Source organism: Arthrobacter sp. 05L44 (assembly GCF_056397605.1).
In genome coordinates this window covers 115343-155878 of the sequence record NZ_JBFTNS010000009.1, presented here as the reverse complement: position 1 = coordinate 155878, position 40536 = coordinate 115343, and the positions used below count along the sequence as shown (strand labels likewise).

Genomic DNA, 40536 nt, shown 5'->3' with positions numbered 1-40536 from the left:
CAGCTGTAAAAACCATGCCATCCACGGGGTGGACAACACAGCCAAAACAACCAATCAATAAAACAATTGGTATCAACAAACTTGGCACACTATTGAGTTCTCAAACAACAGACACACCCGGCACCACCACAACCCCAATACAGGGCCGCGACTCGCTCCGGAGCAACTTTTCAAACTTACCGGGCCGCTTCACCCTGGTCAAATCAGCGTTCCGACTCAGTCTTGCCATTGGCTTCTTGGTCTTCTTAGCGGATCAACCCCGGGGAGCAGCGCGGAAATAAACTCTACCACCGTTTTCGCGGGCTGACCAATCCGTCCCGGAGGACGCCCGTGCCCGCCGGCGCACACTGCGGCGGCGGGCACGAAACGGGCCTAGCTGAGGGCCTTGAAGTAGGCGGCGCCCAGCGGCGGGAGCGTCACGGTCAGCGTGGCCGGCTGGCCGTCAACGCCGTCGTCGGAAGCTTCAAGGGTGCCCTCGTTCAGGACCCCCGATCCGCCATAGGCGGCGGCGTCCGTGTTCAGGACTTCCTGCCACTGGCCCGTGGCCGGAACGCCGAGGCGGAAGTCCTGGTGCGGTGCGCCGGAGAAGTTCAGGGCGCACACGAGCGCGTTGCCGTCGGCGTCCCGGCGGATGAACGTCAGGACGTTGCGGTCGGCGTCCCCGCCGTTGATCCACTGGAACCCGTCGGGATCGTTGTCCCGTTCGTACAGTGCCGGGGTGGAGCTGTAGAGCTCGTTGAGGTCCTTGGTCAGGAGCTGCACGCCGCGGTGCGCGGGGATATCGGCCAGCCACCAGTCCAGGCCATGCTGCTCGGACCACTCCGCTTCCTGTCCGAATTCGGTGCCCATAAAAATGAGCTGCTTGCCCGGGTGCGCCCACTGGTAGCCCAGGAAGGCACGCAGGTTGGCGAGCTGCTGCCAGCGGTCACCGGGCATCTTGCGCAGCATCGAGCCCTTACCGTGCACCACCTCGTCATGGCTGATCGGCAGCAGGAAGTTTTCCGTGTACGCGTAGACCATGGAGAACGTCACGGTGCCGTGGTGCCACTTCCGGTTGTACGGGTCCTCGGCCATGTACTTGAGCGAGTCGTGCATCCAGCCCATGTTCCATTTGATGCCGAAGCCCAGGCCGCCCTGGCTCGTCGGGGCGGTGACGCCGGGGAACGCGGTAGATTCCTCGGCGATCATCACCGCGCCGGGGTGGGTCTTGTAGACCGTGGCGTTGACCTCCTGCAGGAAAGAGATCGCTTCGAGGTTCTCCCGGCCGCCGAAACGGTTCGGCTGCCACTGGCCCTCCTCGCGGGAGTAGTCCAAGTAGAGCATCGAGGCCACGGCGTCGACGCGGAGCCCGTCGATGTGGAACTCGTCCAGCCAGTAGAGGGCGTTGGCGACCAGGAAGTTGCGGACCTCGCGGCGGCCGAAGTCGAAAATCAGGGTGCCCCAGTCCGGGTGTTCGCCGAGGTTCGGGTCCGAGTGTTCGTACAGGGGATCGCCGTCGAACTTCGCCAGTGCCCACGCGTCCTTGGGGAAGTGCGCCGGCACCCAGTCCAGCAGGACGCCGATGCCGGCCTGGTGCAGTTCGTCCACGAGGTGCCGGAACTCATCCGGGTGGCCAAACCGCGAGGTCGGGGCGAAGTAGGACGTGACCTGGTAGCCCCACGAGCCGCCGAAGGGGTGTTCGGCGACGGGCATGAACTCCACGTGGGTGAAGCCGAGCCACTTCACGTACTCCACGAGTTCCTTGGCCAGCTGCCGGTAATCCAGCCCCACCCGCCACGAGCCGAGGTGGACCTCGTAGACGCTCATCGGGGCCTCGTGCGGGTTGCGGGCGGCCCTGGCCTTCATCCAATCCTCGTCCTTGAAGGCGTAGGACGGCTCGACAACGCGGGAGGCGGTCAGCGGCGGAATCTCGGTACCGAACGCCAGCGGATCGGCCTTCTCCACCCAGTTGCCGTGTTTGGTCTTGATCTCGAACTTGTAGCACGCCCCTGCTACAACGCCGGGGATAAAGAGTTCCCACACCCCTGAGGATCCGAGGGAACGCATGGAGAATTCCCGGCCGTCCCAGCCGTTGAAGTCGCCCTTGACCCGCACCGCCTGGGCATTCGGGGCCCACACTGCGAACGAAACGCCGTCGACGTCACCAAGGACGGACTTGTAGTGCCGGACGTGGGCACCCAGGACGTCCCAGAGGCGCTCGTGCCGGCCTTCGCCGATCAGGTGCAGGTCGATTTCGCCCACCGACGGCAAGTATCGGTACGGCTCGTCGGCCTGCTGGGGCGCCTGGTTTTCGTAACTGACCTCGAGCCGGTAGTCCGGGACGTGCCCTTCGTCCAGCGGATCCAGCACGGCCACCCACACGCCGGCGGATTCGTGGGTCATCGGGTAGCTGCCGGCGGCGGTCACCACGGAGACGGCCTCCGCGAGGTGCTTCACGGTGCGGATGGTGACGTGGCCGTAGTCGTCAAGATGCGCGCCGAGGACCGAGTGCGGCGCGTGGTGTTCCCCGGCGGCGACCCGGGCAAGGGTCTCCGCGTCCACGGGAAGCGGGACGCCGGGTCGATCGGTACGTGCTGAACCAGTCATTGTGTTACCTTCCACTGCGGTTTCGGCGGGAACGCCGGAACCTGTACTGCCAAGGAGACGACGGGATGCGTTCACCGGGATGGCGAGCCAGTCCGGCCGGTTCCGTAGTTCGTAAACAACTTCATAAAGAGCCTTGTCGAGCCACAACGCCACGAACAGGGGTGAGTCGCGGTCGATCGTGCCGGGGGTGACTTCGGCGTAGCCGGCCAGGAAGGCCTCCGCACAGTCGTCCACCCAGCCGGCGGGAACAACGGCGCCGTCGTATTCGCGGACCGCGGCCCCGGCGGCGTAGTCAAAGGAGCGCAGCATGCCGACGACGTCACGGAGCGGCACATCCGGAAAATTGCGTTCGGAGATCGGCCGGAGGGGCTCGCCCTCAAAGTCGAGGATGGCCCAGCGCGCCGGCTGGCCGGCCGAACCGGGGACCTGCAGGATCTGGCCGAGGTGGAGGTCGCCGTGGATCCGCTGCAGCTGGCCGGCGCTGCTGCTTTCGAGCCGGGAAAGCAATTCCTCGAGTTCGCCGTCGAACGGTCCGACGGCGGCACTGGCCTGCGCCCATGACTGGCGGACCCGCTGGGCGACGCCGGGAGCGATGTCCCGGCCGGGCACGGCTTCGGCTCCTGTACCCAGAGCCTGGGCGAGGCGGCGGTGCACCGTGGCCGTGGCGACGCCGAGGGCGCGCGCTTCGGCCGTGAATCCGGTCCCGGTGCGGGCCGCGTCCACAGCGAGGCGCCAGGCGTCCAGGCCGCCGGCGAGGAACTCGTGCGCGACGGCAAGTTCCCCGCGGGCCGTCCGCCCGGGAACGGCGGCGTCGGCGCCGCCGGAGGGGCTGCTCCATTCGCCGGTGACCCAGCCGAGGGTGGCCGGCACTTCGGCGGTCCGGCCGGTGGTCAGGGCTGCCCCGATCTCGACTTCGGGGTTCTGCCCCTCGGACAGGACCCGGAAGAACTTGAGGATGGCAGCGGAGACGCCGTCGTCCACAATGACCGAACTGTTGGACTGCTCGCCGGAGAGGACCCGGACCTTGCCGGTCGCGTGCGGCAGCCGGTATCCGGAGTCAACGAGGTGGCCGCCCGCCGTACCGTCGGCCGCGGCGCCGCGCTGGCGCATCAGCTCCAGCCACGCCGCGATGAAGGCCGGATCGTGGACGCCGTCGTAGATCCATCCGTGGGGCGCGTCCGAGCCGTCCGCCGGGAGCTCGCCGAGCAGTGCGGCCCCGGCGCCGGCCAGCGGCAGGGTACGGAAGGTCAGGGGCACCTGCACGACGTCGGTCCGGTTGCCGTCTGCCGTCGGGTACGTCACCGCCAGCAGCAGCACCTCAAGCACCGGCCGGGTGTCCGGTCCGGGATCGGCCGGGCCGGCGTCGAGGCGTACCCGGCCGGCCGGTTCGAAGCTGAAGTGCGCGCTCTTGACGGGGAACCAGCGCTGGCGGGGAAGCCAGCTGCGGAGCAGGGCGTCCAGCGCGGGGGTAAGGGTGGGCGGGGTCATGTCAGCCTTCGATGGACAGGATGGGCATCGCCTGGGTGTGGGGCGAGGCCGGATTGGACGCGGCCGAACGGATCCGCAGCCAGAAGAAGTCGTGGCTGCCCAGCGTCAGGGTCAGGGTGCCGTCGTCGGCGATTGCGGGGAACGCCTGGCCGCCGAACACGTCCCGCAGGCCGCGCCCGGCGAACTGCGGCACGCGCAGGGTGGTGGCCACGGGGTGCTGGGAGAGGTTGAAGGCACACAGGATGGTCTCCGCGTCCTCGCCCGCGGCGTTGCCCGCGGGCAGGTCGCGCAGGTAGGACAGGACGACGTCGTGGTCGGCCTCGACGTGCTGGAACGAGCCGAGCCCGAAGGCCGGGTGGTTCTTCCGGACGCTGAGGATCTGCCGGGTCCAGCGCAGCAGCGAACCGGAGTGCGCGGCCTCGGCCTCAACATTGGCCATGCTGTAGTTGTAGACCAGCGACTGGATCACGGGGAGGTACAGCTTGCCCGGGTCCGCGTGGGAGAAACCGGCGTTGCGGTCCGGGTTCCATTGCATCGGGGTGCGGACCGCGTCACGGTCCTCGAGCCAGATGTTGTCGCCCATGCCGATCTCGTCGCCGTAGTACAGGAACGGGCTTCCCGGCAGCGAGAGCAGCAGGGCGTTGATCAGTTCGATTTCCGAGCGCGAGTTGTCCAGCAGGGGCGCCAGCCGGCGGCGGATACCGATGTTGGCCCGCATGCGCGGATCCGGGGCGTACCAGCCCAGCATCGCCGCGCGCTCGTCGGCGGTGACCATTTCCAGGGTCAGTTCGTCATGGTTGCGCAGGAACGTTCCCCACTGGGCGCCTTCGGGGATGTCCGGGGTGTCCTTCATCGTCTCGATGATCGGCGCGGCCTTCTGGTCCCGCAGGGCGTAGTACAGCCGGGGCATGATCGGGAAGTGGAACGCCATGTGGCACTCCGGCTCCTCCTCGGTACCGAAATACTCCACCACCTCGGCCGGCGGCTGGTTGGCTTCGGCGATGATCACGCGGCCCGGGTAGCTCTCGTCGACCATCCGGCGCAGCTGGCGCAGGAATTCGTGCGTGGCGGGGAGGTTTTCGCAGTTGGTGCCCTCCTCTTCGAAGAGGTAGGGGATGGCGTCGGCGCGGAAACCGTCAATGCCCTGGTCCAGCCAGAACCGTACGACGTCGAACAAGGCATCGATGACCTTGGGGTTCTCAAAGTTCAGGTCAGGCTGGTGGCTGAAGAACCGGTGCCAGAAGAACTGGCGGCGGATCGGGTCGAAGGTCCAGTTCGATTCCTCGGTGTCAACGAAGATGATGCGGGCGTCCTGGTACTTCTCGTCCGTGTCGCTCCAGACATAGAAGTCCCCGAACGGCCCGTCGGGGTCCTTGCGCGACTCCTGGAACCAGGGGTGCTGGTCCGAGGTGTGGTTCAGGGGCAGGTCGATGATCACCCGGACGCCGCGGGCGTGGGCCTCCGCGACGAGCCGCTTGAAGTCACTGATGGTGCCGAACTCGTCCAGGACCGAGTTGTAGTCCGAGATGTCGTAGCCGCCGTCGCGCAGCGGGGACTGGAAGAACGGCGGGAGCCACAGGCAGTCGACGCCGAGCCACTGCAGGTAGTCCAGCCGCTCGATCAGGCCGTGGAAGTCGCCTGAGCCGTCGCCGTTGCCGTCCGCGAACCCGCGCACCAGGACCTCGTAGAAGACCGCCTTGCGGTACCAGTGGGGATCGTGCTGGAGGCCTGGCGCGTTCAGTTCGAAAGTCCCCTTCGGGGTGAAGTGCTGGTTGGGATTGCTCGGGCTGAAGCTCATTGGCGCTACCTCCGGATGCTCAGGATGTGGGCGGGTTCGACGTGCGCGTCGAGGCGGACGTAGTTGTACTCCCCCCACTCCCAGCTTTCGCCGGTCAGCAGGTCATCGACGATGTAGCCGCCGTTGGCGGTGAGGTTCTCCGGATCGAGCTCCAGGGCGGCCAGATCCAGGGAGACCGTGCTCTCCCGGGTACCGTGCGGGTCCACGTTCACCACGATGATCAGGGTGTCCTTGGTGCCGTCCGGCAGCGTCTTGTGTTTTGAGTACACCACGGTGGCGTCGTCCGTGCTGGCGTGCACGGTCAGGTTTTGCAGGTCCCCGAGGGCCGGGTGGGTGTGCCGGATTTCGTTGAGCCGGGTCAGGTAGGGGGCCAGCGTCCGGCCCGATTCCGCGGCTGCCTCCCAGTCACGGGCCTTGTATTCGAACTTCTCGTTGTCGATGTACTCCTCCGCGCCGGGGCGGGCCACGTGCTCGTAGAGTTCGAAGCCGGCGTAGACGCCCCAGGTAGGGCTGGCCGTGGCGGCGAGCGCGGCGCGGATCTTGAACGCCGCCGGGCCGCCGAACTGGAGGTACTCGGTGAGGATGTCCGGGGTGTTGACGAAGAAGTTCGGCCGGAAGAACGCGGGGGATTCGTGGCTGACCTCCTCGAAGTAGGTCTCCAGCTCCTCCTTGGTGTTGCGCCACGTGAAGTACGTGTAGGACTGCTGGAATCCCGCCCGGCCCAGGGCGTGCATCATCGCGGGCCGGGTGAACGCCTCGGCGAGGAAGACGACGTCGGGGTTCTTCTTGTTGACCTTGGCGATCAGCCATTCCCAGAACCACACGGGCTTGGTGTGCGGGTTGTCCACCCGGAAGATCTTGACGCCGTGGCTGATCCAGAGCTGGACGATCCGCAGGATCTCGTTGGACAGCCCGGCGGGGTCGTTGTCGAAGTTGAGCGGGAAGATGTCCTGGTACTTCTTCGGCGGGTTCTCGGCGTAGGCGATGCTGCCGTCGACCCGGGTGGTGAACCATTCCGGGTGGCTCTGCACCCAGGGGTGGTCCGGGGCGGCCTGCAGGGCCAGGTCCAGGGCGACTTCCAGTCCGAGTTCGCCGGCGCGGGCCACAAAGGCATCAAAATCCTCGAAGGTGCCCAGGTCCGGGTGGATGGCGTCGTGTCCGCCCTCTTTCGCACCGATCGCCCACGGGGAGCCGGGGTCGTGCGGACCGGCCAGCAGGGTGTTGTTCGGGCCCTTACGGTGCTGGGTGCCGATCGGGTGGATCGGCGGCATGTAGATGATGTCGAACCCCATGGCGGCGACGGCGTCCAGTCGCTTCGCTGCGGTCCGGAACGTTCCGGAGGTCCATTCGCCGGTTTCGTGGTTGCGGACAGCGCCCTCGGAGCGCGGGAAGAATTCGTACCAGGCGCCGCGCCCGGCGAGCTCACGCTCGACCAGCAGCGGATACGGCTCCGTGGCCGTCACCAGTTCCCGGATGGGCTGCCGGGCGATGACGCCGGCCACGGCCGGGCTGAAGCCGGCGGCGAGCCGCTCTTCGGGCGTCTTCGAGCCGTCGGAGAGTCCGACGACGGCGATCCGCAGCGTCCGCCGGTCGGCGGAGGGCCTGGTGGGGTCCTCGGACGCCTCGGTCAGCAGGGCAGCGCCCTCGGCCAGCATCAGTTCGACGTCGATGCCGGCTTCGACCTTGACCTCGGCGTTGTGGTGCCAGGTGCCGTAGCGGTCATGCCAGGCCTCAATGACGAAGGACCACCGGCCGGTGCCGGAGGGCGTCAGCCGGCCCTCCCAGCGATCGGTGCCCGCTCCCCGCTTCCCGCGGGGCGGCGCGAGCCGGACCCGTTGCCGCTCCTTGCCACGGGGATCCAGCAACACTGCGCTGACGCCCAGCATGTCGTGGCCCTCCCGGAACGCGGTGGCCCCCACGACGATGCTCTCGCCCTCTACAGCCTTGGCGGGAAACTTCCCGTCCTCGACCGCAGGCTGCACGGCAGTGATGGGAAACCTGCCGAATTTCAGGCCCTCGGTGATCAGGACCTTCGGCTTTTGCTTGGACACGGCACTGGTTCGCGAGTTAGTCGTCACAGGCTCGACGTTATCTACAAATGGGTCAGAATGCTAAGGCGGCTCACTTTTTTTCGGGTGATTCCCGGCGGCAATATGACATTTACCGGAAAGAAACCCAAAGCTGTTCCGGGGCCCGGAGATGTCCGTTAGTGTTTCGCAGGTGAAGGCTATCCGCAGGTTTACCGTCCGAACCGTTCTTCCCGAATCGATCCGGCCTTTGGCGCGGCTCGCCACCAACCTCCGCTGGTCGTGGCACCTCGAAACCCGGGAGCTTTTCGAGCAGCTGAACCCTGACGCGTGGGCCGAGAGCGCCCACGATCCCGTGACTTTTTTGGGCCTGGTCAGCAGGGAAGAACTGCAGCGCCTCGCGGCGGACCAGGACGTGGTGCGCCGGGTCCACGAAGCGGCCGCGGACCTGGACCGGTACCTGGAGCAGCCCCGCTGGTACCAGGGCCTGGGCGAGGACGCGCCCCGCTGCATCGCCTACTTCTCTCCCGAGTTCGGCATCACCGAGGTGCTGCCACAGTACTCCGGCGGCCTCGGCATCCTGGCGGGCGACCACCTAAAGGCCGCCTCGGACCTGGGTGTTCCGCTGATCGGCGTCGGCCTGCTGTACCAGGCGGGCTACTTCAAGCAGTCCCTGTCCCGGGACGCCTGGCAGCAGGAAACGTATCCGGTCCTGGACCCGGACGGCCTGCCGCTGACCCTGCTCCGCGAACCTGCTCCGGACGGCAACGGGCGGCCCATCCAGATTTCCCTGCCGCTCCCCCACGGCCGGCGCCTGCTGGCGCACGTGTGGCGCGCCGACGTCGGCCGCGTTCCGCTGCTGCTGCTCGATTCGAACGTGGCAGGCAACGACGACGCCGCCCGCGGCATCACCGACCGGCTCTACGGCGGCGGCGGGGATCACCGGCTGCAGCAGGAACTGCTGCTGGGCATGGGCGGAGTTAAGGCCCTGCGCGCCTTCCAGCGGCTCACCGGCGCTCCGGCCCCGGAGGTGTTCCACACCAACGAGGGCCACGCCGGCTTCCTGGGCGTCGAGCGCATCCAGGAACTGATGTCCGGCGAGCATCCGCTGAGCTGGGAAGAAGCCCTCACCGCGGGCCGGGCCTCGACCGTGTTCACCACCCACACCCCGGTCCCGGCCGGCATTGACCGCTTCGAGACTTCGCAGATCGAGCATTTCTTCACCGCCGGCCTGGCGCCCGATGTCCCGATCGGGAAGATCCTGGACCTTGGCCGGGAGGACTTCACCGACGGCAACCCCTTCGTCTTCAACATGGCCGTGATGGGTCTGCGCCTGGCGCAGCGGGCCAACGGCGTTGCGAAGCTGCACGGTGTGGTGTCCCGCGGGATGTTCTCCGCGCTCTGGCCCGGCTTCGACCACGCCGAGGTGCCGATCACCTCCGTGACCAACGGCGTTCACGTACCCACCTGGGTGGACCCCCGGGTGTCCCAGCTCGCGCGCACCCAGTTCGGCTCCGATGCCGAGACGGAGGGCCGCTGGGACCTGGCCTACAACGTCACGGACGAGGCCCTGTGGGCGCTCCGCCGCGAGATGCGGGTCTCCCTTGTTGAAGACGTCCGGCGACGCCTCCGGGCGGCCTGGAAGAAACGCGGCGCCGCGGACGCCGAGCTGTCCTGGACCGACTCGGTGCTTGATCCGGACGTCCTCACCATCGGGTTCGCGCGCCGTGTGCCGACCTACAAGCGGCTGACGCTGATGCTGCGCGACCCGGAGCGGCTCAAGGCCATGCTGCTGCACAAGACCCACCCGATCCAGCTGGTGATTGCGGGCAAGTCGCACCCGGCGGATGACGCCGGAAAGAAGATGATCCAGGACCTGGTCCGCTTCACCGACGATCCCGCCGTGCGGCACCGGATCGCGTTCCTGCCCAACTACGACATCGCCATGGCAAGGACGCTTTTCCCAGGCTGCGACGTGTGGCTCAACAACCCGCTCCGCCCGCTCGAGGCGTGCGGCACCTCCGGGATGAAGGCCGCCCTGAACGGCTCTCTCAATCTCTCCGTGCTGGACGGCTGGTGGGACGAGATGTACGACGGCGAGAACGGCTGGGCGATCCCGACGGCCAACAATGACGCCTCATCGGAGGAACGCGACGACATCGAAGCGTCGGCCCTCTATGAGCTGCTGGAGACGCAGGTGGCGCCGAAGTTCTACGGCCTCACCGTCTCCGACGGGGCCGGTGCCGCGGGCCCCTCCCAGTCCGGGCCGCAGGAGGTTCCCACCCACTGGGTCTCGATGATCAAACACACCATGGCGCACCTGGGCCCGGCCGTGTCGGCGGACCGGATGCTGCAGGACTACGTCAACGTCCTGTACCGGCCGGCGGCCATCGCCGGACGGCACGCGACGGCGGACGACTTCGCCGAGGCCAAGGCCCTGGCCGCCTGGTCCTCACAGGTCCGCGAGGCGTGGCCGCAGATCCAGGTGGAACACGTCGACTCCGTGGGCGTCTCCGAGGACCCTCAGATCGGCGACAACCTGCAGGTAAACGCCTACGTGGCACTCCACACGCTGCGGCCGGAGGACGTGGCGGTGGAGGTGGCGTACGGCCGAGCCGAGGACAGCGATGAGCTGACGGACATTACCGTGGCGGAGCTGCAGGCCGTGGAGGACCTCGGCAAGGGCCGCTACCTGTTCAGCGGGACCCTGGTGATCGACCGGTCCGGGTCCTTCGGGTACACCGTCCGGGTGCTGCCGAAGCACGAGGGGCTGGCGTCGAAGGCCGAACTGGGTTTGATTGTCAACGCCTGATTCTCTACCTCCTCACTGGCTGCTCCGCTAAACGGCCATGCTCCGCGTGCTCGCTCGTTCCTCGCTTAGACGCACGCTTCCGCATGACCGGTTAGCGGGACGCTTAGAGGCAGACTGCTATGACCTTTAGGTCTTTGCCGGCGTAGCGTTCTGCGTCCTGGAGGATTTCGCAGACTATGCCGAAGGCGCGGTCACTGCGGAATGCGGCGGGGACTTGCCAGATGACCGTGGCCGGCGGCTGGGCGTCGTCGCTGACCGCGTCGGCGAAGTCGTGGAGCGAGTCGTTGAGGGCGTCCAGGTTCGCGCCGTAGTGGCCGGGGAAAGCGAGCGCCTCGCCGAAGGCCTGCAGGACGTCTTTCCGGGTGGCCGCGGGTGGAACCACGAAAGCCCGGCGGCCGGCGTCGTCTACTTGCGCCTGCAGCTCATCGAGCGTCCAGGTGTCTCCGGAGAAGAATTTCATGGCGCCCTTACTTGTTTTCGGCGATAAATTTGAATGATTCGTAGTGGTCAGCGGTGTAGTACTTTTCGCCGGCCGCGCCCGTGACGATCCGCCGGGCGCCGCGGTCCGACTCCCCCGGCGTCCGCACGGTGAATTCCCGGTAATACCCCGATGATTTCCGCGGCAAAATTCTTTCGAAGTTTCCGAACGGAACGTTATCCCGGGAATAGGGGTACGGCCCGCCACGGGCGATCAGGGCGAGGGTCTTCCGGGCCTCCGGAGGCAGGTCGGAGGCCCTGATTTCGGGCAGCTGCGATGGATTGGCGACGCCGGAAACGGTGGCTCCCGCTCCGGGGTTGCCCGGGGAGGCCGCGGCGGGACCCGGTCCGGGCTGGGACGGCCCTGCCTGCGGGAGTCCGCCCAGCACAAAGGCCAGCAGCACAAGGCCCGCCAGCACGGCGAGCAGGCCGGCCAGCCGTCGGGCGTTCATTGGTGCTGTCCCATGTGCATGCTGCGGGCCGTCAGACGCGGTAGATGCTGATGGTGTTGGCCTGGACCACGTCACGCTCGCCGGCGGCGATGCGGACCCCCTGGCGGCGGTCATGGAGCTCAGAGGTGGTCAGGCGGAGCTCGTACAGCCGGTGACCGGCGCCGTCGTCGGCCGGGATCGAGGGGAGGGTGACCTTGATGTCCTGGGCGCTGCCGTTGATGACCACCAGTCCGTCGACGCGGCCGTCGTCGGATCCCAGCAGGAGCTGGACCACCCGGTGGCCCGGGTCCTGCCAGCGTTCGCCGGACATCGGTTCGCCGTTGACGTCGAACCAGTGGAAGTAGGACTGCTGGTCCCGGGCCGGGTAATCGTGCGGCTGGCCGGCCAGGAACTCCTTGCGCAGCCGGATCACGCGCTTGGTGCTGCGCAGCATGGCGTGTGATTCCGGCGTGCTGGTCCAGTCGATCCAGGTGATGGGGTTGTCCTGGCAATACGCGTTGTTATTGCCCTGCTGGCTGCGGCCGATCTCGTCGCCGGCCGTGACCATGGGCACGCCCTGCGAGATCATCAGTGAGGCCATCAGGTTTCGGCTGGTCTGGGCGCGCCGGGCCAGGACGTCCTCGTCCTCCGTGCGCCCTTCGAAACCATGGTTGTAGCTGCGGTTGTCCCCGTGACCGTCCCGGTTCTGTTCCCCGTTGGCCTCGTTGTGCTTGCGGTCGTAGGAGACGAGGTCCGCCAGGGTGAAGCCGTCGTGCGCGGTGATGAAGTTGACCGAGGCCAGCCGGCTCCGGCCCGAGGCCGCGAACAAGGCCGCGGAACCGGAGAGCGCATCCGCGAGCCGCGCCACCGAGCCGCCCTGACCGCCGGCTTCGATTGCTGCACGGTCGGCCAGCCAGAACGTCCGGACGGCGTCGCGGAAGTGATCGTTCCAGTCCACCCAGCCGGCCGGGAAGCGGCCCGTCTGCCAGCCGCCGTAGCCGACGTCCCACGGTTCGGCGATGAGCTTGGTCTCGGACAGGACCGGGTCCGCGGCGATCGCGACCAGGAAGGGGTGCCGGGGGTCGAACTCGTTGTTGGCGTTACGGCAGAGCGTGACGGCGAGGTCGAACCGGAAGCCGTCGATGTGGAACTCGTTCACCCAGTACCGCAGGGAGTCCAGGACCAGCTGCACCACCCGGGGTTCGCCGAAATTCAGCGAGTTGCCGCAGCCGGTGGTGTCCACGTATTTGCCGTTGCCGTCGTGGCGGTAGTACTCCAGCTCGCCCAGCCCGCGGAAGCTCAGGGTCGGCCCGTCGGGACCGCCTTCGGCCGTGTGGTTGTAGACGACGTCGAGGATCACCTCGAGGCCGGCAGCATGCAGGAGTTTCACCATGCCCTTGAACTCGTCCTGCACGGCGTGGGGTCCGGCGTCGCGGGCGGCCTGGGTGGCGTACCCGGGGTGCGGGGCAAAGAAGGCGGCCGTGTTGTAGCCCCAGTAGTTGGGCAGGCCGAGGTTCTGCAGGTGCAGCTCGTCCACATGGAAGTGGACGGGCAGGAGCTGGACGGCGGTGATCCCCAGCGCGATCAGGTGTTCGACCATGGCAGGGTGCGCCATCCCGGCGTAGGTTCCCTGGAGGTGCTCCGGAATATCCGGGTGCAGCATGGTCTGGCCGCGGACGTGGGCCTCGTAGATGATGCTGTTACGCCACGGGGTTCGCGGCAGATGGTCCGCGCCCCAGTCGAAGTCGCCGGCCATCCGCACGCTGGTGGTGAAACCGTCGCGCTCGTCCACGCCGCGGCCGTAAGGGTCCAGCAGCAGCGGCTGCACGCCGTCGGCGTCGAAATCCATGGTGGGGACGGACAGCGGCAGGGCGTCCCCCTCCGGCGGGACGCGCAGTCCGTAGCGCGAGCCGGCGGGCATTCCTTCGACGATGCCGTGGTGGACACCGTCCGTGACGTTGGGCAGGGTTTCCAGCTGCCAGGTGCCACCGGGGGCCTGGTAGGCGATGTCCAGGCTGGCCGCTCCCGGTGCGTAGACCGCCACGTTGGCGAAGGCACCCCGAGGGTCGTCCGCCGCCGGGTTGCCCGTGCGGGGGACGCTGACGCCGAGCGGAAAAGGCCGGGAGGCGTCTACGGTGGTAGCGGAATCAACAAAGGACTTGACCATCGCTTAAAGCTTAGCGGCGGATGACCAAAGGTCCGCTTTTCCACCGCCATACGTCGCGGATTGCGCCGGCCTCTTCCCTGCCGAGTGGGGCGCGGGCCGGGATTGCGCCCGGCCCGCGCCGGGCCCGGCCCGCGCCGGGCCGCACTTTAGCCGACCGGGCCTTAGCCGATCGGGGCGGCCATTTCCCGCACGCGGTAGCTGGCGCCGATGGTTTCGCCGGTGGCCGGGTCCCCCAGTTCCACGCGCCAGGCCGGCGCGAACTGGTCAACGCCGTGGACCATGGCCACGGTTCCGGACAGCAGGACGGTTCCCGGCTTGTTGAGGTTGCGCTCTTCGAGCTTCTCGATCCAGTAGTCAGGGGTGAGGAGGGCGCCCATGGTGCTGTCCTGGATGAGGGTCTCCTGGCCGTCCGCGTCCACGACCCAGCCGCGGATGGTGATGCTGTCCAGGCGGTCCCGGACGTCGTCAAGCCGCCAGGCCTTCTTGCCCAGGACGTCGGGGCTCGCGTTCTTGCTCCACGCCACGCCGTGGACCTCCAAGGCGCGGTCGGTATGGTCGCAGGCCACCGTCAGCAGCGGCCCCTTGTCGGAAATAATGAGGGCCCATTCGGCTTCCCCGGAGGTGCGCGGGTGCTGGACGTCGACGACGTCGGGCTGGGCGGCAAGGTACGGGGAGACGGGGTACAGCGCCGGCGTCGTGCTCGGGCCCGGCACGCCGAGCTCCGCGAGTTCGGCAATGTGGGCCTGCACCTCGTCCTGTTCGCGTCCGGCATAGCCGGCGTTCAGGAGATCGGTAACCTCAACGGAAACCGTGGAACCGTCCGTCAGTTCAAATGTCAGTTCAGTCATGGGTCATCCTTCGTTGCGCGGGCTGGCGTGATTTCACACGATGTTTACAAACAACTCTCGCTATTTGAGGGATCGTATGCCTAATGTATACAACATGCATAGGGAGTGACGCCAGTCACCTGCAACGAAAGGAAGCCATATGGCCGCCAACACTCAATCCGCGGCTCCGCCGGCACCGGAAGGGTCCCTGGACCGGAAGAGCCTGCTGAAGGCCTTCGCCGCCAGCCTCACCGGGACCTCGCTGGAGTGGTACGACTTCGCCGTCTACTCGGCCGCGGCAGCAGTCGTCTTTCCGGCTATTTTCTTCCCGGCCAGCGATCCGCTGACCGGAACCATGCTGGCCTTCTCCACATACGCCGTGGGGTACGTCTCGCGGCCGGTCGGCGGCATCATCTTCGGCCGGCTCGGCGACAGGATCGGGCGCAAGAAGGTCCTTGTGGTCACGCTGATGCTGATCGGCCTGGCGACGTTCCTCATCGGCCTCCTGCCGACCTACAACAACGTGGGCATGGTTGCCGGTGCGCTGCTGGTGGTGCTGCGCTTCGCCCAGGGCGTCGGCGTAGGCGGCGAGTGGGGCTCGGCGGTGCTGCTCTCCAGCGAGTTCGGCGATCCCCGGCGCCGCGGCTTCTGGTCCTCAGCCGCCCAGATCGGACCACCGGCGGGCAACCTGCTCGCCAACGGCGCCCTTGCCCTCCTGACGACGCTGCTCTCGGACCAGGCCTTCCTCGACTACGGCTGGCGCATCGCGTTCCTGGTTTCCGCGGTACTGGTGGGCTTCGGCCTCTGGATCCGCCTCAAGCTGGAGGACACGCCCGTGTTCCGCGCCATCGAGGCCCGCGGCGACGCCCCGAACGCGCCTATTACCGAGGTGTTCAAGCACGAGCTGCGTCCCCTGGTGGCCGCCGTCCTGAGCCGCGTGGGTCCGGACGTCCTCTACGCGATGTTCACCGTTTTCACCCTGACCTACGGCACCACGGCCCTCGGGCTGCAGCGGAACCAGGTGCTGGTGGCTGTGATGGTCGGCTCCGCCTTCCAGCTCGTCTGCATCCCGCTCGCCGGCGCCCTGTCGGACCGGATCAACCGCAGGCTGGTCTACGGCGGCGCTGCGGTCGCCGGCGCGGTCTGGTCCTACGTGTTCTTTGTGCTCCTTGCCGGAAAGTCCCCGGTGGTGCTGGTGATCGGCATCGTTCTGGGCCTGCTGACGCACTCCTTTATGTATGGCCCGCAGGCGGCGTTCGTGGTGGAGCAGTTCTCGCCGCGCCTGCGGTCGACCGGCTCGTCGCTGGCCTACACCTTTGCCGGTGTGATCGGCGGCGCCATCGCACCGCTGATGTTCACTGTCCTGCTGAGCGCATTCAACAGCTGGGTGCCGGTCGCCGCTTACGTCACGCTCGCCTGCGTCCTGACGCTGATGGGACTGGCCCTGGGCCGGAACTCGAATGTCCGCGAGGACGAGGACTACCTCGGGAGCCTGGCCGGAGCGCAGCCGGTCCGGGCCGGGGCCTGACGGCCTGACTTAGGCGCGCAGGACCAGGTCCAGGGTGACGGCGAGGTGGTGATCGATGGCGGTTTGTGCCGCCGCGACATCACCTCGCCGGAGCGCGGCCAGGATGACGTCGTGTTCGTCGCAGACCCGGCTCTGGCGGTCCTGGGTCCGGAACAGGGCCTCCACCCCAACAAAGACCTGGCGGGCACGCAGCCTGTTGTAGGTCTGGGAGATGAGGTCGTTGGCCCCGGCATCGATGAGGAGCTGGTGGAAATGCTGATCCAGGCGGATGAATTCCGTCGCCTGGTCCCGCCCTTCCTCGCCGGGGCCCGGCGCCCCGGCCATCACCTTGTGCTGTTCCTCAAGCGCCTGCGCCATCTCGGCCAGCGGAACCGTCCCGGCCTTGATGGTGGTCGCGGCAACATGGCGCTCCAGCACCCCGCGCAACTCAAACAACTCAGCAATCTGGCGGCCGGTAATCACCGGAATCAGGGCCCCGCGGTTGGGGATCAGCTCGATCAACCCGTCCGACACCAGCAGCAGCAACGCCTCCCGCACCGGAGTGCGCGAGACCCCGATGTCCCGGGCCAGTTCTTGCTCATTGACGAACTGACCCTGCATTGTTGGGTCAACAAGTATCTGGTCGCGTAAGTATTCGTAGGCTTTCTGCCGGCCTGTCGCCGCGTCCCCTGTTCGCCGTTGCATACTTTACGTATACACCATTTTGGAGGTAACCGTGCGCATAGCACTCGCTCAAATCATCACCGGCCGCGAGCTCGACCGGAACCTGGATCTGGTCCGGGATTCGGCCCGGCAAGCCAAAGAAGGCGGCGCGCAGCTGGTCATTTTCCCGGAGGCGACCATGCGCGCGTTCGGGAACTCGCTGCTGGACATCGCCGAACCGCTTGACGGCCCGTGGGCCTCGCAGGTCCGTGCCATCGCCGAGGAAGAGGGCATTGTCATCGTAGCGGGGATGTTCACCCCCGGAAGCGGCGGCCGAAAGGTCCGCAACACCCTCCTGGCCACCGGCGCCGGCGTGGACGCCAGCTATGACAAGATCCACCTCTATGACGCCTTCGGCTTTGCCGAGTCGGACACCGTCGACGCCGGTTCCCAGCCGGTGACGTTCGACGTCGGCGGCCTGACCTTCGGGCTGGCCACCTGCTACGACCTGCGGTTCCCGGACCTGTTCACGGAGAACGCGGAGCGCGGCGCCCTGGTCAACATCGTCTGCGCCTCCTGGGGTGCCGGGCCGGGCAAGGTGGAGCAGTGGAAGCTGCTGTCCCGGGCACGCGCCGTGGACTCCACCACGTTCGTGCTGGCATGCGGCCAGGGCGACCCCGCCACGCAGGGGGTGGAGGCTGCCGGTTCCGCACCCACCGGGGTGGGGCACTCCGCCGTCGTCTCCCCCTTCGGTGAAGTCCTGGAGGAGCTCGACGGCGCCCCGGGCCTGCTCTTCGCCGACCTGGACCCCGCCGTCGTCGCAGACGCGCGGACCAAACTGCCCGTCCTCGCCAACCGCCACAAGTTCTAGGGCGGGCCGGAGCCCCTCCGCTTCCGCACACAGCAACGCGGGGTCAGGCAACGCCCCGGGAGAGACTCCCGACGAGCGTTTCCTGGCCCCGCGGTGTTTGTGGTTCTAATTCGTGGCGCGCTGGCGGGAGATCTCGTAAAGGGAGATCCCGACGGCCATGGAGGCGTTGAGTGACTCCATGGCGGAGTCGATCGGGATGGAGACGATCTGGTCGCAGTTTTCGCGGACCAGGCGGCTGAGGCCCTTGCCCTCGGAACCGACCACGATGCAGACCGGCTCGGTGGCCAGGGCAAGGTCCGGCAGCGACACGTCGCCGTCGCCGTCCAGGCCCAGCACGTAGATGCCCATGTTCTTGAAGGCCTTGAGCGTGCTGTTCAGGTTCGCGGCGCGGGCGACCGGCACACGTACGGCAGCGCCGGCGCTGGTCTTCCAGGCCGAGGCGGTGACGCCGACCGAGCGGCGTTCGGGGACAATAACGCCGTGGCCGCTGAACGCCGAGACGGAGCGGATGATGGCGCCGAGGTTGCGGGGGTCGGTGATACCGTCGAGCGCCACGAAGAGCGGGGCGTTGGCGATGTGGCCCTTTTTCCAGCCCTCGATGGTTTCCTCGGCCAGCTCGTAGGCGTCCTGGTATTCGTACGGCGGGATCTGCAGCACCAGGCCCTGGTGGATGGCGTCGTCGGTCATCCGGTCCAGTTCGGGCTTGCCGGTTTCGAGCAGCGGGATACCGCGTTCGGCCGCGAGCTTGAGCGATTCCTTGACGCGGTCGTCCATCTCAATGCGGATGGCCACGTGCAGGGCCTTGGCGGGGATACCGGCGCGGAGGGCTTCCACCACGGAGTTGCGGCCCGTGACCACTTCTTCGGTGGCGCGGCCCTTGGGCCCGGAGCGGGCGCCTCCGCCGGCGCTGCGGGCACCGGTTCCGCGCTTGGCCGCGGAACGCTCGGCCAGCTGCTTGTTCTTGTGCGCCTTGTGGTAGGGGCGGTCCTCCGCTTTGGGAGTCGGGCCCTTGCCTTCCAGGGCTTTACGGCCGTGACCGCCGGTCCCGACAGTGGGGCCCTTCTTCATTTTGACCGAGCGGCGACCGTTGTTGGCCATGAGTTTCACCCTTTTAACTACGCGATTCGTTGATAAGTCTGAAGTCCAGTCTACTGACTCGAGCTAAATCCTCGACCGCACGGCCTGGCGCCGGGCTGCTGCAGCCGGCCGCCGGGGCAGGGGTTCAGCCGCGCTTGAGGCTCCAGCTGGCGCCGTCCGCACCGTCCTCGACGACGACGCCGGCTGCCCCGAGCGTGTCCCGGATGGCGTCCGAGGCCGCCCAGTCCTTGTCCGCCCGGGCCTTGGCCCGGGCCGCGAGCTGCGCCTCGATCAGGACGCTGAGGGCGGTGTTGGCGTGATCGTCGGCGGCGGGGGCGGCTGTGTCGTTGAGACCAAGGACACGCAGCATGTCCGTGACGCTGGCCAGTGCCTGCCGGGCGCCGTCGAGTTCGCCGGCGGTCAGCGCCGTGTTGCCGGCCCGCACGGTGTCGTGCAGCACAGCCAAGGCCTGCGGGACGTTCAGGTCATCGTCCATGGCGGCCGCGAAGGCCTCCGGAACGGGGCCGGCGTCGCCGCTGGCCGGTGTCCCGCCGTCGGCTCCGGCGATGGTCCGGACGGCCCTGCTGAGAAAACCGTCAATGCGTTCGACGGCGGCAGCGGCCTCGCCCAGGGAGGTGGGCTGGTAGTCCAGCACCGACCGGTATTGGGCCTGGCCGAGGTAGTACCGCACCACCCGCGGGGAAGCGAGCTCCAGCATTTCGGCGGGGCTGACGGTGTTGCCGATGGACTTGGACATCTTCTCGCCGGCATAGGTGACCATGCCGTTGTGCATCCAGAAGTTGGCGAAACCGTGGCCCGCCGCCTGGGACTGCGCCATCTCGTTCTCGTGGTGCGGGAACCTCAGGTCCAGCCCGCCGCCGTGGATGTCGAACTCGGTGCCGAGGTACTTGGTGACCATCGCCGAGCACTCCAGGTGCCAGCCGGGCCGGCCGGTTCCCCAAGGGGAGGCCCAGCCGGCGGTCGCCGGTTCGCCTTCCTTGTGGCCCTTCCACAGCGCGAAGTCCCGCGGATCGCGCTTTCCGCGGGGGTCGGCGTCGGGGGCCCCCTGCATGTCATCGAGCCGCTGGCGCGTCAGCGAACCGTACTTTGCCCACGACCGCACGTCGAAGTACACGTCGCCGGAGTCATCAAGGGCGGGGTAGGCGTGGCCGCGGTCGATCAGCTGCTGGATCAGGGCGTGCATTTCCGGGATGTGGCCGGTGGCGCGGGGCTCATAGGTGGGGCGGGAGACACCCAGGGTGTCGTAGGCCTTGAGGAATTCCTGCTCGTAGCGGTAGGCCAGCGCCCACCATTCCTCCTCGCGGACCGTGCCGGGCTCGCCCTCAAAATCCGCGCCGAACGAGTCGGCGGATTTGGCCAGGATCTTGTCATCGATGTCAGTGACGTTGCGGACGGTCGTGACGCGGAAGCCGCGGTATTGCAGCCACCGGGTGAGCTGGTCGAACGCGATCGCGGACCGGATGTGGCCGACGTGCGGCATGCCCTGCACGGTGGCGCCGCAGTAGTACAGGCTCACTTTGCCGGGGACGAGGGGGACGAAGTCGCGGACTTCAGCGGAAGCGGTGTCGTAAAAGCGCAGGGTCACCGCTCCAGATTAGCCGATGCCCGCCGGCCGGCCGGGCGGCCTACTTGCAGTGCTCGCCGATCTTGTCCATCTGCTGCCGGAGCTGGGTCAGCTGCTCCGGGGTCTGTCGGCCGGTGGCGCTGGATCCTACCTGTTTCATGATGTTGGCCATCTGCTGGATCGGTTCCGAGACTTCCGGAGCCACCTTGTCCGCGACTTCCTGGTAGTGCTGGCCGATCTGGCCGGCCCTTTCCTTGTCATTCCCCGTCGGCGCGAACGTATCGGTGGTGAGGAACTTGCAGCTTTCCTGGACACTCATGCGCGGCGTCGTCGGAGCCGACGGCGTCGCGGAACCGGCGCACCCGGCCAGCAGCATGCCGGCGGCCACAGCGAGAACGGGCAACAGCTTTTTCACGGGAGGTTCCTGACGTTTCCGGAGGGGGGTTGTCCCTTAAGCGTAGGCCAGTTACGCCGTTCCGGCTCCCCCCGCCGGGTAGACCAGGGCCGTCGCCGTGGCGGCGATGCCCTCTCCCCTGCCGGTGAAGCCGAGGCCATCGCTGGTGGTGGCAGAGACACTGACGGGCGCGCCTGCGGCCTCGCTGAGGACCCGCTGGGATTCCTCCCGGCGGGGCCCGAATTTGGGCCGGTTGGCTACGAACTGCACGGCGATGTTGCCGATCTCGAAGCCGCCGGCACGGACGATCCTGGCGGCCGCGGCCAGCAGCGTGACCCCGGACGCGCCGGCGTATTCCGGGCGGTCCGTGCCGAAGTGGGTGCCGAGATCGCCCATACCGCTGGCGGAAAACAGGGCGTCGGCCGCGGCATGCGCCACCGGGTCCCCGTCGGAGTGGCCGGCGAGCCCGCGCTCCCCGTCCCAGAACAGGCCGCCGAGCCACAGCGGCTGGGGTGCGTCAGCCGGGGCATAGGCATGGACGTCGATGCCAATTCCGGTCCGCGGGATAGGCGGCCCGGACAGCTGGTTCCCGCCCATCTAGCCCTCCACCCAGCGCGCGCCGAGCGGGCCCTCCAGGAGGCCCTCGGCGAGGATCAGGTCCAGCGGCGTGGTGATCTTCAGGGATTGGCTGGCGCCGCGCACGGCATGGACGGGGACACCGAGCATCTCTACGAGCATGGCGTCGTCCGTGACGGCCGCCTCCCGGGCACCGTCGAATTCGGCTGCAGCCACGTGCGCGCGCTGCAGGGTGGCAAGGTCGAAGCCCTGGGGGGTCTGCACGGCGCGCAGCATCTCCCGCGGCGCGGTGCCGGTGACCACTTCGGGGGCGATGTCCGCGTCGGCGCCGAGGGCCGGATCCACTGTCTTGATGGTGTCGACGACGGGGATCACGGGGATGACGGCGACGGCGCCGGCGGTGAGCGCCGCGGCAACCCGGTGGAACACGGCTTCGGGGGCGAGGGCGCGGGCGGCGTCATGGACCAGGACGGAGCGGATGCCCGGGGTGAGCGCCGAAAGTGCGGCGCGGACGGAATCGGCACGGCTTGCGCCGCCGTCGACGATGGTCACGTCCGGGACCTGCACGGCGGTCCCGGATGCGGTGGTGCGGCGGTGCTCGGCCTGCAGTTCGGCGGCAAATGCCTCGCACTGGGCCCGGAGCTCCGGGTCTCCCGGCGGGAGGGCCACACAAATCTGCCGGGCAACGCCTGCCGCCGCGACGCCCCGCAGGGCGTGCATCAGGATGCTGTCGCCGCCCAGCGGCACCTTCGCCTTGGGCATGCCGTAGCCCAGGCGCTGGCCGGATCCGGCGGCGACGACGACGACCGCCGTCGTTTGGGCTGTCGATGCAGTGTTCATGCGGACAACACTACGTCCCGGCGCCGGGCCGGGGCCCGTCCGGGGCGATTTAGGGCAAAAAGAAGCCCCGGCGGCCGTTACGCCACCGGGGTTCGATTCTTAGTTAGGAAGCCAGGACTTCGTCGAGAACGCTTGCGGCCTTCTCTTCATCAGTCTTCTCGGCCAGTGCCAGTTCTGAAATCAGAATCTGGCGGGCCTTGGCCAGCATGCGCTTCTCTCCTGCGGAGAGACCCCGGTCGTGGTCCCGGCGCCACAGATCGCGGACGACCTCTGCCACCTTGATGACGTCACCGGAAGCAAGCTTCTCCAGGTTTGCCTTGTAACGACGCGACCAGTTGGTGGGCTCTTCAGTGAACTCGGCCCGCAGCACGTCGAATACGTGCTCCAGGCCTTCCTTGCCCACTACGTCCCGGACCCCAACAAGGTCAACGTTTTCTGCTGGAACTTCAATGGTCAGATCACCCTGAGCCACCTTGAGCTTGAGATACATCTTCTCTTCGCCCTTGACAGTGCGCATCTTGATTTCTTCAATTTTTGCTGCACCGTGGTGAGGGTAAACTACTGTCTCGCCGACCTCAAAAACCATGTGGACATTCCCCTTTCCCGCAGACCAGTTTATCACGATTAAGGCATACGACTGCCATGGATCGGCCTCGGAAACCGCGTAAATCCGCGGAAAATGGCGTGAATCGGCCGCTTAAAGCCCTTGACGGATGCGGATAATAGTGCATTGGCCACCCCGTGCCAAGGCCCTCCGGCTTCGCTGCCCGGCGTCTCATCCGCGGTCCCGAATCCGCGTTTGAGGGCACTAGCGGATAGGCTATGCCTGAATAATGTTTCAAGACTCTCAAGGAGTGCGTGACGTGCGTTTCACTGCGATGACCCGGGGCCGGCGCGGCAAGCTGGCAATGGCAACGGCTGCACTTGGCATCAGCGTGCTGTCGGTGACCGGCTGCGGCTATATCAACCCCCAGCAGACCACTGAGCAGTACTCTGCCTCCGATGGAACGCGGACGGACCTGGGCCCGCTCCAGCTCCGCAACATGATGGTCATCGCAGACGGTGAGAACAAGCCCGGCCGCGTGCTCGGCGCGGTCTACAACACCTCCTCCCGCGATGTGAAGCTCACCATCGACGGCGCCAGCGGATCCGAGACCCAGGTCCCGGTCAAAAAGAACTCCTACGTCCTGCTGAACGAGTCCGCCGACCCGGCGATCCTGAGCACCTCCGGCGGCAAGCCGGGTTCGCTCGTGGAGGTCACCATCAGCGAGGACGGCACCAGCAAGACCGCCAAGTTCAAGATGCCGGTCCTGGACGCCACCATCACGGACTACAAGAAGTACCTCCCCACCGCCGAGCCCACCGGCTCCGCGACCCCGTCCGGCACGGCCACCCCCTCCGAATCCGCCACCCCGGGGACGTCGGAGACCCCCTCGGCCACGCCGACGCCGTAGCCCGACGCTTCAGCCCGACGCCGGGCAGTCCCCGGCAACGGCAGTCCAGCCACACACGAAAGGAGGGGCACCCCACGGTGCCCCTCCTTTTGTGTGTGCCGGCTTGTGCGGGATCCGGCTACGGCTCGAACTTGTAGCCCAGGCCCCGGACCGTGATCAGGTACCGGGGCGCCGAGGGGTCCGGCTCGATCTTGCTGCGCAGCCGCTTGACGTGCACGTCCAGGGTTTTGGTGTCGCCGACGTAGTCGGAGCCCCACACCCGGTCAATGAGCTGCCCGCGGGTCAGGACCCGGCCGGAGTTCCGCAGCAGCATCTCAAGCAGCTCGAACTCCTTGAGCGGCAGGGAGACCTGCTCGCCCTGGACGCTGACAACGTGCCGTTCGATGTCCATCCGCACGGGACCGGCCTGGACGGTGCTGGAGACCAGTTCCTCGGGCTCGCCGTGGCGGCGCAGGACGGCCCGGACCCGGGCGACGAGCTCACGGGAGGAGTAGGGCTTGGTGACGTAGTCGTCGGCGCCCAGTTCCAGGCCCACCACCTTGTCGATCTCCGCGTCCTTGGCGGTCAGCATAATGACCGGGACGGAGGAGCGCTGGCGCAGCTGGCGGCACACCTCAGTTCCGGACTGCCCGGGCAGCTGGAGGTCCAGCAGGACCAGGTCGGCGCCGTTGCGGTCGAATTCGGTGATGGCGTCCAGGCCGTTGTCCACGACCTCCACCTCGAATCCTTCCTTGCCCAGCAGGTAGGACAGGGGGTCGCTGAACGACTCCTCGTCCTCGACAATAAGAATCCGGCTCAAGCGCTAGCTCCTTGTTCATGGACGCCGACGGCGTCGCGTCGATCGTGTCGTGCAGTGTGGGGGGCCTTGCGGGGATCCTGCGCCGGCTCGTCCTGGCCTTCCATTTCCGGCAGGCGGATGGTGAAGGTGGAGCCCTGCCCGGGCTGGGACCAGAGGGTGACTTCGCCGCCGTGGTTGGCCATGACGTGCTTGACGATGCTCAGGCCCAGGCCCGTGCCGCCGGTGTGGCGGGAGCGGGCCGAGTCCACCCGGTAGAAACGCTCAAACACGCGCTCCTGGTCTTCCGGGCTGAGCCCCTCCCCCTGGTCCGTGACGGAGACCGCCACCAGGCCGTCGCGGGCCCGCACCCCCACACCCACGCGGGTGTTCTCGGGCGAGTACCGGATGGCGTTGTCGATCAGGTTGCGCAGCGCCGTGACCAGCAGGTCCTGGTCACCGTAGACCATGGCGTCGGCCCGGCCGCCCACCACAATGTCGATGTTCTTGCTTTCGGCCGGCAGCTGGGACCGGTCCACGGCTTCGGCCACCACCGTGTTGATGTCCACCGGGTGGGCCTGCTGGGCCACGTTGGCCCCCTGCAGGCGGGAGAGTTCGATGATGTCCTGCACCAGCGCGGCAAGCCGGGTGGATTCCTTGTGCATCCGCTTGGCGAACCGGCGTACGGCTTCCTCGTCGTCGGGCGAAGCTTCCAGCGCCTCGGCCAGCAGCGAGATCGCGCCCACCGGGGTCTTGAGTTCGTGCGAAACGTTGGCGACGAAGTCGTTGCGGATCTCTTCGGTACGGGTGATCTCCGTGCGGTCGTCCGCGAGCAGCAGGATATATTCCTCACCAAGCATGGCGGCGCGGACCTGGACGACGATGGTTCCCTGGCCGAGCGGGCCGCGGGGCAGCTCGAGCTGCTTCTCCAGGATGACGCCGTCGCGGCGGACCTTCGCCGTCATTTCCAGCAGCTGCCGGTGCACCACCGTATGTCCCCGGACCAGCCCATAAGCGTAGGCGCCCGGGCTGGCGCGCACCACGCCGTCGATGGCGTCCACCACCACGAAGGCACGCCCGACGACGGCCAGCACCTCGGCGGCGCCGTCGGGAAGTGACGGATCGCCGGTTTCGACGTCGCTGATCTTGCGCTGCTGTTCGCTGATCCTGAAGGCCAGCACGCCAAAAATGCCAAGCGCCAGGCCGATGAGGCCTGCGATCACACCGATAAGCATTGGATCCACGGCTTTAGCTTATGCGCAGCGGCCCGGCCGAAATTGAAATCTGGTGCGATTGCGGTGCTGGTTCAGCTAACGTTCACCTATTGAGGCGTAACAGTTCACCGGAGACTGGAAGGGTGAGAGGTTGAACGCCGCTACGGTGAAACGAAACGGGCCGGTCACAGTGGTGCCCGGCGACGTTTCCGAGGAAAGGACGCACCTGTGCGTAAGGTTTTTCAGGAAGAGCTCGTCCAGGTCGGTGAGCAGCTGATCGAGATTTCGAAGCTGGTCAGCGGTGCCTTCGAGAAGGCCACCACCGCCTTTGAGGGGGCGGACATCGACCTCGCCGAGGATGTCATCGCGGCGGATGCCCGGATCGATTTCCTGCAGAACAGCCTCGATGAACGTGCCATCGACATCCTCGCCCTTCAGGGTCCGGTGGCCAGCGACCTGCGGATGATCGTGGGCTCGCTGCGGATGAGCGCTTCCCTTGAGCGGATGGGCGACCTCGCCCGGCACATCGCCCAGCTCGCCCGGCTGCGCTACCCGGCCGTGGTCATCCCGCAGCCGCTGCAGGAGACCTTCAAGAGCTTCGCCAAGTACGACCTCGAAATCGCGGAGAAGCTCACCGTCCTCCTGGAAACCCGCGACCTCGAAGTGGCACGCGACATCCTGAAGGCCAACACCGCCGTCAACGACCTGCACCTGAGCGTCTTCAAGGCCATCGCACGCAGTGACTGGGCCGAACCCGCAGCCACCACCGTGGACGTGGCCCTGGCCAGCCGTTACTTTGAGCGCTTCGCGGACCATGGCGTCTCCGTCGCGCAGAAGGTCACCTACCTGGTCACCGGCGCCTGGCAGCCTAACAGCATCGAGCACAGCTGACGGCTGGTCCGTCCCGGCAGCAGCCCATACGACGGCGGCCGGTCACCTTGGGGGTGACCGGCCGCCGTCGTTGTATCCCGGGTGGGAAGGAGGGCTACTTCTTGCCCTGGTTGGCCACTGCCTTGATGGATTCCGCGGCGGCCTCGGGGTCCAGGTAGGTGCCGCCCGGGTTCAGCGGTTTGAAGTCCTCGTCCAGTTCGTAGACGAGCGGGATGCCGGTGGGGATGTTCAGGCCAGCGATGTCCTCATCGCTGATGCCGTCCAGGTGCTTGACGAGCGCGCGCAGCGAGTTGCCGTGGGCGGTGACCAGCACGGTCTTGCCGGCCTTGAGGTCTTCCTTGATGTCCGACTCCCAGTACGGCAGCAGCCGGACCAGGACATCCTTGAGGCATTCGGTGCGGGGCATGGCGTCGCCGAGGTCCTGGTAGCGCGGATCCCCCACCTGCGAGAACTCCGAGTCGTCGGCAAGGGGCGGCGGCGGGGTGTCGTAGGACCGGCGCCAGGTCATGAACTGTTCCTCGCCGTACTCGGCCAGCGTTTGGGCCTTGTCCTTGCCCTGCAGCGCGCCGTAGTGGCGTTCGTTGAGGCGCCAGTCCCGCTTGACGTCGATCCAGCCGCGGTCGGCCTTTTCCAGTGCCAGGTTCGCGGTGTTGATGGCCCGCTTCAGGCGGGAGGTGTAGAGGATGTCAGGGAGGATGTTGCTCTCCACCAGAAGCTCGCCGCCGCGTACTGCCTCGGCCCGGCCCTGGTCGTTCAGGTCAACGTCCACCCAGCCGGTGAACAGGTTCTTGGCGTTCCATTCGCTGTGGCCGTGGCGCAGCAGAATCAGCTTGTAAGTCATGCTTTTTATCCTAGCCGAGCGCTCCCGGACCGTGCCGAGCGTTACACGCCGCCCGCCTCACCGCAACGGCGATAGGGTTGGCGTGTGGTGCAGAAGGCTGAGCGGGTGGCGTCGCCCCGGAACCAGGGCGCGGCCCGGGACGGAGCCGCGGGAGCCTCCCGTGCCGGCCGGCCGGTGGGCAACGTGACCCGCGGGACCACCAACCCCAACCGGATGCGGCGCGTGGACCGGTGGCTGACCGGCCCCCAGGCCTGGCGTCTCCGCAACGCCACGGACCCGCTGGTGGTCGACCTCGGCTATGGCGCCTCCCCGGCCACCGCCGTCGAACTCTTTGAACGCCTGTCCGCCGTCAGGGCCGATGTGCACATGGTGGGGATCGAGATCGAGCCGGAGCGGGTCCGGCAGGCCAAGGCGCTGGAACGTCCCGGGCTCAGCTTCACACGGGGCGGCTTCGAGCTTCCGGTGCCGGGCCGGCCGGTGCTGGTCCGGGCCTTTAATGTGCTGCGGCAATACGAGGAAGCGGATGTGGCGGCCATCTGGCGGCTGGTGCAGGACCGGCTGGCTCCGGGCGGGCTGTTCATCGACGGGACGTGCGACGAGATCGGCCGCCGGGTCACCTGGGTGGCGCTCGACGCCGACCGTCCCCTCAGCCTGGGTCTGTCCATGCGTTTTGGCGGCTTTGAGCTTCCCTCGGAGATCGCCGAACGGCTGCCCAAGGCCCTGATCCACCGGAACGTGCCGGGCGAACGGATCCACACTTACCTGCAGGCACTCGACAAGGCGTGGCTCGACGCAGCGCCGCTGGCCTCCTTCGGAAACCGGCAGCGCTGGACGGCCATGTGCCGGGCCCTGCGCGAGGGCGGTTGGCCCGTGCAGGACGGCCCGTCGCGCTGGCGGCTGGGCGAACTCACTGTGGACTGGGAGGCCGTGGCCCCCGCCGGTCACCAGGGGCCGTAAGGGCCCATGTTCCTGCTGCCGCCGCGGCCGGCGTCCTTCACGGCGGGACGGACATCTGCGAGGTACACGGCAGCGGCCGTCACTGCGGCGAGGCCGAAGAGCCCCAGCGGGCCGAAGAACCCTCCGCCACCGCCCACAATGGACAGCAGCCCGATGGCCAGTGCACCGCCGGTCAGTGCCAGCCAGAACGTTTTGGTCCGTTTGGACACCGCTTCGAACGCGTTGGCTTTGTGCCGGAGGCAGTCGAAGAACGCCCACACCTCGAGGCCAAGGGCCACGAGGGCGAGGAGGAAATAGATTCCTCTTTCGGCAATGTCAATCAGCACTCTTCCGTCCATGCCCCCAGCCTAGCCGTCCAGTGTGGCCAAAGCCTGCTGCAAATCGGCCCACAGGTCCTCGACGTTCTCAATGCCGACGCTCAGCCGGACCAGGTTCGCCGGCACGCTTTCCGGTTCCGCGGTGTGCCGGCGGCGGCGTTCAATCAGGGATTCCACTCCGCCCAGGGACGTGGCCGGCAGCCACAGCTGCAGGGCGCGGATCATCCGGTCGGCGGCGTCGGCCCCGCTGAGGCCGGCCGCCGGCGCCATCTCGATGCACAGTACCGAGCCGAAGCCCTTCATCTGGGACTTGGCCCGCTCGTGTCCGGGGTCCGCGGGGAGCCCCGGGTACCGGACGCTGCTGACGCGGGGGTCGCCGCTGAGCCGTTCGGCGATGACCGCGGCCGAGGCCTGCGAGCGCTCAATCCGCAGTGCCAGCGTGCGCAGCCCGCGCAGGGCGAGCCACGCTTCGAAGGGCCCGGCGATGCCGCCGTGGATGGTGCGGTGGTGCAGCAGCTGCGCGTGCAGCTCGGCGTCGGACGTCACCAGGGCGCCCAGCACGACGTCGGAGTGGCCGGACAGGTATTTCGTGACCGAGTGCAGGACGACGTCGGAGCCGAGGCTGAGCGGCTGCTGCACCAGGGGCGTGGAGAACGTGTTGTCGGTGACGACGAGGGCGCCGGCCGCGTGGGCGGCGGCGGTGAGCGCACGGATGTCCGCGACGCCGAGCATCGGGTTGGTGGGGCTTTCGAGCCAGAGCATGCTGGCCGGCTTGCCGTCGGCGGGCGCCAGCTGCGCCAGCACGGCGTCGGTGTCCGCGATGTCCACGGTCCGCAATTCCAGCGCGCCCTTCTGGGCCAGCTCGGTGGCCATCACGAGGGACCCCGCGTAGCTGTGCGACGGCATGACCAGTACACCCTGCGCCGGGACCAGGGACAGCGCGGAACTCACGGCGGCGAGACCCGAGGCGTACAGCAGGCCCGGAAGCTCCGCGCCTTCCAGCTGCGCCAGCGCCTGCTCGAACGGGTCCCAGGTGGGGTTGGAATACCGGCCGTAGCCGCGGTCTCCGGGACCCAGCGGTCCGGTGCCGAAATACGTCGAGGACAGCACGAGCGGCGGGTTGACCGGGGCGTCGCGTTCACGCGCCGGTCGGCCCGCGGCCACCACCACGGTTTCGGCGGAAAGCGAGGCTGCCTGTTCATGGGAGAGACTCATGGTCACAGGGTACGACGCGGCCGCCCCGGCCCCGTAAGGCATTACGCGCCGGCCACCCTAAAGTGTCGGTGATTATCGGTAGGCTAGAGCGGTGACTACCCAGACTCCCGGCCCGTTCCCTGGCCTGTTCATTGCCTTCGAGGGCGGCGACGGCGCCGGCAAGTCCACGCAGGCAGCCGAGCTCGCCGCGGCGCTGGAGTCACGCGGACTGACGGTGCTGCGGACCCGGGAACCCGGGGGCACCCCGATCGGCGAGAAACTCCGGTCCCTGGTGCTTGACCACGGCCATGGCCACATCGATGCCCACACCGAGGCCCTGATCTTCGCCGCCTCACGCGCGGCCCACGCCAGCCAGGTGATCCGGCCCGCGCTGGAGCGCGGCGACGTCGTCCTCACTGACCGGTACATCGACTCGTCGGTCGCCTACCAGGGCGCCGGCCGGAACCTGGGCACGGAGGCTGTCCGGGATATCAACGCGTGGGCCACCTCCGGCCTGCAGCCGGACCTCACCGTGCTGCTCGACGTCGATCCCGCCGACGGCCGGCGGCGCCGGACGGCAGGGGACGCCGCGGAGGACCGGCTGGAATCCGAGGCGGACGAGTTCCACGCCCGGATCCGGGACACGTTCCTGGCTTTGGCAGCGGCCCGGCCGGAACAATATCTGGTCCTGGCCGCGCAACAACCCGTGGCGGAGCTGGCCGGGCAGATCCTCGCACGGGTCGAGGCGCTGCTCACGCTGCGCCAGGGCAGCTCGGCATGAGCGTCTGGGACGACCTCCAGGGCCAGCCCGCCGTCGTCACCCAGCTGCGCCAGGCCGCCGAGGGCGACGGGCTCACGCACGCCTGGCTGTTCACCGGCCCCCCGGGATCCGGCCGGTCCAACGCCGCTAAGGCCTTTGCCGCGGCACTGAACTGCGACCAAGAGGACGTGGCGAGGCGCGGCTGCGGGGAATGCCCTGCCTGCCAGACCATCCTCGGCGAGACGCACTCCGATGTGACTTTCGTGCGGACCGAGAAGGTCACCATCACCATCGACGAGGCCCGCGAGCTCGTCTCCAGCGCCGGCAACCGGCCCTCCTCGGCCCGCTGGCGGATCATCGTCGTGGAGGACGCGGACCGGATGGCCGAGCGGACCACCAACGTGCTGCTGAAAGCCATCGAGGAGCCCACGCCGCGCACCATCTGGATGCTGTGTGCCCCCTCCCCGGCCGACGTGCTCGTCACCATCCGCTCGCGCTGCCGCCCCGTGGCGCTGCGCCTGCCACCCGCGGCGGACGTCGCGGCCCTGCTGGTCAAGCGCGACGGCGTCGAACCCGAAGTTGCCGAACGCGCGGCCCGCGCCGCGCAAAGCCACGTGGGGATCGCCCGCCGGCTGGCCCGTGACCCCGAGGCACGGGACCGGCGGCTGGAGACCGTGCGGTTCCCCCTGCACCTGCGCGGCATCACAGCGGCCGTGATGATGGCGGACAAACTGGTCAAGATCGCCACCGAGGAAGCCAACAGCTCCAATGATGAGCGCGACGCCGCCGAAAAGACGGCGCTGCTCGCCACCTTGGGGGCACCCGAAAGCGGGCCGCTTCCGCCGGCGATGCGTGGCCAGGTGAAGCAGCTTGAGGATGACCAGAAGCGCCGCGCCAAACGGTCCATCACAGATTCGCTTGACCGTACCCTGACCGACCTGTTGTCCTTTTATCGGGATGTGCTGATCATCCAGATGGGCAATGCCGTGGAACTGGTCAACCTTGAACTCCGCGAGGAGCTGCAGGAGTTCGCCGGACGCTCGACGGCGGAAGTTACCCTTGCCCGAATGGATGCCATCAACAAGGCCCGCCAGCGGATCACCACCACCAACGTGGCTCCGCTGCTGGCCATCGAGTCCATGGCCGCCAGCCTGATTTGACCCGATCAGCCTCGATCCGCACAGTTCCACGTTCCAAGGAGAACCGCATGACGTCAGTTCCACCATCGCCGGCAGGTAACCGAAGCCGGGGGTTCGGCGTGCGGAAGGCCAGCGCCCTGGCGCTGGGCTTGGTGCTGGCCCTGGTGCTCTCCTCATGCACCCTGTTCGGGGGCGGCTCGAACAGCGCTTCGTCTACGCCCGATCCGTCGATTGCCGCTTCCGCCCCGGCCGAGCTGCGCAGTTTCTACTCGCAGCAGCTCAAGTGGTCCGCCTGCGAAGGTGACTTCCAGTGCGCCAAGGTCAAGGTTCCCGTGGATTACAGCAAGCCCGACGGCGACTCGATTGAGCTCGCCGCGATCAAGCTGGTCTCGAAGGGCGGCAACAAGAAGGGCAGCCTGCTGGTCAACCCCGGCGGCCCCGGCGGCTCCGGCTACGACTTCGTCAAGGATGCCGGGTCCACGAACATTTCCGAGAAGGTACGCTCCAACTACGACGTCGTCGGCTTCGATCCGCGCGGCGTGAAGCGCTCCGCTCCGGTCACGTGCCTCACGGACAAGGAACGCGACGCGAACCGCGCCAAGATCTACAAGCTGGACACCGACGCCGGGCTGGCCGAGGCCCTCGCCGACAACAAGGCGATCGCCGCCAAATGTGCCGAGAAGACCGGCCCCGTCCTGGGCCACATCGACACCGTCAGCGCCGCAAAGGACCTCGACATCCTGCGGGGTGTGCTCAACGACGCCAAGCTGAACTACCTCGGCTACTCCTACGGGACGTTCCTGGGTTCCACCTATGCCTCGCTCTTCCCGGACAACGTGGGCCGCATGGTGCTCGACGGCGCACTGGACCCGTCGCTGAGCAACGAAGAGCTCACGGCGGGCCAGGCAAAAGCCTTCGAAAAGGCCATCCATGCCTACGTGACCCGGTGCCTGCAGGAGAGCGGCTGCCCGCTCAGCGGTACCCCGGACGAGGCCATCCGGCAGATCCAGGAACTCATCGCCGCGATCGAAGCGAACCCGCAGACCGCCAAGGACGGGCGTGTGGTCAACGCCTCCATGTTCGTCAGCGGCTTCATCCTGCCGTTCTACAACGACGACAACTGGCCCATTCTCACCCAGGCCCTGGATAGCGCGATGAAGGGGGACGTCTCCCCGATGCTGCGCCTGGCCGACTTCGGTGCCGACCGTGAGCCCAACGGCACGTACTCGGCCAACTCGACGTTCGCGTTCAACGCCATCAACTGCCTGGACTACCCGATGACCTCCGACACGGCAGCGATGCGGGCGGACGAGAAGCAGCTCCGGCAGCTCTCCCCGACCCTGGGCTACTACTTCGCCTACGGCGGCACGAGCTGCAAGGACTGGCCCTACAAGAACGTCCGCACCCCCGCGCCGGTCAAGTACACCGGCTCCACCGACATCGTGGTGGTCGGCACCACCGGCGACCCCGCCACACCGGTGGAGTGGGCCAGCTCCCTGCGCAAGCAGCTGGGCACCGCCTCGCTGCTGACGTGGAAGGGCGAGGGGCACACCGCCTACGGCCGCTCCAACAGCTGCATCGAAAAGGCCGTGGACGGGTACCTCGTGGACGGCAAAACGCCGGCTGATAACACGGTCTGCTGACGCGCCGGAGGCCACCGCCCGGCTCATTTTGACCCGGGCGCAAAGACTCCATTACAGTTGTCTCTTGCATGATCCGCCCGGTTCGCCGGGCGTTCACGCGGTTGCTTCCTTAGCTCAGTCGGTAGAGCGTCTCACTCGTAATGAGAAGGTCATCAGTTCGATTCTGATAGGAAGCTCGAGAAGAACCCCGTGTTATCGCGTAAAAAACGATGACACGGGGTTTTTGTTTTACCCACCTGCGAGCGCGTGAGCACATCGTGATCACATAAATTTTCGCCGAGCGACGTCGAGTGCGTCGGCGACTTTGTCCAGATCATCTTCGAACAGGTCCGCGTACGTGTTCAGAGTCATCGCCGCGTCTCGATGACCGAGCATCCGTTGAACGGCCTTTACGTTTGCCCCGGCGGATATGGCGAGGGACGCGGCGGTGTGCCTGAGATCGTGCGGGGTGATGACTGGCGCGGCAGGATCTTCCGACTGTAAAGCCTCGACCGCGGCATTGAACTTCCGCTTCCGGAAGTTGTTCCCGCGCATCACTCCCCCATCGGGGGCAGTGAACACCAGGTCATCTCTTCCCTTGCCTTCGCATCTCCGAGCAAGTGATTCGGCCAAGAACGCAGGAAACGGAACGCTCCTCGCTTCCTTGTTTTTCGGCGTTCCCCAGACAATGTGGCCCCGCACGTCGGCGACCGCTTCGGAAACATCGATCCTTCGTTTGAGCATGTTCAGGCTCTTGACCTTCAGCGCCGCCATCTCTCCCCATCTGAGGCCCGTGTAGGCAAGAAAAAGGACTACGTCTCCGTAGTCCTTACAGTGGGCGGCGAGTGCGTCCACCTGTTCATGGTTCAGGTACCCGTGTCGTCTGCTCACGATCTGCGGGAGCTTGACGCCTTCACAGACATTTCGTGCGAGCCTGTTTTCGGCAACTCCATATTTCAGGATGATGCCCAAGGTGTTCAGCGGCATTCGCACGGATGCTGCTTTGAGATTCTGCGACAGGGATCTCACCCATGATTCAACCTCGGGTTTGGTGATCGTAGCTATCTGACGGTGTCCCCACTTCGGCAGCACGTGCTTGTCCAGAGAATGCCTGTAATTCGACAGCGTCGTGGGCTTCAGGTCGATCCGCGAGTCGAACCAACGGACGGAAAGTTCCTCGAGCGTGATCCGACCAGCGGCGGTTCCCACGTATGACCCCTTGGCCTTCGAGTCCTCCATGCTGTTCATCCACTGGGTTGCGTCGCGTTTGGTCTTGAACCCGCGCTCCATCGTCTGCTTGCCGTCGGGAGTTCTGTATCGAACCATCCACAGCTTGCCTAGGGTTTTGGTTTCATAGGACACGACGGAGGCCATGTCTGCACCTTTCTGTCGTCACGTCAGTGGGCACGCGTGGGTAATCATTCCGACCCAACACTGCAATGGTCTGTCGGATGTCTCGCCGTGGTCTGTGTGAGTCGTTGTGGTCAGCCACCGAGTATCGCCCGCCTCACGGCCTGCTTGAACTCCACAGAATCGTAGACGGAATGCAGTGACGTAGGCGTCCCCGCCGAAAGCAGTTCACCATCAGCGTCCACGACCGTGACAGAACCACCCGCCAGCAAAGCCTTTCGTGCGTCTTCGACTGCCTTGACGGTCTCGACATCTTCCCAAGCAGGGGTAACTCTCTCCCGGAACTCGTCAAGGTCACTCTTCTCTCGAATCCAGATTGGCCTTCGCCCGCGGAGCCAGTCATAAACGTCCCGCCGCTCGGCGGCTTTGATCATGCTGGGGATTTCTTCGACTCCCGACACTCCCACGAGTTCGTCGGGGTCGTCTCCGTGATCGAGTAGAAGCTCGGCCGGCGTGACCTGGAAGGCCAAAGCGAGACCGACCAAGTCGTCAACATCGATCCGACGCTCCCCCGATTCGATGCGCTTCAGGACCGTTTCGTGGATCGCGTGACCCGCAACTTCCTTCATCTCGCGCACGGTCGCCGCGTAAGTGCGACTCCCCCGCAACCTGCGGACGTTCTTCCGGATCGTCTTAGAGGCCGGGCCGTCATTGATTGCTTTGCTCATGCCCACCAGCCTATCGAACGTAACGGTTCGGATCTCATCAGTTTTGCCTTACTCTCCCGTTTGCATCAGCCCGTTTTGGATGATTTAGTGTGATGTATCGAATGTAACGATCGATAGTCGCGAAGTCAATCGAACAAAACGGAGGAAAGAAGTGGAAAAGAATCGCAGGAGCGTTGATGCGCTCATGAATCGCAAGGAGGCCGCTGCGTACGTGCGTCGAACGCCCGCCTCGCTTGCTCAGCTGGCGTACCTGGGAGCGGGGCCGAAGTACCTGCGCCCCACGGCCAAGTCCGTCCTTTACAGGAAGTCAGATCTTGATGCGTGGCTCGACTCAAGCGTGATCGACCCAGCCGCACGATGAAGAACCAACGAAAGTGCCGGGCACCCCACCTGAAACGACAGGATGCCCGGCCAATCAGCGAACCCCTGGAAAGGATTGTGTGACCGTTGAAAGCGTCACTCAACAAACATAAGACGAGTGCGTCAGGTCGCCCGAAGCTAGAGCTACCATCCCGACGAGTTCCAACGTTTCCGGTTCGGATGCCCAGCAAAGCCCCTGTTGCAGCCGGATGGCAGTCCTCGCCGCGAACCCCCGCAGGGGAGGTTGCCATACGTCCGGGCTACGGCGTTGCGATGTCGTGTGAAAACCATCTGGTTCTGGACATCGACGGTCCAGCGGGCATGCGCAGTATCAGCGCCTTGATCCGCGAACACGGCGGTCTTTCGCCGACCTACAAACTGGAAACCCCTCACGGTGGCCATGTTGTGTTCCTCCCCCCGACTGGGGTCAGGGTTCCCAATAGCGTAGGCAAACTCGGCCCGGGACTCGACATCCGTTCGGCAGGCGGATACGTCGTTTGCTGGCCCACGCCCGGTTACACCCCGCTTCGAGATGTTGAGCCACTGGAACCGAACGAATGGCTCATCAAACTAGCTGCGGCAGGGTCACGAAGAGCCCGCACAGATGGTGTCACCGGGACCCAGGCACACTCAATCGGCGGTCTCATCATGACCCTTGCAAACGCTCAGCAGGGAACCCGCAACGACGTACTTCACTGGTGCTTGTGCCGCGCCGCTGAGATGACCGCACGCATGCAGACGAGCGCACTTCGGGCCATCCGCCACGAGGCCCGAATGATCGGTCTGGGCGACTACGAGATCGAGCGAACCATCGGTTCCGTATTCGGTGGCCGACGTGGCTGACCGTGAAGACGGCGAATACATCGTCGTCACCCGAGCAAGCCAGATCAAACCCCGTAAGCAAAAGTGGCTTTGGGAACACGAGGGCCAGGGCATCGTGCCACAAGCAACCACCACTGTCTTTGCCGGAAAGGGTGGCGAAGGAAAAACCACGTTTGCGCTGAGTCTTGTCGCCCAGCTGACAAACGGGACGCTGACCGGCGACCTGTTCGGACATCCCGGAGAAGCAATCATCATCGGCCCTGAGGACGACTGGGCATCAGTGATGGTGCCCCGCCTGATCGCCGCCGGGGCTGACCTCGACAAGGTCCTCAAGCTGACTGTCGAAACGGTGATTGACGAACACACAGGAGAGCGGACCATGTCGTTTCCGCTTGACGTGACATTGCTCCGCGACGTTCTCGATGAGTGCGACGTGAAGCTCATCATCATTGACCCTGCGCCGTCGCTAATGGCTGGCGACACCAACAAGTTCAGGACGTACGACGCGCCTACGAACCGCTGATCGCTCTCGCCCAGGAGTTTGAACTGGCGCTCATTCTGATCAATCACTTTGGTAAGGGTGCCGGTGACGTTTCTGCCAAGCTATCTGGCTCCCACGCTTGGCGTGACCTCACCCGCTCGTACCTCGCTTTCGTCACAGACCCCACAACAGACGAACGCATTATGACTCAGGACAAGAACAACTACGGAACGTCGAAAGGGTCGTACAAGTTCAACCTCGTCTCACAAATCGTCGACCTTGACGACGGTGAATCCGCCGACGTTGCCCGCGTCGATTTCCTGGGCGAATCGGACCGGACCGCGCAGGACGTCCTTGATGAGCCAACGGGGCAGGCGAGCAACCTCAATGAGTACCAGGCGTTTTTGGTCGACTACCTGACCGGAAACGGTGAACGTCCCGCTCAGGAGGTCATGGTGGCAGCCGAAGCTGAGGGACTTGATGCGAAAAAACTTAGTAAGCACAGGCTCAGGATGAAGAACCCTGCCATCAATGCTCGCCGACAGGGCTTCGGTAGTGGTGGCGCTTGGCTGTGGTCCATCGCCAACGAACCGGCTGGAAGCCTCATCGTCACCGTGGACTTCAGCCAGTTCTCGGACCCACCACCCCCGCGACGCTCCGCGTAATCCATCTATGCAATCAATCCGAAGGAACCCAAATGAATACCCAGCCAACCCCGTACACGCCGCCCAGGCGTCGCTCACGCCTCACGGTCGTAAAGGGTCCAGAAGTCCCGCCTGTGACTCTGTCGCCCCTCGTCAAAGGCATGGTGACAGGAACCCTGGGCAACTTACCGCTGTCGTCTGTCGTGTACGCCCAGCTCCCGCTAGCGCCCCATATCGATGAGCCGCTCGCCTGGGTCAGCGTCAACGACTCCGCAGAAGTGTTGGGGCTGCTCGATGGGAGCCCCGTGCGTACCTCCGCTGCCACCGAAGGCCTCCCCCAGCTGATCCTTACGGACGGTGCGCGATGAACGGCTACACGTCGTCGCTGGACTTTGCCTACGGCCCCGAGTTCAAGATGGCGCCCGTCGACTATTCGCTGGACTGTTCAGGTCGTCTCTGCGTCCTGATTGACAACCGCGTCATGGACAAGAACATGTACCACCGGCTCCCTGAACACCGTGACTGGGATTCCCTCATCCGCCAAGAGTTCGCCGTCGTGGGCCGGGTTGCACTGACCCCCGGCATTCTCGACCTCGTCGTCGTCAGCGAACTCGACGGCGATCTCCGCTCGGCCTTTATGCACCGTAGCCAGTTGCGGGACGCGCCCGAAAAGGTGCGGGCATTTTTCTACTACTGCTTTGAACGCGCACCGATCATCACCCTCCAGGAAGACCGAAACAAAAGGAGCACCAAGTGAACGTCAAAGAATCAATGGCCGCCTACCGCGACGGAACATTCGAGAAGAAGACCAAAGCCAGCGCAGAACGCCGCGAGGCCACTCGCAAAGACACCAAACCCAAAGGACTCGTCCAAAAGGGCCGCGAACTGTACGAATCCATGAACCCCACTAAGAAGGAGCAGTAACCATGTCCATCACATCCAACGCCTTTGACCGTCTCCCCGGCTACGCCGAACACGCCGCAGCCGACCAGCGCATCAAGGACGAGATCGCCCGGAACCGGGCATCCGAGTTCGATGCGCCCATCAATTCGGCGGACTTCGCAGACGTAGCGCTGTCCGGTGACGAGTTTCCGAGCGACCCCCCCCCGCCACAACGAGCAGATCCGCAACGAACGCTTGAACGTGGCCGCTCGCGGCGAACTGCTCAAGAACGCCGCTAAGGACATACAGCGTCGCAGGATGGAGATCATTTGCGACCACTCGGGTGAAGCCCTGGCCTACCTCGGAACGGAACTTACTTCGCTCATGGAACAGGTACGATCCGTAAGCAAAACGCTCGGAAACATCCGCAGCGCAGAACAGGTCCTCGACGCCGGTCCTGAGGTACACGCCGCGTGGCGGGAGCGGGGCGACCTCGTCTCCCGCTACTCGGAAATCCGCGACGCTCAGCGCAGCCTCACAACCCCGGGGCTCGGCGACGGCGATGCATTCAAGATCGCTGCCGTTGGCCACATCCGCAACTCACTGGAGCTGGCGGACTATTGGCTCAGCAAGCGTCAGGACGCAGCCTCGGACCGTCCTGCAAACGACCGGCTCGAAGGCGTGCGGAACTTCAACGACTGGCTCGGCAAGGGCGGAACTGCACCGTTCAAGCACAGCACGTCCGCCACTCCGCAGAAGGACACGAACGGCAACCCGATTGACCGCTGGGATTACCTCGTCTGGCTGGCAACCAAAGCTGAACCGTGGGTCCCGACCCCGGCTCAAGTCCTCGAAGCCTTCGAGGCTGCCCACACTGCCGTCGCGGAGACCGACTACAAGAAGTTCCGCACCCAAGAAGCAGCAAGGGACAGGTACTTCGAAGTCGTCGGCGTAGCGCCGCTGGTTGCCTACACCAACGCCCCTAAGGATGATGATGACAAACCCGAGGTGCGCCGGGTGAAGCGCGTCTCATGGGGCGATTCAGCCGCCTTCGCCATGGGACTGTAACCGTCTATAACCCGCGATATCCCGTACCTCTCACCCGGTACGGGGTTTCGTGGTGGATAGCCACCCACTGCAATCGATCATCACGCCCGCAAACGCGCACACAGATCCTATGGAGCGTCCAGCAGACGCCAGCACGTGCGCCCGCGTGTGATTGATCATCGACCGATTATTGGACGCTCACAGACGCGCCTAAGCGACCACGTCTCTCGAACGGTTGCACCCTCGATTCTTTCCTAATGTCGCTACATGGGAACGATCGCATTGGATGGGCGTAACGACGGCAGGTGCCAGTTCTGCGGGGAAGCCATGCCCGAGAATCGCTCCGTGACATGCGCCCGGCGCGAATGTCACAACGCCGCCAAAAGAGCTCGATCCCACGCACGACGGGCGGCCCAACCACCCAAACCCCGCAAGACTCCGCCCAGCGACGACCGTCCCTGGGATTTCCCGCCGGAACTCGACTACCTCGACCAAGACCCCGGTTTCACGGTCGAGCAGTTGGCGACCGCGAAGGGTGACCGCGCCATGCAAAGACTCATTCTCGCCCGCCGATCCGAGCGACGGCACAGGCTCATGAAAAGACTGAGCGAAGTCGGCGTGCTGTCTGCAAGCGCTGAACCGCGCGGATAGGATCGCGGAACGCATAAGGACAACACGCGGGGGACAACGATGGATTTTGAAGCACAGCCGAAGCGCAGGGTCAGTATGAAGGGCATATTCATCGCCGTCATCGTCCTTTGCGCCGTCGCATACCTCGGCAGCACCAGCCGGAGCACTCCATCATCGGACAGCTCCACACCCCAGGCTGTCGCAGATTCAACCGCTGACGCCACTGTCCCAATCGGCAAACCAGCAAAATCCGAACGGTTTGAGTACACAATCACGGGTTACAAGTGCGGCATCCCCACGAT

General features: G+C 66.2%; 40 protein-coding genes and 1 tRNA gene (1 of these 41 running past the window's edge). 20 read left to right on the top strand and 21 right to left on the bottom strand.

Going from position 1 to position 40536, the window contains the following annotated elements; all coding sequences use genetic code 11:
* Positions 1 to 281 (top strand): hypothetical protein (locus tag AC1DHY_RS14950; protein ID WP_476903850.1); only part of this gene is annotated, 281 nt, incomplete at its 5' end.
* 91 nt (positions 282 to 372) lie between these two features.
* Here AC1DHY_RS14950 and AC1DHY_RS14945 read toward each other — a convergent pair.
* Genes AC1DHY_RS14945 through AC1DHY_RS14935 form a run of 3 tightly spaced genes read right to left on the bottom strand, consistent with a single transcriptional unit; the run spans position 373 to position 7950 of the window.
* Positions 373 to 4074, bottom strand: a complete 3702-nt coding sequence (locus tag AC1DHY_RS14945) for a 1,4-alpha-glucan branching enzyme (protein ID WP_476880057.1) — start codon at positions 4072 to 4074, stop codon at positions 373 to 375.
* 1 nt (position 4075) lies between these two features.
* The gene (gene treS, locus AC1DHY_RS14940) at positions 4076 to 5872 is read right to left on the bottom strand and encodes a maltose alpha-D-glucosyltransferase (protein ID WP_476903849.1); all 1797 of its coding nucleotides are present in this window, start codon (positions 5870 to 5872) and stop codon (positions 4076 to 4078) included.
* Between the two features lie 5 nt (positions 5873 to 5877).
* On the bottom strand, positions 5878 to 7950 hold the full coding sequence (locus tag AC1DHY_RS14935) for an alpha-1,4-glucan--maltose-1-phosphate maltosyltransferase (protein WP_476903848.1): 2073 nt from the start codon (positions 7948 to 7950) through the stop codon (positions 5878 to 5880).
* Positions 7951 to 8092: 142 nt separating this feature from the next.
* Here AC1DHY_RS14935 and glgP point away from each other — a divergent pair, with 142 nt between their 5' ends.
* Positions 8093 to 10711 (top strand): alpha-glucan family phosphorylase, encoded by a 2619-nt coding sequence (gene glgP / locus AC1DHY_RS14930; RefSeq protein WP_476879990.1) that lies wholly within the window; start codon positions 8093 to 8095, stop codon positions 10709 to 10711.
* 103 nt (positions 10712 to 10814) lie between these two features.
* Here glgP and AC1DHY_RS14925 read toward each other — a convergent pair whose 3' ends face one another.
* From AC1DHY_RS14925 to AC1DHY_RS14910, 4 genes are all read right to left on the bottom strand, one after another.
* On the bottom strand, positions 10815 to 11171 hold the full coding sequence (locus tag AC1DHY_RS14925) for a barstar family protein (protein ID WP_476879991.1): 357 nt from the start codon (positions 11169 to 11171) through the stop codon (positions 10815 to 10817).
* A gap of 7 nt (positions 11172 to 11178) precedes the next feature.
* Complete coding sequence (locus AC1DHY_RS14920) at positions 11179 to 11640, bottom strand: guanyl-specific ribonuclease (protein WP_476879992.1); 462 nt, start codon at positions 11638 to 11640, stop codon at positions 11179 to 11181.
* Between the two features lie 31 nt (positions 11641 to 11671).
* Entirely contained in the window at positions 11672 to 13786 is a 2115-nt protein-coding gene (glgX, locus tag AC1DHY_RS14915) for a glycogen debranching protein GlgX (RefSeq protein WP_476903847.1), read from the bottom strand.
* A 161-nt stretch (positions 13787 to 13947) separates the two neighbouring features.
* Positions 13948 to 14634: a DUF2848 domain-containing protein gene (locus AC1DHY_RS14910; RefSeq protein WP_476903846.1), complete on the bottom strand. Its 687-nt coding sequence runs from the start codon at positions 14632 to 14634 to the stop codon at positions 13948 to 13950.
* Between the two features lie 139 nt (positions 14635 to 14773).
* Here AC1DHY_RS14910 and AC1DHY_RS14905 point away from each other — a divergent pair, with 139 nt between their 5' ends.
* Positions 14774 to 16141, top strand: a complete 1368-nt coding sequence (locus AC1DHY_RS14905) for an MFS transporter (protein ID WP_476903845.1) — start codon at positions 14774 to 14776, stop codon at positions 16139 to 16141.
* 9 nt (positions 16142 to 16150) lie between these two features.
* Here the strand turns inward: AC1DHY_RS14905 and AC1DHY_RS14900 are convergent, their stop codons facing one another.
* Positions 16151 to 16825, bottom strand: coding sequence for a GntR family transcriptional regulator (locus AC1DHY_RS14900; protein WP_476903844.1), 675 nt, complete (start codon positions 16823 to 16825; stop codon positions 16151 to 16153).
* Positions 16826 to 16856: 31 nt separating this feature from the next.
* Here AC1DHY_RS14900 and AC1DHY_RS14895 point away from each other — a divergent pair, with 31 nt between their 5' ends.
* On the top strand, positions 16857 to 17654 hold the full coding sequence (locus tag AC1DHY_RS14895; RefSeq protein ID WP_476878638.1) for a carbon-nitrogen hydrolase family protein: 798 nt from the start codon (positions 16857 to 16859) through the stop codon (positions 17652 to 17654).
* 105 nt (positions 17655 to 17759) lie between these two features.
* Here AC1DHY_RS14895 and rlmB read toward each other — a convergent pair whose 3' ends face one another.
* From rlmB to AC1DHY_RS14865, 6 genes are all read right to left on the bottom strand, one after another.
* Entirely contained in the window at positions 17760 to 18752 is a 993-nt protein-coding gene (rlmB, locus tag AC1DHY_RS14890; RefSeq protein WP_476878637.1) for a 23S rRNA (guanosine(2251)-2'-O)-methyltransferase RlmB, read from the bottom strand.
* A gap of 124 nt (positions 18753 to 18876) precedes the next feature.
* Positions 18877 to 20337 carry a cysteine--tRNA ligase gene (gene cysS, locus AC1DHY_RS14885; RefSeq protein WP_476878636.1) on the bottom strand — a complete coding sequence of 487 codons (1461 nt, stop codon included), beginning with the start codon at positions 20335 to 20337 and terminating at the stop codon, positions 18877 to 18879.
* A gap of 40 nt (positions 20338 to 20377) precedes the next feature.
* A complete protein-coding gene (locus AC1DHY_RS14880; RefSeq protein WP_476878635.1) occupies positions 20378 to 20731 on the bottom strand; it encodes a hypothetical protein in 354 nt (117 codons plus the stop codon).
* A gap of 51 nt (positions 20732 to 20782) precedes the next feature.
* On the bottom strand, positions 20783 to 21307 hold the full coding sequence (gene ispF / locus AC1DHY_RS14875; protein WP_476878634.1) for a 2-C-methyl-D-erythritol 2,4-cyclodiphosphate synthase: 525 nt from the start codon (positions 21305 to 21307) through the stop codon (positions 20783 to 20785).
* A complete protein-coding gene (ispD, locus tag AC1DHY_RS14870; RefSeq protein ID WP_476878633.1) occupies positions 21308 to 22126 on the bottom strand; it encodes a 2-C-methyl-D-erythritol 4-phosphate cytidylyltransferase in 819 nt (272 codons plus the stop codon).
* A 103-nt stretch (positions 22127 to 22229) separates the two neighbouring features.
* Positions 22230 to 22712, bottom strand: coding sequence for a CarD family transcriptional regulator (locus tag AC1DHY_RS14865; protein WP_026266570.1), 483 nt, complete (start codon positions 22710 to 22712; stop codon positions 22230 to 22232).
* A 277-nt stretch (positions 22713 to 22989) separates the two neighbouring features.
* On the opposite strand from AC1DHY_RS14865, the gene AC1DHY_RS14860 reads away from it, so the two are divergent.
* Positions 22990 to 23580 (top strand): hypothetical protein, encoded by a 591-nt coding sequence (locus AC1DHY_RS14860; RefSeq protein WP_476878632.1) that lies wholly within the window; start codon positions 22990 to 22992, stop codon positions 23578 to 23580.
* 118 nt (positions 23581 to 23698) lie between these two features.
* Here the strand turns inward: AC1DHY_RS14860 and AC1DHY_RS14855 are convergent, their stop codons facing one another.
* Positions 23699 to 24379, bottom strand: coding sequence for a winged helix-turn-helix domain-containing protein (locus AC1DHY_RS14855; protein WP_476878631.1), 681 nt, complete (start codon positions 24377 to 24379; stop codon positions 23699 to 23701).
* On the bottom strand, positions 24376 to 25590 hold the full coding sequence (locus tag AC1DHY_RS14850) for a sensor histidine kinase (protein ID WP_476878641.1): 1215 nt from the start codon (positions 25588 to 25590) through the stop codon (positions 24376 to 24378). The genes AC1DHY_RS14855 and AC1DHY_RS14850 overlap by 4 nt, the downstream gene beginning before the upstream one ends.
* Before the next feature lie 207 nt (positions 25591 to 25797).
* Between AC1DHY_RS14850 and phoU the strand changes: the two genes are divergently transcribed.
* On the top strand, positions 25798 to 26460 hold the full coding sequence (gene phoU, locus AC1DHY_RS14845; protein ID WP_476878630.1) for a phosphate signaling complex protein PhoU: 663 nt from the start codon (positions 25798 to 25800) through the stop codon (positions 26458 to 26460).
* Between the two features lie 94 nt (positions 26461 to 26554).
* Here the strand turns inward: phoU and AC1DHY_RS14840 are convergent, their stop codons facing one another.
* A complete protein-coding gene (locus tag AC1DHY_RS14840; RefSeq protein ID WP_476878629.1) occupies positions 26555 to 27301 on the bottom strand; it encodes a phosphoglyceromutase in 747 nt (248 codons plus the stop codon).
* Positions 27302 to 27385: 84 nt separating this feature from the next.
* Between AC1DHY_RS14840 and AC1DHY_RS14835 the strand changes: the two genes are divergently transcribed.
* Positions 27386 to 28258, top strand: a complete 873-nt coding sequence (locus tag AC1DHY_RS14835; protein WP_476878628.1) for a class I SAM-dependent methyltransferase — start codon at positions 27386 to 27388, stop codon at positions 28256 to 28258.
* On the opposite strand, the gene AC1DHY_RS14830 is transcribed toward AC1DHY_RS14835, so the two are convergent.
* The gene (locus tag AC1DHY_RS14830) at positions 28243 to 28596 is read right to left on the bottom strand and encodes a DUF2516 family protein (RefSeq protein ID WP_476878627.1); all 354 of its coding nucleotides are present in this window, start codon (positions 28594 to 28596) and stop codon (positions 28243 to 28245) included. The genes AC1DHY_RS14835 and AC1DHY_RS14830 overlap by 16 nt on opposite strands.
* A gap of 9 nt (positions 28597 to 28605) precedes the next feature.
* Positions 28606 to 29790: a trans-sulfuration enzyme family protein gene (locus tag AC1DHY_RS14825; RefSeq protein WP_476903843.1), complete on the bottom strand. Its 1185-nt coding sequence runs from the start codon at positions 29788 to 29790 to the stop codon at positions 28606 to 28608.
* Positions 29791 to 29881: 91 nt separating this feature from the next.
* Here AC1DHY_RS14825 and tmk point away from each other — a divergent pair, with 91 nt between their 5' ends.
* The 4 genes from tmk to AC1DHY_RS14805 all read left to right on the top strand — a co-directional run bounded on the left by tmk (position 29882) and on the right by AC1DHY_RS14805 (position 33487).
* Positions 29882 to 30550, top strand: a complete 669-nt coding sequence (gene tmk, locus AC1DHY_RS14820; RefSeq protein WP_476878625.1) for a dTMP kinase — start codon at positions 29882 to 29884, stop codon at positions 30548 to 30550.
* Positions 30547 to 31689 (top strand): DNA polymerase III subunit delta', encoded by a 1143-nt coding sequence (locus tag AC1DHY_RS14815; protein ID WP_476878624.1) that lies wholly within the window; start codon positions 30547 to 30549, stop codon positions 31687 to 31689. Before tmk ends, AC1DHY_RS14815 begins: the two co-directional genes overlap by 4 nt.
* Before the next feature lie 47 nt (positions 31690 to 31736).
* Entirely contained in the window at positions 31737 to 33311 is a 1575-nt protein-coding gene (locus tag AC1DHY_RS14810) for an alpha/beta hydrolase (protein WP_476878623.1), read from the top strand.
* Positions 33312 to 33414: 103 nt separating this feature from the next.
* Positions 33415 to 33487: transfer RNA gene (locus tag AC1DHY_RS14805), tRNA-Thr, on the top strand.
* An 85-nt stretch (positions 33488 to 33572) separates the two neighbouring features.
* Here AC1DHY_RS14805 and AC1DHY_RS14800 read toward each other — a convergent pair.
* Both AC1DHY_RS14800 and AC1DHY_RS14795 read right to left on the bottom strand, forming a co-directional pair.
* Positions 33573 to 34664, bottom strand: a complete 1092-nt coding sequence (locus AC1DHY_RS14800; protein ID WP_476903842.1) for a tyrosine-type recombinase/integrase — start codon at positions 34662 to 34664, stop codon at positions 33573 to 33575.
* Between the two features lie 110 nt (positions 34665 to 34774).
* Complete coding sequence (locus AC1DHY_RS14795; RefSeq protein WP_476903841.1) at positions 34775 to 35368, bottom strand: helix-turn-helix domain-containing protein; 594 nt, start codon at positions 35366 to 35368, stop codon at positions 34775 to 34777.
* 447 nt (positions 35369 to 35815) lie between these two features.
* On the opposite strand from AC1DHY_RS14795, the gene AC1DHY_RS14790 reads away from it, so the two are divergent.
* From AC1DHY_RS14790 to AC1DHY_RS14750, 9 genes are all read left to right on the top strand, one after another.
* Positions 35816 to 36571 carry a bifunctional DNA primase/polymerase gene (locus tag AC1DHY_RS14790; protein ID WP_476903840.1) on the top strand — a complete coding sequence of 252 codons (756 nt, stop codon included), beginning with the start codon at positions 35816 to 35818 and terminating at the stop codon, positions 36569 to 36571.
* Complete coding sequence (locus tag AC1DHY_RS14785; protein ID WP_476903839.1) at positions 36564 to 37073, top strand: AAA family ATPase; 510 nt, start codon at positions 36564 to 36566, stop codon at positions 37071 to 37073. The genes AC1DHY_RS14790 and AC1DHY_RS14785 overlap by 8 nt, the downstream gene beginning before the upstream one ends.
* Positions 37074 to 37234: 161 nt before the next feature.
* Positions 37235 to 37696, top strand: coding sequence for a hypothetical protein (locus AC1DHY_RS14780; protein ID WP_476903838.1), 462 nt, complete (start codon positions 37235 to 37237; stop codon positions 37694 to 37696).
* Positions 37697 to 37809: 113 nt separating this feature from the next.
* Complete coding sequence (locus AC1DHY_RS14775; RefSeq protein ID WP_476903837.1) at positions 37810 to 38043, top strand: hypothetical protein; 234 nt, start codon at positions 37810 to 37812, stop codon at positions 38041 to 38043.
* On the top strand, positions 38040 to 38432 hold the full coding sequence (locus AC1DHY_RS14770) for a hypothetical protein (protein WP_476903836.1): 393 nt from the start codon (positions 38040 to 38042) through the stop codon (positions 38430 to 38432). The genes AC1DHY_RS14775 and AC1DHY_RS14770 overlap by 4 nt, the downstream gene beginning before the upstream one ends.
* Complete coding sequence (locus AC1DHY_RS14765) at positions 38429 to 38599, top strand: hypothetical protein (protein WP_476880521.1); 171 nt, start codon at positions 38429 to 38431, stop codon at positions 38597 to 38599. The genes AC1DHY_RS14770 and AC1DHY_RS14765 overlap by 4 nt, the downstream gene beginning before the upstream one ends.
* 2 nt (positions 38600 to 38601) lie before the next feature.
* Positions 38602 to 38856, top strand: coding sequence for a hypothetical protein (locus tag AC1DHY_RS14760; RefSeq protein ID WP_476903835.1), 255 nt, complete (start codon positions 38602 to 38604; stop codon positions 38854 to 38856).
* Between the two features lie 19 nt (positions 38857 to 38875).
* Positions 38876 to 39625 (top strand): hypothetical protein, encoded by a 750-nt coding sequence (locus tag AC1DHY_RS14755; RefSeq protein WP_476903834.1) that lies wholly within the window; start codon positions 38876 to 38878, stop codon positions 39623 to 39625.
* 705 nt (positions 39626 to 40330) lie between these two features.
* Positions 40331 to 40536, top strand: the beginning of a protein-coding gene (locus AC1DHY_RS14750) for a DUF4352 domain-containing protein (RefSeq protein ID WP_476880524.1). It continues 328 nt past the right edge of the window; 206 of the gene's 534 nt are visible here — the first part of the coding sequence; it begins with the start codon at positions 40331 to 40333; its stop codon lies off the right edge, out of view.

Bases quoted from the DNA above. Each gene is read 5' to 3' on its own strand.
- AC1DHY_RS14945 (WP_476880057.1), bottom strand. From the start codon at position 4,074: ATGACCCCGCCCACCCTTACCCCCGCGCTGGACGCCCTGCTCCGCAGC.
- treS (WP_476903849.1), bottom strand. From the start codon at position 5,872: ATGAGCTTCAGCCCGAGCAATCCCAACCAGCACTTCACCCCGAAGGGG.
- AC1DHY_RS14925 (WP_476879991.1), bottom strand. From the start codon at position 11,171: ATGAAATTCTTCTCCGGAGACACCTGGACGCTCGATGAGCTGCAGGCG.
- AC1DHY_RS14920 (WP_476879992.1), bottom strand. From the start codon at position 11,640: ATGAACGCCCGACGGCTGGCCGGCCTGCTCGCCGTGCTGGCGGGCCTT.
- glgX (WP_476903847.1), bottom strand. From the start codon at position 13,786: ATGGTCAAGTCCTTTGTTGATTCCGCTACCACCGTAGACGCCTCCCGG.
- AC1DHY_RS14910 (WP_476903846.1), bottom strand. From the start codon at position 14,634: ATGACTGAACTGACATTTGAACTGACGGACGGTTCCACGGTTTCCGTT.
- AC1DHY_RS14905 (WP_476903845.1), top strand. From the start codon at position 14,774: ATGGCCGCCAACACTCAATCCGCGGCTCCGCCGGCACCGGAAGGGTCC.
- AC1DHY_RS14900 (WP_476903844.1), bottom strand. From the start codon at position 16,825: ATGCAACGGCGAACAGGGGACGCGGCGACAGGCCGGCAGAAAGCCTAC.
- rlmB (WP_476878637.1), bottom strand. From the start codon at position 18,752: ATGGCCAACAACGGTCGCCGCTCGGTCAAAATGAAGAAGGGCCCCACT.
- ispF (WP_476878634.1), bottom strand. From the start codon at position 21,307: ATGGGCGGGAACCAGCTGTCCGGGCCGCCTATCCCGCGGACCGGAATT.
- ispD (WP_476878633.1), bottom strand. From the start codon at position 22,126: ATGAACACTGCATCGACAGCCCAAACGACGGCGGTCGTCGTCGTCGCC.
- AC1DHY_RS14865 (WP_026266570.1), bottom strand. From the start codon at position 22,712: ATGGTTTTTGAGGTCGGCGAGACAGTAGTTTACCCTCACCACGGTGCA.
- AC1DHY_RS14850 (WP_476878641.1), bottom strand. From the start codon at position 25,590: ATGCTTATCGGTGTGATCGCAGGCCTCATCGGCCTGGCGCTTGGCATT.
- AC1DHY_RS14840 (WP_476878629.1), bottom strand. From the start codon at position 27,301: ATGACTTACAAGCTGATTCTGCTGCGCCACGGCCACAGCGAATGGAAC.
- AC1DHY_RS14830 (WP_476878627.1), bottom strand. From the start codon at position 28,596: ATGGACGGAAGAGTGCTGATTGACATTGCCGAAAGAGGAATCTATTTC.
- AC1DHY_RS14825 (WP_476903843.1), bottom strand. From the start codon at position 29,790: ATGAGTCTCTCCCATGAACAGGCAGCCTCGCTTTCCGCCGAAACCGTG.
- AC1DHY_RS14815 (WP_476878624.1), top strand. From the start codon at position 30,547: ATGAGCGTCTGGGACGACCTCCAGGGCCAGCCCGCCGTCGTCACCCAG.
- AC1DHY_RS14810 (WP_476878623.1), top strand. From the start codon at position 31,737: ATGACGTCAGTTCCACCATCGCCGGCAGGTAACCGAAGCCGGGGGTTC.
- AC1DHY_RS14800 (WP_476903842.1), bottom strand. From the start codon at position 34,664: ATGGCCTCCGTCGTGTCCTATGAAACCAAAACCCTAGGCAAGCTGTGG.
- AC1DHY_RS14795 (WP_476903841.1), bottom strand. From the start codon at position 35,368: ATGAGCAAAGCAATCAATGACGGCCCGGCCTCTAAGACGATCCGGAAG.
- AC1DHY_RS14780 (WP_476903838.1), top strand. From the start codon at position 37,235: ATGACTCAGGACAAGAACAACTACGGAACGTCGAAAGGGTCGTACAAG.
- AC1DHY_RS14770 (WP_476903836.1), top strand. From the start codon at position 38,040: ATGAACGGCTACACGTCGTCGCTGGACTTTGCCTACGGCCCCGAGTTC.
- AC1DHY_RS14760 (WP_476903835.1), top strand. From the start codon at position 38,602: ATGTCCATCACATCCAACGCCTTTGACCGTCTCCCCGGCTACGCCGAA.
- AC1DHY_RS14755 (WP_476903834.1), top strand. From the start codon at position 38,876: ATGGAGATCATTTGCGACCACTCGGGTGAAGCCCTGGCCTACCTCGGA.